This is a genomic window from Thalassospira xianhensis MCCC 1A02616, assembly GCF_003326475.1.
Taxonomy (GTDB): domain Bacteria; phylum Pseudomonadota; class Alphaproteobacteria; order Rhodospirillales; family Thalassospiraceae; genus Thalassospira; species Thalassospira xianhensis.
Genome location: NZ_JPWA01000012.1, coordinates 57,672 through 115,342 on the forward strand (window position 1 = coordinate 57,672; position 57,671 = coordinate 115,342).

Consider the following 57,671-nt stretch of genomic DNA (forward strand, 5'->3'; position numbering starts at 1 on the left):
TCTTTCATGCCGGGCGCAAAGATATCAACAATATCACCACGAACCGCGTAATCACCGGGCTCCATAACCTGTTCGGCACGGTTGTAGCCCATCCGGTCGAAATACCCAGTCAGATCGGCGCGCGAATGTTCCTGTCCGGATTTAAAGGTCAGTTTGCCGTCGCGCATCACGTCCACCCGCGGAACCCGCTGCATGACAGCGGCCGCCGTTGCCAGCACAATACGCCCCTGCCCGCTGGCCGGTTCGATATCCTCGGCCAGTGTCGTCAATGTTTCAACGCGACGTGCCGTTACTTCGGCAATCGGCGAAACCCGATCATAAGGCAAGCAATCCCAAGCCGGCAGGGTCAGCACCTCGACCTCGCCTGCAAAAAATGCAAGTGCCTCGGCAAGCTGGGACATCCGTTTGTCATCTCGCACGACATGCAGGATTGTTGCATTGTTTGCCGATGCATCCAGCAATTCACGCAACAAAAGGGCGTCTGCACCCTCCGGGACGCCACACAGCCGCTTACGACCTTTGGCCGAAATAATTTCTTGTAATTTATTCAATGTATTATCTGGCGTTGCTCAGTTCCTGAATCATGTGCAGCACGTCGGTGTCATATTCATCCGGTGCTGACTCTTTGCCCGTTGCCCATTTAAAGAAATCGGCATCAGGAACATCATTCATCAGAATTTCAAAACGTTCGAGCTGTTCTTCCGACATGGAGGCAAGATGCGCATCCATAAAGCGACCGATCAGGATATCGTTCTCCTTGGTGCCGCGATGGCCGCCGCGAAACAGCAACTTCTTGCGTCGTACTTCAAGTTCTTTGCTGTCGATACTCACGTTCGATCTCCTGTCTTTTTCGGTCACGGCACATCGGCATAAAACCAAAGGCACAGATTGTCTTTTGTGGCATGGTTTGTACGGTAAATTCGCCGATTGGTCCATGCTATCATCCATCCAATTTGCATTGGGTCGTGACTTGTCGGTTGCTGCGCGATAATTTTGTTGTATACCCAGCACGTAAACCGATTTGTTCTACTAACGTTCTCAAATTAAAACACAACGAAAACCGTCATGCGTCCGGAAATATTGTTCCCGCTTTTTGCTGAAATAGACAGCTTGCCCGGCATTGGCCCGCGCCTGAAGCCTCTGCTTGCGCGGTTGATCAGCGGTGAACATGTTGTGGATTTGCTGTGGCATCTACCGTCCGGGCTAATTGATCGTCGTTTTTCGCCGCCGCTAACAGAAACGATTGATGGATCAATTGTGACGCTGGATGTCTGGATCGAACGCCATGATGCGTCACCAAACCGGCGTCGACCGTATCGGGTTGTCTGCAAAACACAAAGTGGCCCCCTGATTTTGGCGTTTTTCAATGCTCGGGCCAAATATCTGAACGAAGTTCTGCCGGTCGGTGAAAAGCGTATTGTATCGGGCAAAATTGACCATTATCGCGGGGAATATCAGATTACCCATCCTGATCGGATCGGCACAGAGGCAGAGCGCGAAGAAATCCAGACTGTCGAGCCTGTATACCCGATGTCTGCGGGCGTTACGGGCAAAACGCTGACCAAGTCAACCCGGGCGGCACTTTCGATGATGCCAGAGCTTCCGGAATGGCATGATCCCGCTTTACAGGCACGCCACAAATGGCCGGACCTGAAATCCGCCCTGCATCAGGTCCACAATCCAGAAAATGAAGGTGATCTGTCACCTGACCACCCTGCCCGCAAACGACTTGCCTATGATGAGTTGCTGGCAAACCAGCTTGCACTTGCACTTATCCGGGCCAAGATGCGCAAGCTGGGCGGGATAGAGACAAAGGGTGATGGCCGTTTGCGAAAGGCACTTGAAGCAGAACTGCCCTTTGCCATGACGGGTGCGCAGCAACGCGCCCTGAAAGACATTTACGAAGATATGGGCAGCAACGGACGCATGTTGCGCCTGCTTCAGGGGGATGTTGGTTCGGGAAAAACGGTCGTCGCCCTGATGGCCATGCTGAACGCGATCGAAACTGGCCGTCAGGCTGCGTTGATGGCGCCGACTGAAATTCTTGCCCGGCAGCACTTTGAAACAATCTACCCGCTTCTTGAAAAGATCGGCGTGAGCTGCGCAATCCTCACGGGGCGCGACAAAGGCAAAAGTCGCAAAACGGCACTCGAAGGCTTTGCAAATGGAACGTTTCAGGTCGCTGTGGGCACACATGCGCTGTTTCAGGAAGATGTGCTGTTCCAAGACCTGGCTTTCGCTGTTGTCGATGAACAGCATCGATTTGGCGTGCATCAACGTCTGATGCTGGCTGGTAAGGGACAGGCAGTCGATGTCCTGGTCATGACCGCAACACCGATCCCCAGAACTCTGACCCTAACGGCGTTCGGGGATATGGAAGTATCACGGCTGGATGAAAAACCACCGGGACGAAAGCCGGTTGATACGCGTGTTCTGCCTGCGGACAAGGTTGATGATGTCATATCGGGTATCGGGCGTGCCATCCGCACCGGGACCAAAATCTACTGGGTTTGCCCTTTGGTCGAGGATTCCGAGGTCCTTGATTTGCAGGCTGCAGAAGAACGGTATCGGATTCTGGTCGACCTGTTTGGCGAAAGCCGTGTCGGACTTGTCCACGGTAAAATGAAAGCCAAGGACAAGGATGCCGTGATGGAACGCTTCGCCCATGGTGATCTGTCCATTCTTGTCGCGACGACGGTGATTGAAGTCGGGGTTAACGTTCCTGATGCCACAATCATGGTGATTGAGCACGCCGAACGCTTTGGTTTGGCGCAGTTGCATCAGTTGCGCGGACGGATCGGGCGCGGAGATGCGGCATCAACCTGTCTTCTGCTTTATGGAGCTCCATTGGGCGAAATTTCGAAGGCTCGTCTTAAAATCATGCGCGAAACAGAAGATGGCTTTGTCATTGCGGAAGAAGACCTTCGTCTGCGTGGGGCTGGAGAAGTATTGGGCACCCGGCAAAGCGGCCTGCAGGCCTATCGCCTTGCCAGTCTGGAAATGCACAGTGATCTACTGGCAATTGCCCGCGACGATGCTCGCTTGATTGTCGAACTTGATCCTGACCTGCAAAAGCCACGCGGAGAAGCATTACGGTTGTTATTGTATCTTTTCGAACGTGACGAAGCCGTGCGCTATTTCCGATCAGGCTAAAAACAAAGGGCGCTTGCAAATTGCAGCGCCCTTTTCATTCGATAGACTTCAAGCCGCGTCAAGCGTCTTCGCGGCTCTTGTCATCTGCATTTTCGTTTCCCGGCTCCGAGTACTTGGAAACCAGAACCGGTGCATTTTCTTTTTCTCGTAGAACATCAAGGTCTTCGTATGTTTTGGCTGACACGACCGGTTTGGCTTGTGCCTCTGCCGAACGGCGATCCGGTGGCGTCACAATCCCGCCAGACATTACCATTTTAATCGCTTCCTCGACCGTCATATCCAAAATTACGATATCCTTGCGCGGCACGAACAGAAGGAAACCTGATGTCGGGTTCGGCGTCGTCGGAAGAAAGATATTAATAACAGTATCTTCCGTCAGATTTTGCACTTCACCTTTGGTTTGGCCTGTAATGAAGCCGATTGCCCACATGCCACGACGTGGGTATTCAAGCAAAACCGCCTGTCTGAATGCATTGGACTGATTGGCCAGAACCGTTTCAAGGATCTGCTTGACCGCGCCATAAATGCTACGCACGGCAGGAATACGCGCCAGAATACGCTCATAAAGCTTGATGAGGGCACGACCGGCAAAGTTGGTGGTGAACCAGCCGACGACCGTGATGAAAATCAGGATCACCAAAAGGCCAAATCCCGGGATACCATATTCCTGATAACCTTCGGGCAGGTAATAGACCGGGTTATAATGTCCCGGGATCAGCGGCATGACCTTGCTGTCAACGAATTCGATAAACCACCATGCCAGACCAAATGTAATAACAAGCGGCGCACTGACGAGCACACCAGTCAGAAAATAGGCACGTATACGGGCAAAAAGGCCCGGACTTGGAAGGGCATGTCCGGCATTTTCGCTATCCGAATCATGCTGGTCGTCGCGATTGGCGGTCATTGATCACCTGTGAAGATGGGTCGCATTATATGGCACTGCCTGTAATACATGTTTGCATTCACCATTTGTCAGTAGGAATATGGCAATGCTGCGACTATTGATCAGGGGAAACTCCCCTTCCCTGAAGTGATAGCAGCATTCAAGTTTGCAGCGCAACCAAACAAACCGGGTGGGACCAAACTGCCATCGTATAGGAGTTGTTTTGCAGGTCTGGATTGTTGAATACATATATGACGACAATGGCTCTGTTGGCGTTCGAACAGCCAAAGTTACGGCTCCTGATTATGAGACGGCTCGTCATTTTGCTCTGGGGGATGCGCCGAACGTAGATTTTGTCATGTCGTTACGTCCGGAGTCCGACGATCAGTTTCTCGGGCGACCGGCTATCCGGGCCCGAGAAATGACAGGCCAAGTCGTCCATGATGTTCCCGATCCTGATGAAGACATCGAAGAAGACGATGACATCTGATCCCGACAAACGCGACTATCTGGCACGTCCCATCATTGGCATTGGTGCTGTTGTCTGGCACGGCAATAATGTTCTTTTGATCCAGCGTGGCAAGGCGCCGAACAAAGGCAGTTGGAGCCTTCCAGGCGGCGCACAGGAACTCGGGGAAACATTGCGTGAAGCCGTTCATCGCGAAGTTTTTGAAGAAGCCGGAATCACGATTTCCGAACCGATCCTGATTGATACCGTCGATCTGATAACACCCGATAAAAATGGTCAGGTGCAGTATCACTACACCCTGATAGACTTTGTCGCAGAAGCATTGGAAGTAGATTTAAAGGCCGGTGGTGACGCTGCGGATGCGCGGTGGGTATCCCTGACTGAAATTGGCAATTATCGGCTTTGGGATAAAACCCGCAACATGATCAATCGATCCCGCATTTTGCGCCGATGACCCGCCGTGATCCTATCGTGAAGCAGATCATATTATCATAAAGAAAAAGGCGACATCCGGTGATGCCGCCTTCTCTGTTTGTGTTCGGAGTCTGGTTATGCCGCGGCATGCTGCGTCAGAACAGATTCCTGGATTTTCTTGAATGCACGTGCTTCAAGCTGACGCACACGTTCACGACTTACACCGAAACGTTCGCCGAGTTTCTCAAGCGTGATCGGATCGTCACTCAGGAAACGGGCTTCGATAATTTCACGCTCGCGCTCCGGCAATTCACCCATCGCGCTTTTCAGCATGTCATTATGCAGAACACGTTCCTCGGCATCAGCCACAATGCTTTCCGGGCTCGGTGCATCGGATGAAAGAGTATCAAGATACTCCATACCCTCGTCTTTGGGCATCGGCGTGTTGAGCGAGAAATCACGCGCCGCAAGGCGACGGTTCATTTCCAGCGCTTCTTTGCCGGTTACACCAAGCTTCTCGGCGACTGCATCAGCCTGTTCGGGTGACAGTTCACCATTATCATAAATGTTGAGCTGCTTTTTGGCTTTGCGCAGACTGAAAAACAGCTTTTTCTGCGCTGCCATGGTGCCGAGTTTCACCATCGACCAGCTATGCAGGATATATTCGGTCACAGCCGCTTTGATCCACCACATGGCATAAGTCGAAAGACGGAAACCACGTTCCGGGTCAAACTTCTGAACGGCACGCATCAGGCCGGTATTGCCCTCTGCCACCAAATCAGCCATAGGCAAGCCATAACCGCGATAACCAAAGGCAATTTTCGCAACAAGACGCAGGTGACTTGTAACCAGCTTGTGAGCTGCGTCGGTGTCATCATGCTCATGATAGCGGCGTGCAAGCATATATTCTTCGTCTACGCTGAGCATCGGGAACTTCCAGACCTGTCTCAGGTAACCGGAGAAGCCGTCATCCTGCGGTACTGCAGGTAATTTAATCGTGCTCATATCATGTCCTCCAGAGAGGTTTACGCATCACGCCTGACAATTCTTCCTACGAATTCAAACAGACTCTAGATGACGCGCAAACACTGTCAGTTGTGAACTTAATCACTCGGACGACCGGCAGTCATTTTGGGAAATGGTTCCGTCCGGTCGCAATTTCATCCCATAGGCCCTATGGGAGAGGACAGCAGACGCAAAGATAACTCATATTCATCGTGTCTCTTCCTTCCTCGAAGCAAATCGACAATTTACATGTCCGCCATTAGGCCGGAACACTATCCGGCGGTGCCATTGGGCCCCCACCCGCAAAAGTTAATATATCTAAACCCGAGTAATTTCGTCAAGATAAACCTGACCGGATTTCAGCTATATTTAACTTTCAATATCAGCATTTACATAATTTACCCGATGAATCCAGTCGGATATTATCAACGCTGACAATTTCACGCTAGGATCGATATGCGGCAAAAAAAAGGCACGTTGTATTGTTTTTACAGAGCTTGCGCGCTTTAGATATAGTTTCGTTATTCGCGTGTCCTGCGTGAAGCCTGCTGCTATTCATCCGGCATCAACCCTGAGACCACTTTGACCAACACCAGTATATGTGACCAAAGGACAGCTATAGATGAACATGGCGAAAACAGACGCAATAGCCCCTTGTCCATGTGGTGCGCCCGAAATCTTTGGTAAATGCTGCGGTGAATTACTGTCTGGAAAGCGCAAAGCCGCAACGGCAGAGCAATTAATGCGGTCTCGGTATAGCGCTTTTGTCACCCGTGATGCCAATTACCTGCTGGCAACTCTTGCTTCGGAAAAGGCACCCGGATTTGATCTTGAGCAGATAAAGGCAGATCGCAGTGAATGGTTTGGCCTGGAAATCATTACCACCAACAAAGGTAGTATTCTGGATCAGCACGGGATAGTCGAATTTATTGCCCGATTTCGTGAACAAGGGCGCGATCACATGCTACATGAAATATCCCGGTTCGAACGGCGTAACGGTAACTGGCTGTATATCGATGGTGAATTTCCCGAAACATCACGAAGCAATATAATCGTCAGCCCGAAAAATACGGGGCGAAATGATCCCTGCCCTTGTGGGTCTGGGAAGAAATACAAAAAATGCTGCGGCTAGGATGACGCTTGTTCACCCATAACACCGATCTCAAGAGCCCAGCGATGAAACGGACGGATTAGCTGTTGATAGGCTTCATCATATGTCAGCCAGATCAATTCATGATCGGGTTCAACCGGAGGCCCCAAACGTTCGGTAAATTTGCACAGGAAAAACACACCGCGCTTTAGGCGAAATCGCCCCTTGGCAAAGTTATTGACGTACTGAGACGCAATACCAAGGCGATTACGGATATCGATCTTGTAACCGGATTCTTCATAAGCTTCACGATGCAATGCATCGCGTTCGCTTTCCCCGCGCTCCACCCCACCACCAATAAGCACCAGCCCCTTTGGGGTGCGCGCAACGGCAACCTCGCCCGCATCATTCAGGATGACGGCATAGACACAGTCTTGCACGATATAGTTTCTACCCATGTCCGGGTTGCCAAAGATCGGTCCAACCAAATTGATGTTCCTGGATTGCGGCCTTGCAAATATGTTCAATTGAACACTTGAGATGTTTGAAGTTATGACAATTTCAAATTGTCTGTGCCTGATCAAGCAGCAATTGACATCGAACTGCATCCAGACGCAATTCTGTCCGGCGGGCCTCGGAGAAGTACTCTTTAAGGTCATCATTTGATGCCGGTATTTCAAGACCACCGAACTCGGACGACAGACGTTTGACATGGTGTTCAGGCAATATCCGATCACGAAACTTGCCCTTGGTAAGGAACTTCTCGGCCAATGCAAAATCAAGCTGCATATTGCGATACAGGATGGTCTGGTAATTTGCGTGTATCTGCAAGTTTCCCTCGGCTGAAACGAACAGGATCGGGAACATAACGGCAAGCTCTGGCAAATACCGGTTCGGATAAACCTGACCGTTCCAGTACTTTTCCGCCAAGCTGCCGTAAGTGTCGTAATCGGCAATCGAATGGAATTTGGCTTTACCAAGTGGAAGAATTTCCACCTTTGGCTTGGTGACCGTCACAGTGTCGTTGGAAACATCGACATAAAGGTCACCGAACTGGAATGCGTTCTGGAAATATTCGTGGCGCAGATCGCCCCAGACCCTTTTGGCAATACCACCCTGCAGACAAAAATCGCGCAACGCCGCAAGTCCCGCCGTCTTTGGCGATTGCAGCTCCTGTTCCAGAAGGTCTTTAACCCCCTTGGTTATCTCGTAACAATAGCCTTTCGGATAAATGCCCTTTTGTGGATGGCTTGCCGGGTCGAATTCCTGATCGAACTGCAGTCTCAGACGCAGCATATCGTCATAAAGTTCCTTTAACCGTGGCAGTAGGTACTTTTTCGTCAGTTTGACCTGTTTGAAGTTCGTCGGCAGGATTTGTTCCTCTTCTGCCTGACGTTTTATGAACTCAAGACTTAGCTTGCCGCTAGATATCATTTTATATGCAACTTCTCGCCAATCACGATCCGGAACACTAACGCAGGCCTCGAACCTGGTGTTGCTTCGCGCTTAAACAAAGATGCCCCCGGACAAAAGCATGTTCGGAGGCATCAATGAAATCTTGTAATCAAATATTTTCTTAAAATGGAATCTCGTCATCAAGATCCGGAGCGCCAACCGGTGCCGAACCGCCACCCGAGGACCCGCTGTTACCCCAGCCAGCATCAGAACCGCCGCCGTATCCACCACCATTATCTGCGCCGTATCCGCCGCCCGAACCGGAACCACCACCCATTCCGCCGCCTTCGCCGCGGTTATCCAGCATGGTCAGGTTCGAGTTAAAGCCCTCGAGAACGATCTCGGTGGTGTAGTTGTCCTTGCCATCCTGTCCCTGCCATTTGCGGGTACGGAGCTGGCCTTCGATGTAAAGCTTGCTGCCCTTTTTCACAAAGCGTTCGACAACGTCGGCAAGGCCTTCATTGAATACGACAATGCGATGCCATTCGGTACGCTCGCGACGCTCGCCCGACTGACGGTCACGCCATTGTTCCGACGTCGCAATGCTGAAATTGGCAATCTTTTTGCCCGCCTGGGTGAAACGGATTTCAGGATCGCGGCCGAGGTTCCCGACGAGAATGACTTTATTGACACTGCCAGCCATGGGTTATCTTCCAAAGTTTGTGTTGTCCGCCGTTCCGTATGTACGAAACTGGTGAGTTATCATTGCGCAAAAATGCGCTGCATTAAAGTTTCAAGTGCGACGCGATCAGTCTCGTCGAACGAGCCGATATCGACACTATCGACGTCAAGGACAGCAATCAACTGTCCTCGCGCATTAAGAACCGGCACCACGATTTCAGAGTTCGACCGACTGTCACAGGCAATATGCCCGGGAAAGGCATGAACATCTTCGACAAGCTGGGTTTCAAGCGTCGCAGCAGCCGTACCGCAGACACCACGGCCAAACGGAATGCGCAGACAGCCCAAAGTTCCCTGATACGGTCCGACAACCAGTTCATTTTCTTTTTCCGGATCAACGATATAGAAGCCTGTCCAGAAATAATAGTCGAACTTTTGCGCCAGAATGCAGCTAACCGTTGACATCAGGGCTGTGACGTTGGTTTCGCCCTCGGTGATGCTGATCAGTTCTTTTTCGGCTTCCTGATAAAGAGCCTTTTTCTGTTCGGCGTTCACGTGATGCTCCTGCGTTTGTAAGCGCCTAGGAACTACCTGTTTGCCCGCATGGAGACAAGAATAAAATCACCCGTTCCAGACAAGTGTGATCTTATAAAACAGCCCCGGTGCAATGAATGCACCAGGGCTGCTGCAGACCGTCTTGCGACGGACCAGGGAACTCGAAGCTCAAAGGCGTTTACCGCTGTCCTTGTCAAACAGGTGAACCAGATTCGCACTGGTTGCCAGCGACAATTCCTGTCCTTTGTCAAATTGATGCGTGCCTTGCATACGCAAGGTCACATTTTCATTCTTCTCGCCGAACTCAAGATAAATCAGGGTTTCCGCCCCCAGTGATTCGATCATGCGAACCCGGGCTTTCAACGCACCGCTACCATCGGCCTTAAGCGTGAAATGTTCCGGACGCACACCAACAACAAGATCGCGGCCAGCGTCAATAACGTGATCGAGATCAATCTTGCTGCCATCGCCCAGAACAACATGGCTTTTGTCGTCCGCAACCTTACCATCAAGGAAGTTCATTGATGGTGATCCGATGAAGCTTGCAACGAACAGGCTGGCGGGTTTTTCATAGATTTCAATCGGCGTACCAATCTGTTCGGCGATGCCAGCATTCATCACAATCAGGCGATCTGCCAATGTCATGGCCTCAACCTGGTCATGCGTCACATAAACAGATGTAATACCAAGACGTTGCTGAAGATTCTTGATTTCAAGCCGCATGTCGACACGCAACTTGGCGTCAAGGTTGGAGAGCGGTTCGTCAAACAAAAAGACTTTGGGTTCACGCACGATCGCACGGCCCATCGCAACGCGCTGGCGCTGACCACCCGAAAGCTGCTGCGGTTTGCGCTCCAGATAATCGTCGAGTTGCAAAATCTTGGCGGCGTCACGAACTCTGGTATCGATTTCCACCTTGCTGTATCCGCGATTTTTAAGACCATACGCCATATTCGCATAATTGGTCATATGCGGATAAAGCGCGTAGTTCTGAAACACCATGGCGATATCACGATCAGCGGGGGCGACATTGTTCACCACCCTGTCGTCAATCTTGATCTCGCCGCTTGAAATGCCTTCAAGCCCGGCAATCATCCGCAGGAGTGTTGATTTTCCGCAGCCGGACGGGCCCACCAAGACGGTGAATTCCCCGTCACCAATTTCAAGATCAATACCATGCAGGGCTTTGAAACCGTTAGCGTAGGTTTTTTCTGCCCGATTAAGGGTAACAGTTGCCATTTTCGTATCCTGTATGCGGATCTGTGTATTTTAAATCACTGACATCAAATGATTGATCGAGCCTATTTTTCAGTTTCGACCAGACCTTTGACAAACATGCGCTGGAAAATCACCACCACCAGTACCGGTGGTATGGTCGCCATGATTGTCAGTGCGAATGCTTTGGGGAATTGCGGTATCTGCCCGCCTTCGTAGAGCGAGTTGTAGACCTGCTTGATCCCGATCACGATGGTGTAAAGCTGGTCATCGGTCGTCATCAGCAACGGCCACAGATACTGGTTCCAGCCGACCACAAACATGATGATAAAGATCGCCGCGATCATGGTAACTGACAGTGGCACCAGAATATCGAGGAAAAAACGCAACGGCCCTGCCCCGTCCAGACGTGCCGCTTCAAGCAGTTCATCGGGAACCGAACGGTAAAACTGCCGGAAGAAGAATGTGCCCGTGGCTGACGCAATCAACGGCAAAATCAGGCCCGTATAGGTGTTAAGCAACCCCAGTTCCGCAACAACCTCATAAGACGGCACGATGCGGACCTCAAGCGGCAGCAAAAGGGTTGAAAAGATCACCCAGAACAGCGGCACAGCCAGCCTGAACCGGAAATAGACAATGGCATAGGCCGCCATCATTGAAATAATGACTTTCCCGATGGCAAAGCCAAGACCAAGAACCATACTGTTAAACAGCATTTCAAGGGCGGTAACCCGTCCCTTTGTTGCATCGGGATCAAACAGGATTGCCCCGTAATTCTCGATAAAATGCCCGCCAAACCAGAACTGCAAACCGTGTTGGAACAGGTATTCACGGGTATGAGTGGATGATACCAGCGCGATCCAGACCGGCAGGATCATGAATAACGATCCGATAATAAGGATCAGATGATTGGTGATTGTACGCCATTTTGACTGATACATGACGCGCCCCTAATAATGCACTTTGCGTTCGATAAAGCGGAACTGGAACACCGTCAGCACGCTCACCATGATCATCAGCAGCACCGACTGTGCAGAACTGCTGCCCATATCCGCGCCAAGGAAACCATCGACATACACCTTGTAAACAAGGGTCGCGGTTGAACCGCCCGGCGATCCTTTGGTCGAAACGTCAATGATCCCGAATGTTTCGAAGAAGGCATAAGTCAGGTTGATCACCATCAGGAAGAAGGTGGTCGGTGCGAGAAGCGGAAATGTAATGGTCCAGAACCGGCGTTCAGCACTTTTGCAATCAAGCGTCGCGGCTTCGGTTACTGCTTTTGGAATGCCCTGCAATCCCGAAAGGAAGAAGATGAAGTTCACGCTGACCTGTTTCCAAACAGCAATCAGCGTCACGACAAAGGCTGCATCACCAGCATTCTGGATGTGGTTAAACTCGAAACCGAAACTGTTGAACAGCTTGTAAAGATCGCCCATCAGCGGATTGAACAACATATTGCCCAGCAAGCCGGCCACAGGCGGCGCAACGGCATAGCCCCACATCAAAAGCGTTTTGTACGATTTCGCCCCACGGATCACTTCGTCGGCACGCACGGCCAGAAACAGCGAGATGGCGATGGAAAAGAACGCCACAAGGAAGGAAAAGACCGCGGTAAAAATCGCAGATTGCAACCAGGCCCCACTGGCCAGCACATCTGCGAAATTGCGGAACCCGACAAATTGCGAAGACAGGCCAAAGGCGTCTTCAAGCAGGAAAGACTGATAAACTGCCTGGGCCGCAGGCCACAGGAAAAATATCGCAATAATCAGAATTTGCGGTGCGATAAAAAAATAAGGAACCGGGCTATGCCCGAATTGTACGCGTTTCATTACTGACGCAACCCCAAGACTTGTCCAGGAATCGAAAAACAGGGCGGCTGTTTGAAGCCGCCCTGTCAGCGAAATGCTGATTAGTTCGAATAGGTGTCGTTGAAGCGTTTCAGCAACGCATTGCCTTCTTCCTCGATCGCGGCAAATGCCTGATCGATGGTTGCTTCACCATTCATCATCTTATCGACTTCGCGATAGATGACTTCACGGATCTGGACGTAGAAGCCAAGGCGGTAACCTTTGGTCCAGTCGCCACCTTCTTCAGACAACTGCTGGATTCCGACCTCGGCGTCCGGGCTTTCCTCGTAATAACCATCTTTCTTGGCCAGCTCGTAAGCAGCGGTCGTGATCGGAACGTAGCCGGTCTCTTTGTGCCAGTAATACTGGGTTTCCGGTTTGGTCAGGAATTCGAAGAACTTGGCAACGCCTTTATATTCTTCATCCGAGTGACCTGCAAAAGCGAACAGCGAACCACCACCGATGAAGGTGGATTTCGGCGCATCGCCAACGCCTTCCCAATATGGCAGGGTCGAGGTGCCAAATTCAAACTGTGCGGATTTTTTCAAACCACCAAACGAGCCGGATGAACCGATCCACATTGCAACTTTCTGCTGCAGGAAGGCATCCTGGTTTGCGCCCCATGCACGACCGTAGTAGCCGAAGTAACCTTCGTCTTTCCATGCCTTGACGTGCTTCCAGTGGTCTTTGAGAGCATCGTTATTATAAAGCAGTTTCACATCGGTGCTGTCGTAACCGTTATTGGCGGTTGCCATCTGCAGGTTGTGACGGGACATGAAGTTTTCGAAGAAAATCCACGGGCTGTGAGATTCAGCAAAACCTTCAAAGCCTGCTTCTTTCAGCTTCGGCGCAACTTCTTCGAATTCCTGCCAGGTTTTCGGAACGTCGACACCGGCTTTGGCAAGCGCATCCTTGTTGAAATACAAAAGCGGGGTCGAACTGTTGAACGGCATGCCGATCATCTTGTCGTTCGAGTCAGCATAGAAATAGCGGACACCCGGGATATAATCATTGATGTCGAAGCCAACACCATATTTCTGCAGCAAATCGGCAACCGGATAGGTCGCACCCTTTGCGTTAATGATGGTTGCAGCACCGGCATCAAAAATCTGGATGATATGCGGGGCGGTCCCTGCACGCGAAGCCGCAATGCCAGCAGTCATCGTATCTTCATAGCCACCTTTGTTGATGGCAGCGAGATGGTATTCTTCCTGACTATTGTTGAAGTCGGTCGCAATCTGATTGACTACGTCCCCTAACGCCCCATCCATAGCATGCCACCAGACAATTTCCACTGGTCCGCTAGACGGTTCGGACTCCTGCTGTGCGACATCTTCTTTTTGTGTGAAAAAATAAAAGCCGATTGCTACCAATGCAATTAGTAACGCGGCCAACGCGATCAGTTTGCGTTGCATGGTTCTAGTCTCCCAAATAAAAACTTGTCCGTACCAAGCCACCTGTTGCCCGGCTTGATACAACGCATTTGTTTTCATTCGAGGGGGACGTTTCCTCAAGTGACAGTTTTCGGAAATTTACTTTTGATGCGCGGAATGACCGATAAAACTGCCGTTTTTTAGTTTTTGATGTGCATTCGACCCCTTCAAATGTTCATATGAACATCTCATAAATCGAACATCTTGCAAAGGTTTTCAATTATTGAAAGCAACCTTGATTCTCGTTGTTTCCATTCATTCGATGCTTTTCAAGCATTTCAGCCGTTTTCATAATTATTTCGATGTCGTGCATCTATAATATTCTGGTGCAGAGATTTGGCTTTGATGTGCAAACGGGCAGCCTTTCGACTGCCCGTTCAATGTTCATTCGCGAACACGGCTTCATTCTGTCGCCTTGCCCGGCTTACTAGGTATTCTTGTCTCGCTGAACAAAGACTGAAAGCAATGCCAAACCGCCGGAAACAATCATCAGCAACAGCGAAAGCGCATTCAGCACCGGCGTTGATCCCTGTTTGAGCCGGTCAAACATGGCAATAGTTAAAGGCGCATCCGAGCCGACAAGCATCAATGTTGTATTGAAATTTTCAAACGACATCAGGAATGCAACGATCCCTGCCCCGACCAAAGCCGGTTTCAGGAATGGAATGGTAATCGTCCAAAGTGCAGCCTGCCGTGTTGCCCCCAGATTAAGGGCGGCTTCTTCCAGGCTGATATCAAATTTCCGAAGACGTGCGGATATCACCAGTGTGGTTATCGTGGTGATGAAAGCAAATTGGCCAATAATCACCAGAAACAATCCCGGGCGCAGGAAATCAAGATCCCATCCGATCGTTTCTTCAACACCATTTGCAATGGCATTGGAAAAAACGAGGATGGATATGCCCAGAATGACCCCCGGAATAACTAGCGGCGACAATGCAACGACATAAAGAAGGTTTTTACCGGGAAACTGGGCACGTTCAAACAGGAACGCATTACAGGTTCCGACCGTAACCGAAAGCAATGTCACACAAAGTGCGACAAACGCGGAAACTCCGACACTTTCAAGCAGTTTGCTGTCATTGAAAATACCTATATATGGCCCCTCGCTGCCAAAGAACCATTTAAGTGTGGCACCTTCCCACGGCATGGATGGAAACAGGCTGTCGTTAAAGGCAAACACGCCGACAACAATCAGCGGCGCACTGAGATAGATGAAAAACAGTGCGATATACCCGGTATAGATGCCCTTATAGAAACGCGGCTGGGGAATACTTGGAATCATGATTACGCCTCCTCAGCTCACGGTTTCTGAAAGCGTCTGGCGACTAAGTTTCAGGCCGATCCAGACAATCAGGGATGAGAGAACCAGCAACAGGAACCCGAATGCCGATCCGGATTCCCAGTTAAACCGGGTGATGAACTGGGTATAAATCTGTTCCGTGAACCAAAGGCTGTCCTTGCCGCCCAAAAGGTTGGGCGTCAGGTAGTTACCAAGTGTCAGCATGAAAACAACGATGCAGCCCGACGCAATACCGGGCATGGCATGCGGAATGACAATATCGCGGGTTACGGTAAAGGCATTGCCGCCAAGGTCGTATCCGGCCTCAATCAGGCTGTCGTCAAGGCTATCCAGTACCGATACCAGCGGCACCACCATGAACAGCATTGATGTATAGACAAGCCCCACCATGATGGTCGCATCATTGTAAAGCATCTCGATCGGCCCATCCGCGATCCCGGCCCATTGCAGAAAATTGCTGATCACGCCGCTTTCACGCAGCAGGATCATCCAGCCGAAAGTCCGCACCAGCTCTGACACCCAGAACGGGATCAGACACAGCAGGAACAAAACATTCTTGCCTTTGCCCCGCATGACCTTGGCGATGTAATAGGAAACCGGAAAACCTATCATCAGGGTCAGAACCGTCGCCATAAGCGACATCACCGCGGTACGGACATAGGTATTCCAGTAAAGCGGTTCGACGAAAAACTCGATATAGTTGATCAGGCTGAATTCGTACTTGCCGTATGAAATCCGTTCACGCAACGACACCAGAAGCAGATCTACATGCGGCAGGATCACAAGCAGGAACAGCCAAAGTAACAAAGGCATGGCAAGCAACAATGCACCAACTCGCATCGCCCCTGCCTTGCCGGTGGAGGTGGTCATGCCGCGGCCCCCTGTTTTTCAGACTTCGCAAAACAGCGCGTTTGTTCCGCTGCCCACGTCAAATTGACAGTATCGCCCGCTTTCAGGTTGGCGAATGCACCGGTTTGCGGCAAGGCCACCGTCATTTCGTGCCCGGTTGCGCTATCGCGAACCTGCACGCTACTAGCGGCACCGTTAAACAGAACATTCTCGACCTTTGCGCCGATGGCATTATCGGTTTTGCCCTGCCCGTCAATGGCAATGGCTTCGGGACGAACAAACACATCAACCGTTTGGCCCTCGCTCAGTTCCGGATGAACCACGCGGGATGCGACAACAGAACCACCGGTCGGCAGATTGATCACGATCTGGTCGCCCTGTGTCTTACCAACAGTGCCCTTCCAGCGATTGCTTTCGCCAACAAAGCCTGCGACGAAAGCCGTCTGCGGACTGTAATAAAGGTCCTGCGGTGCGCCGACCTGCTCAAATCGGCCGGCATTCATGACCGCCACCTGATCGGACATCACCAATGCTTCGGACTGATCATGCGTGATGTAAACGAATGTCGTACCGATCTCATTCTGCAATTGCTTGAGCTCGACCTTCATATGCTCTCGTAATTTAAGGTCCAGAGCACCGAGTGGCTCGTCAAGAAGCAGCACCGCCGGTTCCAGAACAAGACAGCGTGCAATCGCAATACGCTGTTTCTGGCCGCCTGAAAGCTGACTGATCTGTTTGGGGCCTGAGTCCGGCAGCCCGACACGTGCCAACGTATCATTGACCTTCTTCTCGATTGTCGACCGGTCAACACCGCGACGTTTCAAACCATATGCCACGTTTTCCGCAACATTCATCATCGGAAAAAGTGCCAGATGCTGGAAAACCATATTCACAGGCCGACGATTTGGCGGGACACCCAGCACCGATGAACCATTAATCAGAATGTCACCGGATGTAGGTGCCTGAAAACCGGCAAGCATGCGCAATAGCGTTGTTTTACCGCAACCGCTGGGACCCAAAATGGAAAAGAAAGACCCTTTGGGGATCGCGATTGAAATGGAATCTACCGCGGTAAAAGCATCAAATTTTTTGACCACGTCGCGACATTCAAGGTCGAATTGATCTGCCATGGGAGCCTGCATGAAATGAATTGCCGATGTCCGCCTAAAACCGGTCATCGCAGAAAGGAAAAAAATGCAATGTCCCCGGCATCTTCTGCCGAGGACAATATCATCCGATCCAAACAGGATCAGAACAGCAAATCTTAGTTCGACTGCGCGGCTTTCACACGGTCAAGCGTTTTGCCTTCAATAGCTTCCAATCCAGCCGGGACAGGTGGATACCAGTTGATATTGTCCAAGGCTTCCTGCGGGAAACTAGTCTCGAACTGTTTACGCTGAGCTTCATCAAGAAGGGAACTCGCACCGTTGGACGCAGTATAGTAGCTCGACGCAGCTGTGATACGAGCGGCAATCTCTGGTTTCATGACAAAATTGATCCACTTGTAGGCAGCCTCTTCATTTTCTGCTTTACGCGGAATGGCAAAGGTGTCGACCCAGCCTAAAGCACCAGACGACGGAGCAACAAAATTCATGTCCGGATTATCATTATTGAGCGTCCAGCCACCTGCGTCCCAAGCCATGGCAGCCACGACTTCACCTGAACGAATCAGGTTAAGGAGCGAGTCAGAGCCTTCCCAATAGGTTTTAACGTTCGGCTTGCACTCAATCAACTTTGCTTCAACCTTATCAAGAATCTCCTGATAAGCAGCCTCGTCGTTATAAGCAGCAAATGGATCCATCCCCATCGAGAATGCAAATGCAATCAGGGTTGGGCGGCGAAGTCGGTAAGACACTTTGCCCGCGACTTCATCACTGCAAAGGTCGATATAATCTTTTACCGTGGAAGCTTCGGCAGTGTTCAGAACCAAGCCATCCGTGCCCCATATTTGAGGGACACCATACACTTCACCATCCAATGTGGTGTTCGCTTTTGTTGCCTCAAGCATTGAAGGAATAAAGAGCGACGCGTCAATCTTGGAGAGGTCGATCGGCTTGTAGATGTTGTGCTCGAGCTGTGCACTGGCAATGCGGTCCTGAGACGGTTGGGCCAGATCAAATCCGCCGCCACCTGTTGCGCGCAGCTTGGAAATCATTTCCTCATTGTTTGAGAGGGTGACTTCGACATCGATACCTGTTTCCGCTTCGAACTCAGCGACGACATCATCTGGCACGTACCCACCCCAGGTCAGCAACCGAAGTTCTTCGGCCTGTGCGGTTTGGCCAAGCATCACCATTCCGGCAAGGGCGGTAAGCCCAAGCAGAGAACCGCGCAGTGCGCCATGCTTTTTCGACATTATTTTACCTCTCTGTTGACGTGACGGCACTTCCCCTGTCCGGCGTCAATGTATTCTGTGACATTGCAAACGTTCCGGGACCGCACCAGTATCGCAAGAAACTTTGTTGAAACGAAAGCAAAATCGATCATTTTGCGTTCTTTTGAACAATTCATTTCAATTCTCGCCGTGAAACCAGACTTTCCGCAAGTTAAACTTCTGCAACAATTTTTCGGGGTTTCAGCACCGAAACGCACATGTTTGCAAATAAAAAAGGACAGCCAAATCGGCTGCCCCTTCATATCTAAATATCTGTAAGCTAAACCCTATTCGTCGGCACTATATTCCGCTGGGCATTCCAGCTTGGCATAGGCCTTTCCGTTGGCATCAAACAGATGCGAAGCCCCGGCTTCGGCTGCTGCGTTGACGGTCTCGCTAATTTTAATACGGCTGTGGCCAGGGGCACGAACCGTGAAACGGTCCCCATTCGCGAGCTTGAGATACAGATAGGTAGAGTCGCCAAGTTTCTCGACAACATCGACCTCGCCGGAAATCGACAAATCCCCGTTTTCGCCCAAAGACAGATGCTCCGGCCGGACTCCCAGTTCGACATCCTTGCCAACATCATTGGCGGGCACGTCAAACGGCAGAACAGCCTTGGCGCCCCCCGGCACGGTAACGGTTACCTTGCCCTGTTCAACAGCATCAATATGAACGGTCGTGAAATTCATCGCAGGCGATCCGATAAAGCCGGCAACAAAGCGGGTTTGCGGATGATGATAAAGCTGCATCGGCGATCCGACCTGTTCGACATTGCCAGCATTCATCACAACGATCTTGTCGGCAAGCGTCATGGCTTCGACCTGATCATGCGTGACATAGACAATCGTTGACTTCAGTTCCTGATGCAGTTTGGCAATCTCGATGCGGGTCTGCACACGCAATGCGGCATCAAGGTTCGAAAGCGGTTCATCAAATAGGAACACTTTTGGTTGGCGAACAATCGCGCGGCCAATCGCCACGCGCTGGCGCTGTCCACCCGACAATTCAGACGGACGGCGATCCAGAAGCTGGTCCAGCTGAAGGATACGGGCAGCTTCGCGTACCCGCTGATCAATCGCGCTTTTGTCATGATTGGCCAGTTTCAGACCAAACGCCATGTTCTTGTAGACTGTCATATGCGGATAAAGCGCATATGACTGGAACACCATGGCAATCCCGCGGTCGCGGGGGCTTTTGGTATTCACGACATCCCCGCCGATCATCAGATCACCACCGGTGATGTCTTCCAGACCAGCGATGATACGAAGCAACGTCGATTTGCCGCATCCCGACGGCCCCACAAAGACAACAAATTCGCCGTCCTTAACATCCAGATCGATGCCATGCAGCACATCAACAGCGCCATAGCTTTTGCGGATCTGGTCAAGTTTCAAATCAGCCATTTAGGTAAGCTCCTATCACACCAATACTCATTTCACCGCGCCAGATGTCAGGCCGCGAATAAGTTGTCGGGAGAAAATCAGATAAAGGATCAGGATCGGAATGATTGCGAGGCTCAGCGATGCCAGAACCGCGTTCCAGTCGGTAACGTACTGACCGATGAATTGCTGGATACCCAGCGTGATGGTCTGTTTGCCATCACCCGGTGCCAGGATCAGCGGGAACCAAAGGTCATTCCAGATCGGGATCATGGTGAATACGGCGACAGTTGCCACGGCTGGCCGGATCAGCGGCAGGATAACCGCAAAGAAAATCTTGAATTCACCAACCCCGTCGCAACGGGCGGCTTCTTTCAAATCCTTGGGTATCTGGTGCATGAATTCGGTCAGGATAAAGATCGCAAGCGGCAGTCCTTGTGCAACATAGACAAGGATAAGTGCAGTCAGCGTATTGATAAGGCCCAATTCAACAATCAGGTTCAGGATCGAAACCGAGCCCAGTCGGATCGGCACCATGATGCCAACCGCCAGATAAAGCGCAAGCCATGTATTGCCGGGGAACTTGTATTCCGAAAGCGCCCAGGCCGCCATGGAAGCAAGCAGCAGAACAATTACGATGGTCACGACCGTGACAGTGAAGCTGTTAAAGAAAAACAGCTCGAAATTCGATCTCGCCAGAACCTTTGTAAACCCTTCAAGGCTGAAGGTTTCAGCGTTCGGTAGACTCATTGGGGCGCTGAAAATCCCCTTGCGGGATTTGAACGCGTTAATGATCACGAGAAAGATCGGATACAGCGCAACCAGCGTGTAGGTCAGCAGGATCGCATGCACGATTGCGGCACGCGACATGTCTTCACGACGGATATTTTTAGTCATCATGATCCTGCCGCCTCCTTACAGCTGATAGCGCGCAAGACGGCGCTGCACGGCGAACAGATAGAAAAGAACACCGGCAAGAATGATCAGGAACATCAGCGAGGCAACGGTGGCACCAAGGCTCGGATCACCAAGCTGCAACTGGTAGCCAAAGAATGTGCGATAGAACAGTGTTCCCATGATATCGGTCGAGAAATTAGGCCCCGCCAGCGCACCTTTTACGGCATAAATCAGATCGAACGCATTGAAGTTACCCACAAATGTCAGGATCGACACCATCGCAACCGTCGGCAAAACCAGCGGCAGCTTGATATGCAGGAACACTTCGAAATGGGTTGCGCCATCAACAATTGCCGCATCAACGAGATCATCGGGGATCGCCAGAAGTGCCGCATAAATCAGCATCAGCGGAATACCGACCCACTGCCAGACCGAGATAAAGGATAGCGTGATCAGGGCCGAGCCTTCCTTGCCAAGCCACGGACCAAACAGCGATTTCAGCCCAAAAATATCAAGGATATCGACGCCCACACCCCAGACCGGGCTCAGGATCAGTTGCCAGATGAAACCGACAATCACCACCGACAGCATGGTCGGCATGATCATCATCGTGCGATAGGTGTTGCGAAACCTCAGTTGCGGCAGGCTCAGAATGCCCGCAAGTGCGATCCCGATCGGGTTCTGCACCAGCATGTGAACCGCAAAGAATTTCATATTATTCCAGAAACTGTTCCAGAAGGTCGCCGACCAGTCCGGGTCGCCCAAGATGGTACGATAGTTATCGAAACCGACAAAGGCCATCTCCCCGCCGCTTGGCGTGGTATAAAAACTGAGACGAATGGAATCGATCAGCGGATAGATCATGAACAATGTGTAGATGATCGTCGCAGGTGCCAGAAAGGCAAACACAGGCAGTTTTGCCTTACGCCAATCGGTCATGGGCCCGGAATGCGCCATACCTTATCCTGTCTTTCTGAGATTAAGCGTACGGGGAACTTGCCCCACCGGTCGAAGGCGTTCATCAGAGCGCCTGATTGCAGTCCTTTCGGTCGATTTTGTCCATCAGCGTGACCCGCAGAACTGCGACATATTATCGCAGATACAAGGATGGCAGGCGCAAGAAGTCACCTGCCATCTGTAGTCAGGCCTTACTGATGGGGCGCATACCACTTCGCAAGTCCGGATTCGGCGGCTTTACCGGCCTCTTCCGGGGTAACAGTGCCGTTGATAACCTGTGCGGAAATATTCCACAGCTCGTTTTCAAGGTTCGGCGTGCCACGCGACAGAATCTGATACGAGTTACGAATGGTTGATTCGCATTTCTGACGCCAGCTTACAAACTCGTTGGCAACCGGATCTGTGATTTCGACCTTGTGGTTTGACAACGAGAAGAAGCCCGGCAGTGCGTTCGAATAAAGCGACGCAAATTCAGAACCGGTCATCCATTCAAGGAAGACTTTTGCTTCGGCAGCATTCGGCGATTTGGCATTCAGGCCCAACGCGATATCGGTATGATCACTGATATAGCAGGTGTCAGAACCTTCTGCAGGGGGCGGTGGGAATGCGCCGAATTCGAATTCGGCCTGGCTGTTAAACAGCGAAATATCCCAGGAACCGGCCGGATAGACAGCCGCACGGCCAAGCGAAAACAGGTTCTGCGCATCCGGATAGGAAATGGCCTCATAGCCGTCTGGCAGATAGCTTGCCCAGCTTGCCAGTTCGGCAAAGGTGTCAACATACGGCTTATCGGTGAATTTCTGGCTGCCGTCGATCAGGGCTTTGCGGCCCTCTTCGCCTTTCCAGTAATTCGGACCAATGTTCTGGAAGCCCATGGTGGCGGCTTCCCACTGATCAGCAGTCCCCATTGCCATCGGGATATAGCTGCCTTCTTCCTTGATTTTATCAAGGGCAGCATAGAATTCTGCGCGGGTCTTCGGCACTTCCACACCGGCTGCCTCAAAGGCTTCCTTGTTATAGATGAAGCCGTGAATAACCGACGCCATCGGCAGGCAGAAAGTGACAGAACCATCATCCGTCTGCCATGCGGATTTCGCGACATCTGAGAAATTGTCCATGCCCGCGATATCGTCAAGCGGTGCAAGATTGCCCTGCTTGTAAAGTTCAAGCGACGCATCGAACGGACGGCACGTGATCAGATCGCCAGCCGTACCACCAGCGAATTTCGCATTGATCAGCGCATTGTAATCGGTCGGCGGGGTCGGCGAGAAAGTCACCTTGATTTCCGGATATTCCTTGTTAAAGGCTGGGATAATCTGATCATTCCAGATATCGATATCGTCGTTACGCCAGCTCTCGATCACGAGTTCGCCAGCAGATGCCATCAACGGAACCAGAGCGACACTTGCCGCCAGAGCCGCTGCCAGGCCTTTTGCAAACACTTTATTCGACATTTATGCCTCCTCTGATCAATGTCGGCGGACTGCTATCCCTGCAGATGTCAGTCCTTATACTCAAGCGCTGCCCGGAGATTTCCGTTAAACATCGCAAGAATTTCTTTGGCTTTCGCGGTCTTGTGCCCTTTGGCAATCATGACCGCGATGCGGATATCGAACTGTGCTTTTTCAAGGGCGTTTTCGGCATTCTGCGCATCGCAACCGGCAATATGGCTGGTGATGCGGACCGCTCGACCATGTAACTTGATGTTTTCGGCACGCATGCCGACCATCAGGTTATCGAAAAGACGCCCAAGCTTGTTCATGACAAGCGATGAAAGGATATTGATGGCGGCCTTCTGCGCGGTCCCTGCCCCCATGCGGGTTGAACCAGCAATAACTTCGGGCGCGCTATCAAGAAAAATACCGCACTCTGCCGTCGTCAAAAGTCTGCCATCGGGGTTGTTGCAAAGACCAACGGTGTAAGCACCGCGCTCGCGCGCCAACTCAACTGCACGCAGCGTATAAGGCGTCGAACCGCTGGCGGCGACGGCGATAACCGCGTCACCTTCACCTATGCAATGTCGGGTAATTTCGTCTTCGGCGGCTTTGGTATCGTCTTCGGCGGAATTGAATATACCAGGCTCGCTTTGCAAGCCTCCCGCCAGCATGACGATGGTCATGTCTTCGGGCCAGCCAAACGTTCCGCCAAGCTCCTTGGCATCCTGCCATGCCACCGTGCCGGAAGTTCCGGCACCAACATAAACGAGACGCCCACCGCCCCGCAGGCGGCGTGCTATCCCGTTTGCGGCTGTTGCCAGATCCGTCAGGACCGGACCTAGCGATGCGACCGCGCGCATCTGGCCTTCCCACAAAGCCATAAGGAAATCGGCGTCGGACCACTGATCCAACCCGGCAAAGCGCATATCAAATTCTTCGGTGCGTGATGCCATTTTCCAATCTCCCTTCACCAATTAAATACCATTATGATACCAGCAAGGCAAGGCACTTCCTGCACGCACCCCAAAATTTACTCAACCACCCCTCATATTTTTCTTATTTTCAATTAGGTAACAAGATATTTTAGTTTATCACTATGACATCGGCTTCATCTGAATAATGCCAAAACGAGACCAGAAACAACATTAGTGGATTTATATTGGTATTGCTTTTTAAGATACCACTCTGCTATGATCCCATTAGTTAGGGATGGTCGGAATGCAAAACGCACAAAAAGAAGAGCTTTACCTTGGCATTGATGGTGGCGGCACGCGCTGCCGCGCACGCATTGTAAATGATGCAGGCATCACCCTTGGGGAAGCCGTTCGGGGTGGTGCAAATACCCGCCTTGGAATCGATCATGTCTTTGGCGAAATCATTGCCGCTGCAACCATGGCACTAGAGCAATCCGGGTTTTCGGACCGACACCTTGCGGATTTGCATGCCGGTCTTGGACTGGCCGGACTACCGCTAGAGCGCGAACGCAAACTTGCCGAATCCTATAATCACCCGTTTGCCAGTGTTTGTTTTGCGACCGATGCCTATACCGCATGTCTTGGCGCGCATGACGGTGAAGACGGTGCCATTCTGATTGTCGGAACCGGCACCTGTGGCCAGGCGATTGTCGCCGGTCGCGAACTGGCACTTGCCGGTTGGGGCTTCGAGATTTCCGATATCGGAAGCGGCGCCCGTATTGGCCGGTCGGCGATTGAAACAGCCCTGCTCGCCCACGAAGATTTGGCGACATCATCTGAGCTGACTCGTGCCGTTATGAAACATTTTAACGACAATCCCGAAGAAATCGTCGCCTTTGCCGAGAAAGCCCGACCAGCTGATTATGGCGCATTCTGCCCAATGGTCTTCGATGCGGACAGCCACGGCGACTTGACTGCCGCCGCCATCATTGATGTTGCTGTAACCGCAAATCGCAACATTTTGTACAAGCTTCAGGAATTCGGGGCGAAACGGCTGAGTTTGATGGGTGGCCTTGCCGAACAGATGGCAAAACGCATGCCTGACGATATCCAGTCCGATCTGGTTCCGGCACAAAACGATGCCCTGCATGGGGCAATCCTGATGGCCAGGAAACATCAAAAGGTGCACGCATGATCAGTACAGCAGACGTTATTGCAAGCCTGCGTGCGCGGGACATTGAAAACACTGGCCATGGACCGCTTTATCGCCGTCTGCAAACAGCAATAAAGTCCGTGATTGATGATGGTATCCTGAAAGTCGATGACGCCCTGCCAAGCGAACGCGACCTGGCCAATGAACTTGGTATTTCACGCGTTACCGTTCGTAATTCGATGCGGGGCCTTGTCGAGGAAGGCGTCCTTGTCCAGCGCCACGGTGCAGGCACTTTTGTCGCTCCACGCGTTGAACAGGCATTGTCACGCCTAACCTCCTTTACCGAGGACATGATCACACGCGGCATGAACCCGGGTGCGGTCTGGATTGAAAAGACCCTTGGTCATGCGTCACCCGAAGAAGCCATGGCGCTAAACCTGTCACCCGGCACCGAAGTAACCCGTTTACGGCGCTTGCGTACAGCAAATGACAAGCCGATGGCACTTGAATATGCGGTCGTGCCGCGGGTCTTCCTGCCAAGCCCCGATGAAGTCGAAAAATCACTTTATGATGCGCTGGCGAAATACGGCAAAAAGCCCGAACGCGCGCTTCAGCGTCTGCGGGCCGAATTGTTTGACGGGGAAACCGCCAAAATCCTTGGCGTGCCCGATGGAAGTGCCGCGCTTTATATCGAACGGCGTTCTTTCCTTGCCAATGGCACACCGGTCGAATTCACCCGTTCTTATTATCGCGGCGACAGTTATGACTTCATCGCCGAAATGCAGGTCGATGCGCGCTGACAATAATTGCGCCTCGCGCCGCCCCAAAAAGCTTTAAGGAAACCAAGGATATGAGCACACGCTGGACTCCAAAAACCCAGATGGGTCGGGAATTGACCGAAGCCCCGGCAGTGGTCAAAAAGCAGCTTGATCACAACAAGGCTGCAATTGATTCTCTGGTTTCTGACCTACGCGCCAATCCGCCAAAATTCGTTGTGACCTGCGGACGCGGTAGTTCCGATCACGCAACTCTTTATGCAAAATACCTGATCGAAAGCCAGCTTGGCATTCCGGTCGTATCTGCAGCCCCATCCATCGTTTCGATATATAACCGGTCGATTGCCAGCAAGGACGCCCTGTTCATTGCCGTATCCCAATCAGGTAAAAGTCCCGATCTGGTTAAAAATGCCGTGGCCGCCCGTGATGCCGGTGCCCGTACGGTCGCATTGGTCAATGTGACCGATTCCCCGTTGGCCGATACGGTCGATCATGTCATCCCGCTGATGGCTGGGCCTGAAACCAGCGTTGCCGCGACCAAATCCTACATCGCAACATTGTCTGCCATCGCACAGATCGTTGGTGGATGGACGCAGGATCCGGCATTCAACAAGGCACTTGTCACCTTGCCCGCATCACTTGAAAAAGCACTTGGCAAGGATTGGCTTGATGCTGCCGATGCGATTGCAAAATCAGACGGTCTTTATGTGATCGGTCGCGGCCCTGCTTTTGCCATTGCACAGGAAGCTGCCCTTAAATTCAAGGAAACCAGCAGCCTGCACGCCGAAGCTTTTAGCGCAGCCGAGGTCAAACACGGCCCGATGGCACTGGTGACCAAGGATTTCCCGTTACTTGTCTTTTCCCAACAGGATGCGTCGCGAGAAAGTGTCGAGGGTTTCCTCGAAGAAATGCGGGCGAAAACGGATAACCTGTTTGCGGCCGAAACCGGCCATGCCGATATCAAAGGTCATCTTCCGGTGGTCGAGGATATCCACCCGCTTCTGGCCCCCATCGCGATGATCCAGACATTCTATACGCTGGCAGAACATGTTGCTCTGGAACGTGGTTGCAATCCTGATGCGCCGCCACACCTGTCCAAAGTCACGGAGACGCACTAATGACCGATTTTGCCATTACCAATGCACGTATCTTTGACGGGACAGATTTCCATCACAGCAAAGCTGTCATTGTTCGGAACGGCAAGGTCGATGCGATTGTCGAAAGCCGCGATATTCCTGAAAACATCAACGTGATTGATGCGAAAAATCAGACACTTGCACCGGGCCTTATCGACGTTCAGGTCAATGGTGGCGGCGGTGTATTGCTGAATGACGAACCGAATGTCGACGGCGTTCGCGCGATCATGGCAGGTCATCGCAAATATGGCACAACGGCCATGCTGCCGACCCTGATCACAGATCACCGCGACAAAATGGAATCCGCGATTAAGGCCGTCACCGATGCAATCAATCAGAACATTCCGGGTATTGTCGGCATTCATCTTGAAGGTCCATATCTTAATGCCGAGCGCAAAGGTGTGCATGACGCCAATATCATCCGCCCGATGGAAGATGACGCGATTGACCTTCTGACCCGCCTGCCCAATGGCCGCGTTCTGGTGACCATGGCCCCGGAAAAGGCCGCCAAAGGCACAATTAAAAAGCTGGCTGATCGTGGCGTTCTGGTTTGCGCCGGTCATACTGCGGGCACTTATAGCCACATGCAGGCTGCCATTGCCGAAGGCATGCGGGGCTTCACGCATTTGTTTAATGCCATGAGCCCGATGACCCACCGTGAACCCGGTGTTGCCGGTGCTGCGATGGCCGACGACAGTACTTGGTGCGGCCTGATTGCTGATGGCTATCATGTTCATCCCGCCGTTCTGAAAGTTGCCATCCACGCCAAGGCAAAAGGCAAGGTCATGCTGGTAACCGATGCCATGCCAACCGTTGGGGCAGATGAGAAGCGCTTTATTCTGGGCGGCGAGGAAATCATTGCCACCGATGGTCGCTGCGCGCTGGCGGATGGCACATTGGCTGGATCAGACCTCGATATGATAGCTGCTGTTAAAAACTGCGTCGAAATGGTCGGCATCGATCTTGGTGAAGCCCTTCGCATGGCATCCCTCTATCCAGCCACATTCCTGAAACTTGATGATATCATGGGACGCATTGCACCGGGCTATCAGGCCGATATGATCCTGTTTGATGACGATTACAACGTCACGAGCAGCTGGATCAAAGGCGTGGAATAATCACAATATAACAAAGCAATAAACACTTATCAGGAGGCACAGAATGAAGCCGGTTCGTATTCTTGTCGTCGGTCTTGGCAATATGGGATTATCGCATGCAAAGGCCTATCACGCGCTTGACGGATACGAAATCGTCGGACTGTGTGCCCGTTCCGAAATCCCGGCAGAAAACCTTCCGGACGGTTTTGCCGCCTACCCGCAATTTACCGATTTTCACACTGCGCTGGCGCAAACAAAACCTGATGCGGTTTCGATCAATACCTATACCGAAACCCATGCTGATTTTGCCATCGCCGCATTCGAGGCCGGGGCGCATGTCTTTATTGAAAAGCCATTGGCAGCGACCGCTGAAGATGCCGAACGTGTAGTAAATGCCGCCCAAAAGCATAACCGGAAGCTGGTGATTGGTTATATCCTTCGCCATCACCCGTCTTGGGCAAAGTTCGTTGAAGTCGCAAAAACACTCGGCAAGCCGCTTGTCATGCGCATGAACCTTAACCAGCAAAGCAGTGGTGCCTTCTGGGAAACCCACAAACGGTTGCTTAACAGTGTTTCGCCGATTGTCGATTGTGGCGTGCACTATCTTGATATGATGTGCCTAATGACCGGCGCAAAACCGGTGTCAGTTAGTGCAATTGGTGTACGCCTGTCGGATGAGGTTGCGCCTGAAATGTATAACTATGGTCAGTTGCAGGTGCGCTTTGACGACGGATCGGTTGGCTGGTACGAAGCTGGCTGGGGCCCGATGATCAGCGAAACCGCATTTTTCGTCAAAGATGTGATCGGCCCCAAAGGCTGTGTTTCCATAACCGATGTTGAAGAAAAAGGTGCCGGTTCAGCCGATATCGACACCCACACAAAAACGAATGCCTTAAAGCTTCACCATGCTGCCACAGATCCTGCCGGAAAATTTACACAATCTGACGAAATCATACGCACAGACGACGAGCTCGATCATGACGGCCTGTGTCTGCGTGAACAGCAATTTTTCCTAAAGTCTATAACGGAAAACCTTGACCTTACGCAGCATATGGAAGATGCATTGGGCTCCTTACGGATTGCCCTCGCTGCGGATCAGTCGGTACGCACGGGGGAAACAATAATACTCTGACCCCCAGGAGGAGTACCCACATGCCTTCCGTTAAACCCGGTGTTGTTACCGGTTCTGCCTATCGTGACCTTGTCGCTGCCTGCAAGCAGGACGGTTACGCCCTTCCCGCCGTCAATATCACATCATCCAGCACGATGAATGCCGCCCTTGAAGCCGCTGCAAATGCCGGTTCTGACATCATCATTCAGCTTTCTAATGGCGGTGCACAGTTCTTTGCCGGCAAGGGCATCAAGGACGCTGCTGCAGCCCGTGTCGTAGGCGCTGTTTCGGCTGCACGCCATGCCCAGCTAATGGCTGAATATTATGGTGTTGCTGTCGTCATGCATACCGACCACGCAAACCGGAAATTCGTTCCGTGGGTCGATGAAATGCTGAAATGGAGCGAAAAGGCATATGCCGAGACCGGCAAGGCGCTTTACAGCTCTCATATGCTGGATCTTTCCGAGGAATCGCTCGAAGACAACCTGTCGACCTGCGAAGACTTCCTTAAACGCATGTCCCGGATCGAAATGAGCCTCGAAATCGAACTGGGCGTGACCGGCGGCGAAGAAGACGGTATCGGCCATGACCTTGACACCAGTGTCGAGGAAATTGATCCGCGTCTTTATACCCGTCCCGAAGAAGTCGAAGAAGCATACCGTCGCCTTGCACCGCTTGGCCATTTCTCGGTCGCGGCGGCATTCGGCAACGTTCATGGCGTTTATAAACCGGGTAACGTCAAGCTTCGTCCGGAAATCCTTCTGGAATCCCAGAAATACGTTTCGGAAAAACATAACCTTGGTGATCGTCCGCTGGACTTCGTGTTCCATGGCGGTTCGGGTTCGGAAAAAGAAAAAATCGAAGAAGCTGTCGGTTATGGCGTCTTCAAAATGAATATCGATACCGATACCCAGTTCGCCTATTCGCGCCCGGTTGGCGAATATGTCGAAGCCAACGCACGTGCGTTCAAGTATCAGGTCGATCCGGATACCGATCAGCCCTACAAAAAACAATACGATCCGCGCGTATGGGTCCGTGAAGCCGAACTTTCGATGGCATCCCGCCTCGAAGAAGCTTTCAAGGATCTTGGGGCAACCGGCCGGTCGGTTACCAAAGGGTGATCCATTAGGATTGCGAAAGCCTGTTCAACCCGCCGGTCTTTCCGGCGGGTTTTTTCGTGCATTGTCTTGCGCTGCGACAAAAACAGACTACTCCTGACAAATACTGACAGGAACTGTCAGGGGTGCGCTTGCGTATCAGGTTTGGCTCCTCTATACCTTTTCCGAACATTACAGGAACAAAAGGCCCGACATGCTGACGAAAATTTCGGTTCGCGGTGCGAAAGAACATAACCTGCAAAATATCGATGTTGAACTGCCCCGCGATTCTCTGGTCGTCATCACTGGTCTGTCAGGGTCGGGCAAAAGTTCGCTGGCGTTCGATACGATTTATGCCGAAGGGCAGCGTCGTTATGTCGAAAGCCTGTCAGCATATGCGCGCCAGTTCCTTGAACTGATGCAGAAGCCCGATGTTGAATATATCGACGGCCTGTCTCCTGCCATTTCCATCGAACAAAAAACTACATCGCGCAACCCGCGTTCGACCGTGGGCACCGTGACCGAAATTTATGATTATATGCGTCTTCTTTGGGCGCGCGTCGGCATTCCCTATTCCCCGGCAACCGGTCTTCCGATTGTCAGTCAGACCGTATCACAGATGGTTGACCGCGTTATGGAAATGCCCGAAGGCACGCGACTTTATCTGTTGGCACCGTTTGTCCGTGGCCGCAAAGGGGAATACAAAAAGGAACTACGCGATTTGCGCACGCGTGGTTTCCAACGCGTCAAGATCGATGGCGAAATGTATGACATCGACGAAGCGCCGGAGCTGAACAAAAAACTCAAACACGACATTTCGGTGGTCGTGGACCGCCTGATCGTCAAGGACGGGATTGCAACTCGCCTTGCAGACAGCTTTGAAACTGCCCTTGAACTGACAGATGGTATCGTCCTGACCGAAGATGCCAAAACCGGCGAAACAACCGTGTTCTCGGCAAAATTCGCCTGCCCGGTTTCCGGGTTTACGATCGAGGAAATCGAACCTCGCCTGTTTTCGTTCAATAACCCGTTTGGCGCCTGCCCAGCCTGCGATGGTCTTGGCACCCAGATGGAATTCGACCCGGAATTGGTCGTCCCGGACGAAGGCAAAAGCCTTGACGACGGCGCTGTTGCGCCGTGGGCCAGCACCACGTCGAAATATTATCTTCAAACCCTACGGGCGGTCGCCAAGCATTTCGGCTTCAAGACCAACGTCACATGGGAAAAGCTCCCGAAAACTGCACAGGACATCATCCTGTATGGTTCGGGTGATGAAGACGTCACGGTAACCTATGATGACGGTTCGCGCAGCTACAAGGTATCGCGCCCGTTCGAAGGCGTCATTCCGAACATGTCACGTCGCTGGCGCGAAACCGACAGCCAGTGGGCACGCGACGAACTTTCGAAATACCAGACCGTTTCAAGCTGTCCGACCTGCGAGGGCCATCGCCTGAAACCCGAAGCACTGGCCGTAAAGATCGATAAATGCACGATTTCGGAAATCACCGACCTTTCGATTGGCAAGGCTGCCGACTGGTTTCAGGCGCTTGAAGGCAAACTGAACGAAAAAGAAACCGAAATCGCGCGACGTATTCTGCGTGAAATCAATGATCGCCTGCGTTTCCTGCGTGATGTCGGGTTGGATTATCTGTCGATGTCGCGCACCTCGGGTACTCTGTCGGGCGGCGAAAGCCAGCGTATTCGGCTGGCATCGCAGATCGGATCAGGCCTGACCGGTGTCCTTTATGTTCTGGATGAGCCTTCCATCGGCCTGCATCAGCGGGACAATGATCGGCTGCTTGATACCCTGAAACGTCTTCGCGATCTGGGCAATACTGTGCTTGTTGTCGAACATGACGAAGACGCCATTCGTGCCGCCGATTATGTCGTCGATATGGGTCCCGGTGCCGGGATACATGGTGGCCGTATTGTCGCCGAAGGCACCCCAGAACAGATACAGCAGAACCCGAACAGCCTGACCGGCAAGTATCTTGTCGGCGTTGAACAGATCGCTGTTCCCAAGGAACGCCGCAAAGGCAGTGGTAAATCAATCTCGATCAAGGGCGCACGCGCTAACAACCTGCAAGATGTTGACGCCGAATTCCCGCTGGGCAAGTTCATCTGTGTTACCGGTGTTTCGGGTGGTGGCAAGTCCAGCCTTGTCATTGAAACGCTGTATAAGGCGCTTGCCAAACGGATGCACAATGCGCGCAATCATCCCGGCGCCCATGACACCATCACCGGTATCGAACATATCGACAAAATCATCGATATAGATCAAAGCCCGATTGGCCGCACCCCGCGTTCCAACCCGGTCACCTATACCGGTGCCTTTACACCGATCCGTGACTGGTTCGCGCAATTGCCCGAAGCCAAAACACGCGGTTACAAGCCCGGCCGTTTCTCGTTCAACGTCAAGGGCGGACGTTGCGAAGCCTGCCAGGGCGATGGCGTGATCAAGATCGAAATGCACTTCCTGCCCGACGTTTACGTGACCTGTGATCAGTGCAAGGGCAAACGATATAACCGCGAAACACTGGAAATATCTTTTAAAGGCAAATCGATATCCGACATCCTTGATATGACAGTTGAAGAAGGAGCCGATTTCTTCAAGGCCGTTCCGTCCATTCGCGACAAGATGGAAACACTGAAACAGGTCGGTTTGAGCTACATCCATCTGGGTCAGCAGGCAACGACGCTTTCAGGTGGCGAGGCACAGCGTGTCAAACTTGCCAAAGAACTTTCAAAACGGGCCACGGGACGTACGCTTTATATCCTTGATGAACCGACCACCGGGCTTCATTTCCACGACATTCGCAAGCTTCTGGAAGTACTGCATACCATCGTCGATCAGGGTAACACGGTGGTTGTCATCGAACATAACCTTGATGTCATCAAGACCGCGGACTGGATCATTGATATCGGTCCTGAAGGTGGTGATGGTGGTGGCAAGCTGGTTGGTTGCGGCACACCCGAAGCCATCATGGCCAACGAGGAAAGCTATACCGGCAAATACCTTAAACGCCATCTTGGCCTGAAGTAATGCCTTAAAGCGAAGCGGGCACCTAGCCCGCTTCGACCCGATCCTCGACCCGTTTTACCAGTGCCGAGCTCAGCCGTTCGCTGAAGCCCGACAGAAACGCCAGCACTAGCACAATCGAAATCTGTTGCCCGGCACCGGGAACCGTACCGATCTGGTCCATATCGGAAATATTATGCAACTGATCCAGCGGGATCGGCAGGATACCCGCACGCAGTGCCAGTAATACGATCAGTGCAAAGCAAAAACCAAGGCAGGGTCGGAACAGGAAATTGAAGAAAACCGACGCTGGTTCCATTTCCGCCCAGTCGACATCCTTGCCCAATCGCATCATCATGCTGACCAGCGCCCCTATTGCGCCGAAACTGCCAACGAAGAACAAAAGGTCATAGCTGAACCCGAATAGCTTGCCGTTCCCGGTACTAACGACTTGGTCTACCTGCAAAAACAGCATCACCGAAACGACGAGCAATATCGGCGAAAGTGCAAGTGCTATTGCAGCTACGCGCATTGACCGGAAAAAAGCACGCTGCTTGCTGTCCAGATGATCGCGCCCGCCTGAAAGGTCGGAAAGATAACCATGGACAAACCCGTCACGTCCCTGATTAAGAGCTAGCAACATGACAATGGCATCTGATGTTTTGCGCATCTGCGCATCAACATCAAGCCCGTCATCCCTGCGCCACCAGCGCAGGAAAGACCGCATGACAAGCGATGCCCGCCATCCTTGTCTTGTGGCGACAACGTAATCAATCATGTTTTCAACATCACTGCTGCCAAACTTGTTGGCACCGATATCGCCAAACGGAAAGGCAATCCGCCCGATTGTCGCTGCAGAACTGTTGCGGTTCGCACCATCGCTGTTTGGCGTACTATTCCCGCCATCCGAATCAGGGGAACAATCAATTGTCATCGTCTGTCGGGATCGCCGGATCGGAACAAGTCCCATCACGGGGCAATGGGCCGGATCGTAACCATATGGTCGATGCGGATAGCTCATGATGCCGTCCTTACGATGGATATGTCTGGGATCAAGGACGCAGCAGCGAGAAATTTGTGAATAATTTACGGCCGCATGGGTGATATGAGGAAGAGAAATGCTGCAATTCACTTGAAATCAAACCGTCAGCACCGCTATGTGTGTGCCAGAAAGTTTACCCCCGTTTTACTGAGGAGTTCGCAACCGTGAGCACGGTCAAACCCGTTCATATCATCGGCGCCGGTCTTGCCGGGAGCGAAGCCGCATGGCAACTGGCCGAGGCTGGCATTCCGGTTATCCTGCACGAAATGCGCCCGACCAGACCAACCGACGCACATCACACTGACAAATGTGCTGAACTGGTCTGCTCCAACTCGTTCCGGTCTGACGACAAGGAATATAATGCGGTCGGCCTGATACATGATGAAATGCGCCGTGCCGGATCGCTAATCATTCGCTGTGCCGACGAACACAAGGTCCCCGCTGGTGCAGCCCTTGCGGTTGACCGCGAAGGTTTCTCGCAGGCAGTAACCGATGCATTGATGAACCATCCGCTGGTCACCATGGAACGCGGCGAAATCGACGGCCTGCCGCCGGTCGAATGGGAAAGCACGATCATTGCAACCGGTCCGCTGACCTCAAGCGCACTGGCCGAAGACATTCGCAAGGCAACCGGCGAGGAAAGCCTCGCCTTCTTCGATGCGATTGCTCCGATCGTCTATAAGGAAAGCATCGATTTTTCCAAGGCATGGTTCCAGTCGCGCTATGACAAGGGCGATGGCAAGGACTATATCAATTGCCCGATGAATGAAGAGCAGTACAACGCCTTCATCGATGCCCTGATCGATGGTGATAAAACCGAATTCAAGGAATGGGAAAAAGACACCCCTTATTTCGATGGTTGCCTGCCGATAGAAGTCATGGCTGAACGCGGTCGTGAAACACTTCGTCATGGCCCGATGAAACCCGTCGGCCTGACCAACCCGCATGATCCGACCCACAAACCACGCGCTATCGTACAACTGCGCCAGGACAATGCACTGGGCACGCTGTACAACATGGTCGGTTTCCAGACGAAACTGAAATACGGTGCACAGGCCGACGTCTTCCGCATGATCCCGGGGCTTGAAAACGCAGAGTTTGCCCGTCTTGGAGGCATTCATCGCAACACCTTCCTGAATTCCCCACGCCTGCTGGACGGTACGCTTCGTCTGAAGGCACGTAACGATATCCGTTTTGCCGGCCAAATTACCGGTTGCGAGGGTTACGTAGAAAGTGCCGCTGTCGGTTTGATGGTTGGCCGTTTTGCTGCGGCAGAAAAGCAAGGAAAATCCATCCCGACCCCACCCTTGGCAACCGCGATGGGCGCTCTTTTGAACCATATCACAGGTGGTGCTGATGAAAGCACTTTCCAGCCGATGAATGTCAATTTTGGGTTGTTCCCGGAACTTGAACTGACCAAGCGGGTCAAGGGCCGTGATCGCAAAAAACTTTATAGCGACCGCGCCATTCCACTGTTTGACGATTGGCTTGCCGACATCAACGCCGCATAAAAAACAAGGCCGCATCGGGTGATGCGGCCTTTATGATTTAATATTTGCTCTGGCGTTTGAGCTTGCCGGTAACATCGCGTATCGGTTCACCATCGCGGAAACGTTTGAACACCAAATCCATGTCGCTATTTTCATCAAGGCTGCGTTCATAGACCTGCATTTCGTAACCACCGTCATCGGTGATGTAAAGCGCATGTACGGTAAGGGTTTTGTCGACAATGCGTGCCCATACAAACGGTTCACCCTGCAGAGGGTCATTAGGCACACGTTTACCAAACAGGCCTGAGCGCATTGCACTGCCGTAAATGTCCGGTCGATCGGTGGCATAAAACTCGATGCTAAGCGATACGTTTTTTTCACGACCATCTGCCTTGTGGATCACAGTTGACCAATCGATGGTAAATCCGCGACCGGTTTCCGTGATCTTAACGTCGAGATCGCGCGCTTTCAGTTCTTCCTCGGCATTATAGATCGACGTTCCGTGATAATCGCCGACAAACGGCCCAATACTTCCGGCATGGCACGGGGCTGGAACGACAAGCCACACGATCAAAAGCACACCAAACAGCCCCAAAGCTTTCATCGGTGCATGCAAATTCATCATGTTCGACCTCGTTATGTTCATGTCCGTAGCCCCGTTTGTATCCGGTAGCCAGCAGGATCAGGCAACCCTACCACAGACCTTACGAAAATATTGTATCCATTACATCTATTTAGATGAGATTTTGCCAATATCTAGGGCATGAAATCAGTATCGATGCAGCATGGCCTTCACGGTCAGCCGGAAACTTGCCGGACGGGCAAGACCAAACTCGGCACAGAAGGGATCAAAACCGGCCTTTACGAGCTTGCGCAAATAACCATCCGCCAGAACCACCGGCAATGCCGCGGCTAACGCATTTGACGGCAGTTTTTTTCGAAACTTCCGGGCTTCGGCAATCCGGTCTTGCGCCAAATCGGCGATTTCACGTATCAATGATTTGACAGCGTCGGTTTTGCGAAACTCAAAAATATCCCCCTGCCCGACACCATATTGTTCCATTCGGTCCTGCGGAAGATAAAGCCGTTTCGCCCGCCCATGGAAAACCATTGCACGCAAAATCCCGACCAAACCATAAGCATTCCCAGCAAGTCGCGCCGCATGCCTTGCATCGAGATCAGTTACACCAAGCAGCTCGGCGGCCATAACGGCAAGATGCCCGGAAGTCTGGTCAATATAGTGATCCAGCTCCGCCTGATTTGCCGGTGCCTTGTCGGCAAGATCAAATTCACGTGCCGCAATCAGTATCTCCAGATCGCGTGGTTCAATCTGTCCGGACTGGATCAGAACCGACAGCGGCTCGACAACCTCGTGTTTACGAATTTTGCCCTGCTCGATCTCCGCCAGTGTATCACGCCACCATTGTAGCCGAATGTGTCCCAACATGGTTTCGCTAACCATTTCACGGGTTTTGGACACTTCCTGATTAAAAGCGTAAAGCGTAAAAAGACCTTCACGTTTTTCCGGGGCAGCAAATAGCGAGCATAAAAAACGGTCTTTGTCATTCCGGCGAACATAATCTGCGCAATAGGAAAGCTTTGGCATATCAGTCATCGCGCATCATCCGATTTGTCGCGTTGTTTTGGCACGGTCATTATTGGCTTTGTTTGCCATGTCTTCAGACATTTTTTCCGGCAGGGTTTCGACATAAAGCGACTGCGACGGGAAGGCAAACGCGGCGTCGTTATCCTCGACAATACGCTTGAATGCAATGATATGGCGATTGCGAATATCACGCCATTTCACCCAGTCAGTGGTGGTTGTAAAGTAATACAGATCGATATTGATCGAACTTGCCCCGAAATCGGATAAATGCACCATCTGCGCAACATTGGTTTGTGCGACGTCATCATCATTTTTCAGAAATGAACGGATATCCTCGACAATCTTTTCGATCTGATCGGCCGTGGTACGGTATTCGACACCGATAACCATTTTGATCCGGCGATGGGTCATTCGGGACCAGTTGATCACCGGTGAATCGACAATCTGCGCATTCGGCATGGTCACCAATGCCTTGGCAAAAGTACGTACCTTGGTCGCGCGCAGGCCGACAACCTCGACAGTCCCCTCGAAATGAGGCGTTTCGATCCAGTCTCCTCGTTTGTAAAGGTTATCGGCAAGAATGGTCAGCCCGCCGAAAATATTGGCAACCGAATCCTTGGCAGCCAGCGCCACGGCCATCCCGGCAAGACCAAGACCGCCCAGAAACGCCGAAACATCAATGCCCCAGTTTTCCAGCAGAACAACAACGCCGATCACAACGATCAGCGTTTTGACCGCCCGGATAAAGAACTGTCGCAAATCGTCGCCAAGACCGCCACCAAAACGACCTGCCAGATTGTTGAACGACATGGCAAGCGGCTCTATCGATCTGAACAACGCCCAAAAAACCGAAAAGGTCGCAAATATACCGATCAATTCAAACAGAACGGCATCAACATTTTTCGGCAGGTCAAGGATTTCGACGGCAAAATACACACCGCCCAGAATAACCAGAAGCTGAACCGGGGCTTCGAAAGCATCCAGAACATGGGCAGCGGTGCTGTGTTTGCGCTGATGAGCCAACTTCCGCAGCCCACCAATTACTCCGTGAGCCAGAACACGTTTCAGAACCAGTACGAATAGCAGGACAACACCAGCAACAACATATCTGCCGATTTCGCCGCCGCCCAGCATATCGACCCAATTGGTCATATGGTCAATGACTTCGCTGTTCAGGCTGTCAATCTCGGTTGTAATTTCATCCATGACTTCACGTGTAATCTGCTGTTAAGGTTTCCGTTCAAACAATGACTTAACGGTTACCGCTACGGATTGTTTCTTGCGGCCCCTGTATAACAACTAAAACAGGACAGGCATATGGCATCCTTTGCTGCACCAAGACTTCATGTCATTGGAGCCGGACTGGCCGGGTCCGCACTTGCAACTCAGATGGCGCAGGATGGTGTATCCGTAACGCTTTACGATTCCGGCGAACCATTTACCAGTCGCTGGACACGCGGGATGAAAACCGCCCCCGAAGACCATAAGGTTGCCGAACCCGAAATTTTCTATGATCCAGAGGATCTGGTTCGGCATTTTTTCACCCAGTGGCCGGAAATACCGCGAAAACTGATAAGACCGGCGCATGCGGTTATCGGTCTTAAACATCCCAGACGCAGCCCGGCCATCATTGACCTTGATCATGGTATTGCTGCAGCTTTGATAGCACGCAGACCAACAATCTTTGCCCGGTTGTTCACGGCCTGGAATTTATGGTTTTCACGCTATGCCAGCGAAGACCGGCGTGTCCGTCAACATGTCAGAATTGCCGCAGATACCATCGAGAACCAACAGGCACCGAGAGCGACCTATCATCAGGATGCACTTGCGACGTTGGCCGAAGTCCTGTTTTCGATGCCAGCACATAATTGCTCGGCCTCGTTGCTGGGGCGTGTCTTGCTGCCAACTTTGCGGGAAATGCAGCGCCATAATGCGAGTCATGCCTTCGCGGCTATTGATCCAATCATTCTGAATGATATTGCGCTGCCTGCCCTGCGTGATCATTTTATCGCTGCCGGTGGCGACATCATCAGTGGCATGGAACTTGGTGATATCGACAGTACGGCGGATTTCGCGACCGACCTGTTTTTCGGTGATGAGCAGATTGAAGTTCGTCCACAGGATGCTGTGGTACTTGCCCTTCATCCACGACCGCTTTGCGATGCAGTGCCGGATATCGGCATGCCACCTGCCCCGGCCCATCGGCGAACATTTGTCTTTCAAGCCAGTAAAAGCTTTGCCGAACCATGTTGCGTTCTGGCCGACGATGATCTGGTCCGCGCGATCTATTGCAATCGTCGTCACATACAGGTCAGCATGAACAGCAGTCTGATCCTCCCAAGTGACGGAACAGCTGACCAGTTGGCAGCAACCATCTGGCAACGCGTCACGGAATTATGCGACCAGCACTTAAATCTTGATTTGTCTCAGCGTACAAAAATCGAAAGCACCGACGAGTGCCCGGCGTTCAGTTATGTCGATTGCGAAGCACCGTTTCCGGAACTCAGCCCTGGCGTCGCAGCCCTTCGCCACCGGTTAGCTCCCCCGTGGAGAAACCTGTTCTTATGCGGTGATGCCTTTCCGCCGGACTATCCGCCCGGACCGGCAGCCGTAATCGCGAGTGTTATGAAGGTGCGCGCGCAGTTGCACGAATATCTGAAACTACGCGATCTATAAGATTGGCTAAACCGCAATCAGGGCTGCGGCAACCCGACGGGATTCTGATACCAGAACATTATAGGTGCGACACGCCGCACCAGTATCCATCGGTTCGACAACGATACCATGCTTGCGCAACGCAATACGCCATTCAGCAGGCAGCGGTTTCATGCCATTTCCCATGCCCAACAGCAGAATGTCGATCTCGTCTGACGCGTCAATGACCCGCTTGAAGGCATCGACATCAACCTGATCGATACTCGCATAAGGCCAGGAATAGACATTCTTGGGGAACAGCAAAACCGACCCGGTGACAGTTTCCTCACCGAACCGAAACAGGCCGTCACCATAGCTGGTAACGATTTTTCTGCCCTCGGCGACCAGCGGACTTACTTCCAAAGACATATTATTCCCTTTTGACGTAACCTAGAATTTTCTTCGGGTTAGCTGTGTTACGGCGCAGTCGCATCTGCTTTTACTTTTTTACCGCGCCATAAAATAAACAACCCTGAAAGAACAACGATGCTACACCCGATCAACATCGGTAAGTCAAGCTCCTCACCGAACAGGAATACTCCCAAGGCAAGACCGAACAACAGCCTTGTATATCTGAACGGCGTAACCGATGAAACATCGCCGCTGCGCATTGCCTTCATCAGGGCGGCATAGGCAAAAATTCCCATCATGACCGCCCCTGCGAAATAGAAAAGACTCTGACCATCTGGTGTCGTGAAACCTTTTCCATCCCAAACAGAAAATACGATACCAGCTATGATGATGGCGATAAAACCGTAGAGTCCAAGAATGGCTGTTCCAATTGATATCGGCGCTGCACGACTGGCAAGATCACGCCCAGCAAATCCGATTGTCCCGATCACAGCAAACATCGACAAGGCAGAAAAACCATCCGCACTTGGACGGAGAATGATCAGGACACCGATCAACCCGACAAAGATCGCCAGCCATCTTCGCCAGCCAACCTTTTCCCCGAATATGACCGCCGCACCAAGAACCACGATCAGCGGTGTCGCCTGCAAAATGGCCGTGGTCGACGAAAGAGGCGTAAGCGCAAGCGCAAGCACATAAAACAGACGCCCAACAACCTCAAACACGATACGTATGCACATCGGACGCGAAAGAACGGCAGGATCCAGCAAACGCTTGTTCTGCGCCTTGGCGATAATTGCAAACAGAACCGCACCGCCAATACCAAACAGGATCAATACCTGCCCGACAGGATGCGATCCGGAAACAGCCTTTACAAATGCGTCTTCGACGGCGAACGCCGCCATTGCCGTCATCATCCAAAGGCTACCAAGCACATTTGCACGATGACCATTACTCGCGTCGATGTTTTGCGCCACGGGCAGGAACCAGTTTTCAAAGGAGTTATTCAGCCTGCAAAGGCCTCGCTTGCCTTATTGGGCCAAAAGAAAAGGCCGGGTTGTTTTTGCACAAACCCGGCCTTTTTGTAAATGTCTCTCAGCAGATCGGAGCGATCAGGCACCCGCTTCCTGGGTTTCTTCGCCTTCCGGGATCTTGCGGCGCAGACGCAGCACCATCAGCAATGGCGATGCTACGCAGATTGACGAATAAGTCCCGATCATAATACCGAAAATCAACGCCATCGTGAAACCGCGAATCGCTTCACCACCGAACACAAATAACGCGATCAGCGCCAGCAAAGTGGTAAACGAGGTCATAGTGGTACGCGACAGGGTCGAATTGATCGAAAGATCCAGCAGATCGGGAATGTCCATCTTGCGAAACTTGCGGAGATATTCACGAATACGGTCAAACACAACGACCGTATCGTTGATCGAATAACCCGCAACAGTCAGAACCGCCGCCAAGGTTGCCAGATCAAACTGAACCCCGGTGATGACAAAGAACCCGATCGTGATCAGAACGTCATGCAGAAGCGCCACAACCGACGCTACGGCAAACTGCCATTCGAAACGGAACCAGATATAGATCATGATCAGCAGCAGCGATATGGCAACCGAATAGACCCCGGCTTCCTTGAGCTCGTCACCGACTTTCGGCCCAACCAGTTCACTGCGACGAATGGTAACATCATCACCAAGCGCCTTGGTTACCGTGGCAAGCGCCGCCATCTGAGCCTGCTCATCACCGTCCTGACGCTGCAACTGGATCAGAACATCATCGGGCTCACCGAATTCCTGGATCGAAACATCGCCAAGACCAAGCGAACCAAGATTGTCACGTAGCGCGCCAATATCGGCCGGACCGTCAGTTTTGATCTCAACCAGAATGCCACCCCGGAAATCGATCCCGAAATTCAGCCCTTTGGTCAAAAACAAACCAACGGATACCAGCACCATGGCCAGCGAAACGATATAGAAAATTTTCCGGAACTTGAGGAACGGGACGTTCACGTCGTCCGGAACAAGATGCAATGGTTTCATATTCTTCCTGCTCCCTTCCTCAAATTACCAGTTCCGTTGGGCGACGGCGTTTGACCCAGACCGCAATCAACAGTCGGGTCACCCAGATTGCCGAGAACATCGACGTGACAATGCCAATCGCAAGTGTCACGGCAAATCCCTTGATAGGACCGGAACCAAAGCTGAACAGCACAAGCGCTGCAATCAGCGTGGTCAGGTTAGCATCAAGAATGGTCGACATAGCACTTCGATAACCGGCATCAATCGCATTGATAATGGTGCGGCCATTGTTACGTTCCTCGCGGATACGTTCGAAAATCAGCACGTTCGCGTCAACCGCCATACCAACCGTCAGAACAATACCGGCAATACCCGGCAGGGTCAGGGTCGCCTGCAAGACCGACATCACCGCCAGCACAAGGATCAGGTTGATCAAGAGCGCGATATCGGCATAGACCCCGAACCGGCCATAACTGATCACCATAAAGGCAACGACGAAGATCAGACCAAGGATCGCTGCAATTTCACCGGCTTCGACAGAATCTTGGCCAAGCCCCGGACCAACGGAGCGTTCTTCAAGGATCTGCATCGGTGCCGGTAATGCACCAGCACGCAGCAGCAGCGAAAGATCGTTGGCTTCCTGGACACTGAACTGGCCGGTAATGATACCGTTGCCACCAAGGATCGGCTCGTTGATCCGCGGTGCCGAAATCACCTCGCCGTCAAGAATGATGGCCAGTCGGCGGCCGGCATTTTTTGACGTCATATCGCCAAAACGTGCCCCACCGGCGGCATCAAAGCGGAACGAAACAACCGGTCGGCCTTCATTGAAGGTCGGCTGCGAATCAACGAGATTGTCCCCCGAGACAACGACACGGCGATCAATAAGATATTCATTGATACCAGCAGCCCGGTCACCGGCATCGGCGGATGGCAGGATCATCGTTCCCGGCGGCATGCCGGTGGCACGCGCCTCGGACGCAGTTTTTTCCTCGTTCACAAGATGGAAGTTCATCTTTGCGGTACGGCCAAGGATCGCACGCAAACGCGACGGATCGTCAAGACCAGGAACCTGAACCACAATGCGGTCTTCACCCTGACGCTGGATCGACGGTTCGGTCGTTCCCAGTTCGTCCACACGGCGGCGAACAACTTCAAGCGATTGGCTGATTGCGCGATCAACAAGCTCTTTGCGGGCTTGATCAGTATAAGAAACGATAATGTTGTTCCCCTCGCCGCTCATTACGGTATCGGGTTCAACGTTGCGGATCAGATCGCGGGCTTTTTCAACCTCGTCGGCGTTGACCACGGTGACCTCGGCTCCGTTCAGGCCTGCATCGCGCGGACGGTAACGAATGCGTTCCTCGCGCAGGGTTGACCGGATCGTATCGCCAAGTGCCTCATAGCGCTCGCGAATGACGCTGTTGATATCAACCTCAAGCAGCATATGCGAGCCGCCACGCAAATCCAGACCAAGATTGATCTGTTTACCTGGCAGATAGCTTGCATCCGTCGCGAATGTGCCTTTTGGCAGGAAATTCGGTATGGCGTATATAACGCCCAAAGCACACACCAGAAGAACCAGCGCTGCTTTCCATTTCGTAAAATAAAGCATGTGTCCTTTAACCAGATTTGTCTGGAAAACCTAGGTCTGGTTCTATCGAACATCGGGTGCTGTTCGCCCCGCAGGCCACCGGCTGGAAACAAGAAGGCGGAGCATTTTGCCCCGCCTTGCAAGTCATCAAAGAGATCAGTCTTTTTTGGTCTCTTCAGCTTCTTTTGCGTCGTCTTCGTCTTTGTCGTCGCCTTTGGCTGGCTCGGTTTTCGACAGAACGGTCGAAACCATGCCGCGTGCAACCTTGACCTTAACGCCTTCGGCGATCTCTACCGAAAGCTCGTCATCGCCAATAACCTTGGCAACGGTGCCAATCAGACCACCGGCAGTGACAATCTTGTCACCACGACGAACAGCAGCGAGCATCGCTTTATGCTCTTTCTGTTTTTTCTGCTGCGGACGAATAAGCAGGAAATAAAAAACGACAAAAATCAGGATCAGCGGCAGGAAGCTGGTAAGCATATCTGCACCACCTGCGCCACCAGCGGCCTGCGCATAAGCCGGCGAAATCAACATTAGGAACTCCTAATACCATACAACAAAACAAATCAACTGCCGGAATATAACGGTGTGCTACGTCAACGCAAGGAAGAACAGGATTTTTATCGGTTTAATCCCGTATTCTGTGGTTCTGTTCACGTCAATGAAAGCGCGCTACATCATATGGCACTGTTATTGCCAGTTCGCCTTGTGATAGCGTTTTGCATGCATATGCCGCCGCCACGACAAAAAGAAATATCCAAGAGGCTTTGATGACCAACGATTTCGACAATCTTTTACCTGCCCTGGAACGCATTGCCAATGCGCTGGAGCGCATGGCCCCACCTGCGCGCAAATCCAATGACCTGTCGGCTGCCGATGCTTTTGTATGGCAGGCAGAAAGCGATTATTTGCAACCGGTCCGAAATGTGAACCGTATTGAAATCGATCTTTTGCAGGGAATCGAACAGCAAAAGACGATTCTTTATAACAATACCAAACGGTTCGCTGACGGCCTTCCAGCCAACAATGCCCTGCTTTGGGGAGCGCGCGGAACAGGTAAAAGTTCGATCGTCAAGGCGATGCATGCCAGGATCAATGCCGAACGGGCCGGAGCACTGGCGCTGGTCGAAATCCATCGTGAAGACATCCCGACCCTTCCACATCTTCTGCATATTCTGGAGGAAAGCGGGCGCAAGACGGTTCTGTTTTGTGACGATCTTTCATTCGATATGCAGGATGAATCCTACAAGTCCCTGAAAGCAGTTCTTGAAGGTGGGATTGAGGGCCGCCCCAACAATGTGATTTTCTATGCCACCTCTAACCGTCGCCATCTGATGGCACGCGATATGATCGAAAACGAGCGCTCAACCGCGATCAACCCGTCCGAGGCGGTCGAGGAAAAAGTATCCCTTTCGGACCGTTTCGGCCTGTGGCTTGGGTTCCACAATATCTCGCAAGATGTCTATTTCGAGATTATCGAAGGTTACGCCAAGGAATTCGGACTGGATATGCCGGTTGAAGAACTGCGTGCACGCGCCAAGGAATGGACGGTTACACGCGGCAGCCGTTCAGGTCGCGTGGCATGGCAGTTCATTCAGGAAATTGCTGGTGAAATGGGCAAAAGGCTTGGCTGAGTATATTGTCTGACCTGAGCGCACTTAGGAAAAGAAACGCCCGGACTGCATGGTTCCGGGCGTTTCTTTTACCGTGATACCATCATCTGTGGCAGATATTTCATCGGGTCGGCGGATTTACGTCCGCGCCGGATTTCAAAATGCAGTTGCGGTTGATTTACCGCCCCCGTACTGCCAACACTTGAAATCTTTTGACCGCGCTCAACCATATCCCCACGCGCCACCATCGGGTTTTCTGTATGCGCATAGGCCGTCACATAATCATCGGCGTGCTTGATAAGGATCAGATTGCCAAATCCGCGCAGTTCGTTGCCGACATAGGTCACAACACCATTATCCGCGGCAAGGATCGGTGTACCGCGATCCGCCTTGATATTGATCCCATCATTGTAAAGTCCGCCCGCGCTTGCACCGTATTTCAGCACGATATCCCCGCGCACCGGCCAGACAAATCCCTTGCGGTTCTCCGGTTCAGCAATGACCACATTCTTGCGAACCGCACTGCCCTGTCCGGCGACCGGCGTTGCCGTTGGCATTTCACGTGTATCGGTTTTCCAGGTATTAGCCGATGCGTAACGCTGTTCGGCGCGCGCGGCAAAGTCCTGCGGCTTAAGCCCTGGTGTCGGAATGCTGCCGCCATTGTTCGGGCTGACGCGTGCCATCTGCACCGTTGTTGAGCGTTCCGGCGCAACGGATGGTTCTGGTGTCCCTAGTGGCACGCTGACAACTTCGCGCTTGCCGCCAATCGTGACCGTCTTGCTCGGCGCCGAGCTTGTTGTGCCTGATGATGACCGGCTGGCGATTGCGGTCTGGCTGTTGCTGTCATAGGACGGATCCCATGGCGGCAGGACAAGGCGCTGCCCCGGATAGATCACATAGGGCTGTGCAAGCTTGTTGCGCGCAGTAAATCGTCCAAAATCGGTACGGTAACGGTTGGCAAGTGCGGAAACAGTATCGCCCGGCTCGACGGTAATGACCCGTTCGCCATTATTGAGTTTTGGCATACTGTACGGGCTGTATGTCGCACCATCGCCGTAAACCACTGGCACCGGGACGGAATTCAACAAGCAGCCCCCGAGCACCGCCGTTGTCCCACAGACAAACGCCAGCGTCCGTATTCTTCGAACTGCCTGTTTGACACTATTTTCCATCATGAGAAGGATTGTCTGCGATCAGCCGTTAACAATCCGTAAGCAGATGCAATAATCGGCTCAGAATTCTTCGGTGCCCGGCAACATCGGGACAAACCGGACCGGCATCAGTTCGGTCACATCAATCCCTGTCGGCGTACGCAGAACACGCAGCAATAACTGGGTATGGGATACCTCACCAACCGGCACGACCATGATCCCGCCAATAGCCAGCTGGTCGACCAGAACCGGCGGCACATCTTGGGCTGCGGCCGTAACGATAATACGATCAAACGGTGCCTGCGCCTTCCAGCCAAGCCCGCCATCGCCATGCAAGGTCGAAATCGTATGCAGGCCAAGTTCACGGAATTTGTCTTCGGCCTCACGCAGAAGCGGTTTGTGACGTTCAAGCGTATAAACCCGGCGCGCCAGCTTGGCGAGGATCGCCGCCTGATATCCCGACCCTGTACCGACCTCAAGCACCTTCATGCGATCGTTAAGTTCAAGCGCCTGCGTCATAAGGGCAACGATATAGGGCTGCGAAATCGTCTGCCCCTTACTGATCGGAAGGGCAACATTTTCCCACGCCCGACTGACAAATGGCTCGGCCACAAAAATTTCGCGCGGAATGCTGGCCAAAGCACATAAAACGCTTTCGTCATGGATCCCGTCATTGCGCAGGATCGCAAGCAGATTTTCGATTTCGGCTTCTCGGGCAATGACAGGCTCGTTCACGGAAATGCCTTTGTCAGTTTTGCATGCGTCTCGTAATGGGTGAAATCGAGACTGATCGGAGTTACCGAAATATCGCCCCTCTCGATGACCCGCAAGTCCGCATTTTCATCCTTGGGCAATTCCGATTTGATCGCCCCAATCCAGTAATAGGGCTCACCACGTGGATCAAGGCGTTCGGCAATATGATCGCCAATCTTGCGCTGCCCCTGTCTCGAAACCTCGATACGAGCCCCGCCTTTGCGTTCGGCTTCCGGGAAATTCACATTGATCAGAACCCCTTTGGGCCAGGTCGTATGAATAAGGGTTTCCGCCACTGACAAAAGTTGCTTTTCCGCCACCGACCAGTCAATCAGATTGCCAGAGAAATACTGCGAAAATGCAATTGCCGGCACATTCAGCAAAGTTGCTTCCATTGCTGCCGCAACAGTTCCCGAATAGGTTACATCCTCGCCAAGATTGCCGCCGCGGTTGATCCCGGACAGAACAATATCCGGCGGGTTGTCGCGCATGATCTGCTGAAGGGCAAGCAGAACGCAATCGGTTGGCGTTCCGTCGACTGAAAAATGCCGCTCGTCACGTTTGCGGATTCGCAACGGATGGCGCAGAGTCAATGAATGCCCGGCCCCGCTTTGCTCCGTCGTTGGTGCGACTACCCAGACATCGTCGGAAAGCGAACAGGCAAGCTTTTCCAGAAGCCTAATACCCGGCGCATCAATCCCGTCATCGTTGCTGATAAGGATGCGGGCATTTTTCAGATCGACCATGTGAGCCCTCTATACGCGCGGTGAAATGACCTCGACACCACCCATATAGGGCTTCAATGCGTCAGGAACGCGGATGGAGCCATCAGCCTGCTGATAGTTTTCCATCACTGCAATCAGGCAGCGACCGACCGCAAGCCCCGACCCGTTCAGGGTATGGACAAAGCTGGTTTTCTTGTCACCCGCAGCACGATAACGTGCATTCATGCGGCGTGCCTGGAAGTCACCCGTGTTCGAGCAGGACGAAATCTCGCGATATTTGCCCTGCCCCGGAAGCCAAACCTCGATATCAAACGTCTTGCGCGCTGCAAAACCGATATCCCCAGAACACAGAACTACCGTCCGGTATGGAAGTCCAAGGCGTTCCAGAACCACCTCCGCGCAGCGGGTTTTGCGGTCAAGTTCCTCGTTTGATTTCTCTGCGGCTACAACCGACACCATTTCAACCTTTGAAAACTGGTGCTGGCGGATCATGCCACGCGTATCACGCCCGGCCGAACCGGCTTCCGAACGGAAACACTGCGTCAGCGCGGTATAGCGCAGCGGCAACGCGGCTTCGTCGAGAATCTCGCCCGCCACCTGATTGGTAAGCGTCACTTCGGATGTCGGGATCAGCCACATATCGTTAGTGGTTCTAAACGAATCCTCTGCAAATTTCGGCAGCTGACCGGTACCAAACATCGCATCGTCACGCACCAGCATCGGCGTGATGGTTTCCTCATAACCATGCTCGGTTACATGAAGGTCCAGCATAAATTGCCCAAGTGCGCGTTCAAGTTTGGCAAGACCACCACGCAGAATCACAAAACGCGCCCCCGAGAGTTTGGCGGCGGTTTCAAAATCCATCATGCCAAGCTTGTCGCCGATCTCGAAATGTTCAAGCGGCTGGAAATCAAAGCTGCCGGGCGTGCCCCATTTACGCACCTCGACATTGTCATCTTCGTTTTCGCCTGAGGGTACGTCGGCATCCATAACGTTTGGCAGCGACGACAGCAAAAGATCAAGCTGTTCGTTAAGGCTCGCCTGCCCGTCCTCGGCATCCTTGATCCGGTCTTTGAGCGTGCCCATCTCGGCCATCAGGTCGTCGGCATTGTCGCCACTCTGGCGCAGTTTGCCGATCTCACCGGAAATGGATTTGCGGCGCGCCAGCATTTCCTGATGCTCGGTCATCAGACGACGACGTTCTGCATCGATATCGATCAGACGCTGGGCGGTCATTTCAACCTTGCGCGCGGTCATCGCCGCGTCAAAGGCGTCGGGATTGTCACGAATCCATTTAATGTCGTGCATGAAACGGCACCTTATTCTTCAACTATTCGGGCAATTATTCGGGCTTTTATACGATGGGGTGGACGCTTGGTCCACCCCGTCAGATCGGTCTTTCGAGAACCGGATAATTCAATCAGCGCGCACTATTGAAATCATCCTCGTCATCGTCGCCTTTCGCGGAGCCCGAAGATCGGGATGACGAAGGCGTATCAGACTTTAGCGCAGAACCGGCAAGTGCCTTGAAATCGCTCTTGTCGTCCGGTTTATCGTCGCCATAATCTGCGGCCGCAGCAGCCGAACCCTGGGCGTCGACGTCGTCCTTGCTGCTTTCAATATCTTCTTCGTCCCCGTCAAGCTCGGCGTCTTCTTCCGCTTCGCGCTTCGCTCGTTTACGTTCCGATAACCGTGCCATCACGATGGAAATTTCGTACAGGATGATAATCGGAATAGCCAAACCAACCTGTGAAATCAAATCGGGTGGCGTCAGGATCGCAGCAAAAACAAAGGCGATCACAACCGCATATTTACGCCGCTTGGCAAGTGATTCTGCGGTCACGATCCCGGCACGCGCCATCAGCGTCAGCAACACCGGTAATTGGAAACACAGGCCAAAAGCGAAAATCAGCTTCATAACCAGCGAGAGATATTCGCCAACCTTTGCTTCAAGCTGAATGGCAAGCCCTGCTGCCCCACCCGCACTTTCAAAGCTGAGGAAGAATTTCCAAGCCAACGGCATGATCAGGTAATAAACTAGCGCACCGCCTGCCAAGAACAGGATCGGCGTTGCAAACAAGAACGGCATGAATGCCGAGCGTTCATTCTTGTATAGCCCCGGTGCGACAAACGCCCATAACTGCCCAAGAAATACTGGTGCCGAAACAAAGCACGCTGCAAAAAACGAAACCTTCACATAAGTGAAGAATACCTCGGTCAACGCGGTATAAATCATGCGCCGATCCGGCCCCATAACATCTGCCAGAGGCCGGACAAGGAAGCCGTAGATATCCTCGACGAAGTAATAGCAAATGCCGAAAGTGATAAAGAGTGCCAGAACCGCCCAGGTCAGACGATTCCTAAGCTCGATCAAATGCTCCATAATGGGCATCTGCTTGTCATGCGACTGCATGTTCACGCCTGGCTCTCCGGATGATCAGTTTTCTTATCCGCAGCAGCAGGTTTCGCCGATTCAGCGGCATCGGGCTTCGGTGCTGTGGTTTTGGTTTCCGATTTGCTATCGGGCTTGTCTGCCGGTTTATCCGCCGCTTTGGGGGCAGCTTTAGGTTCGGCAATCTTGTTTTCAATGAAGTCCGATGTACTCGAACGCGCATCCGTAACCTGCTTGCGCAGATCATCAAGTTCGGCTTCACGAATTAGATTATCAATGCCGCCCTGAAATTCGCGCGCCATACCGCGCACTTTTTTCCAGTAACCAGCAAGCTTGTACAGCACATGGGGCAAATCCTTGGGGCCGACGACGAACAATGCGACGACGGCCACAAGTGCCATTTCGGTCCAGCCGATATCAAACATGGAACACGCCTATCTGAAGGAAACCCGACAGACGATCAGGATTTCACGGAATCCTTGTCTTTGCTTTCGGCAGAAACCGAAGCAGACGTGTTGTTCTCGATGGTTTTGGCCGAAGCAGCGCTGTCTTCGTCTTTTTCGTTGATGCCTGCTTTGAAGCTCTTGATCCCTTTACCCATGTCACCCATGACTTTCGGCAGCTTACCGGCACCAAAGATGATCAGGACAATCGCCAGAATCAGAACGATTTGCCAAACGCCAATACCCATAACTTCTATCTCCAAAGATCCAATCTGCCATGCGGCGAGAATGCCCGGATAATGGCAGAAAGCCCCCCACTGTGCAATGCAACGATTGTGAATATACCGCGCACCGCTACGAACCTGTAAGTTTGTTTCTCAGTCCTGTCAGGCTGGTTTCACGTTTGAAACGAGCTTAATTCATAGGAAACACAAAGGTCATGTCAGGATCAAGCGTAATAGCGACCGAACCCTGATTTACTGACGAAAGTCTACGTGGCACGCGCGCATGAACATGCCCGCCTGCATGCAGCGACAAATGCATCAGACTGATCTCACCAAGTGACCGAACCGCATCTACACGGGCCAGAACGTCATGACCGTTCATCGCCTCGCCAACATGCAATCCTTCGGGCCGGACAAGTACTTCGACTCTGGTGCCATCGGCAAATGCATCATGCGACACTTTGCCAAGCGGCGTTGCTATGACACCGCTTTGCACCGTTCCGGAAAAACGGTTCACCTCGCCAAAGAAGGACGCAACAAAACGGTTCTGCGGACTAAAATAAAGGTTTTCGGGTGTGCCATCCTGCATCACCTGCCCTTCATTCATCACAATAATTCGATCCGCCATATACATCGCTTCTTCGGGATCATGGGTTACCATGATCGTCGCGATACCGGCATTTTTCAAAACATGCAGTGTCGTATCGCGAAGTTCCGCGCGACGCGCAACATCAAGGCCCGAAAACGGTTCGTCAAGAAGCATCACACGCGGGGTCGGCGCCAGTGCCCGGGCAAGGGCAATGCGCTGTTGCTGTCCACCGGACAGTTCATGCGGATAAGCATTGTAATAGTCGGCCATGCCAACCTGCCGAAGCGCGCGCTCGACCGCCTCTTTACGTTCCGCATCATTTTGGGATCGCAGGCCGAACCCGATGTTCTTTGCAACGCTTAAATGCGGAAACAAGGCGTAGTCCTGAAACACCATGCCAACACCGCGCTTCTCCGGCTCAAGATATTCTCCCGGCCGCGCAACAAGCTGATCATTGATAGAAACACTGCCCTGCTGAAGCTTTTCGAGCCCGGCGGCAATGCGCAATGCGGTTGTCTTGCCGCATCCCGAAGGCCCCAGCAGACAAACAAGTTCGCCCGGTGCCACATCAAAGCTGATATCTTTGAGAACCTGGGTACTGCCAAAATCATGGCTGACATTGGACATTCTCAAGCCGTCTGGCATCAGATCTCTCTTTATTCTTTTGCCGGGGAAGCCCTGCAAATAAGTTGCAAAATCTTTCCCAGATTTAATCCTACCGAACAGTGCATGCAAGAAGCTGGATCAAAGAAGCTTGATAAAAGATGGCCAAAGAGCCTCTTTAACGGCTCTCTGCGTCGTATTCTTCTTCCAGATTGGGATTGTCGCTATAGATGGTTTCATCGAGATCGGCCAGATTGCGGGTCGTAAGGGCTTCCTCGACAACCGCATCCGTGACCTCGCCATCGTCAACCAGATCGGGCAATGCTTCCTCGTCGGAACTGGCCCCATACCGCCCCATACCCGGACGGCTATCAAGCAATCCTGCGGCCTTCAAATCAGCAAGTCCGGGCAGATCGTCGCGATGTTCAAGCCCGAAGTGATCAAGAAAATCATCCGTCGTTGCCCAAAGAACCGGACGTCCCGGCACGCGTTTACGCCCGCGTGGCCGTATCCATTTCGCTTCCAGCAGGATATCAAGCGTCCCCTTGGACAGGGCGACACCGCGGATTTCTTCAATCTCGGAACGCGTGACCGGTTCGTGATAGGCAATGATCGCCAGCGTTTCCAGCGTCGCACGCGTCATCTTCTTGGCTTTTTCGACCTCGATATGCAGATCACCCGCAAGGTCGGCCGCTGTGCGAAACGCCCATTTCTCGCCAACGCGGTTCAAATTTATTCCGCGTTCTGAATAATTTGCCTGTAATTCTTTGAGCAAAACGGAAACATCCGAACCTTCGGGCAAACGCGCGGCAAGAACCCGTTCACTGACCGGTTCGGCAGACGCAAACAGCACAGCTTCAACAATTCGAAGATGCTGAAAATCGATTTGCGGACCATGTTCGATACCGTCGATTTCAAACTGCGGGTCGGTTACTGTCTCAGTCGCCATTATTATCCATCCCTGCCCCGGATTTGGCTCCGAGCTTGTCCATATCGCTGTAATCCCCGGATGCGATGTCCAATTCAGGATCGCGTCTTTTTTGCGGTGACCTCAGCATGATCGGGCCAAACACCTGCTCCTGCGAGATTTCCAACTCGCCATCGCGGCACATTTCAAGACTGGCGACAAAATGCGCTGCCAATGCTGACCGTGCCTTTAACGGCGTACCAAGTCCGTGGGGCATAAATTCCAAAAGCTTGGTCCAGGTTGGCACCACGCGACGCCCGAACAAATCACGCAACCGCCGGATCGCATCATCCATGGCATAAAGATCAAATGCCTCGATCTCCAGTGTCTTGGATTCAGATGTCAGCATAATCTGCGCATAGGCTTTCAACAGGTCATAAAGCGACGCATCGTAAACCGACGCCGTCGTAACCCTGACTTCTTCCGGATCACCGCGACCAAAGAAATCCCGCCCCAGATTGGGCCGTTCCAACAGCTTTTCACCAGCCGCTTTCATCGCCTCCAGACGTTTCAGCTGAAACGCCAGAAGTTCGGCCATTTCCTCTGCACTAAGTTCTTCCTCGTCACTGTCCTGCTTTGGCAGCAGCAGTCGCGATTTCAGATAAGCCAGCCAGGCAGCCATCACCAGATAGTCAGCTGCCAGTTCCAGCCGCAATTCACGCGCGGTATTGATGAAATTCAGATACTGTTCGGCCAATTCAAGGATCGAAATCCTGATGATATCGACCTTCTGATCACGCGCCAGCTCCAGCAAAAGGTCAAGCGGCCCCTCAAACCCGTCCAGATCGAGCATAAGGCGTTCGGCAAGGCTTGGCCCATCATCAACGGGCGCCTGGTCAAATATTTCGTCTGGAATATCGAGCTCGAACTGTTTGGCCATAATCCCCCCGGACCGCCCGCCTCATATCAGGCGAAAATACCGGCCAGAAAATCAACAAGCGCCGATGCCGGTTCAATCACCAGCCAATGGAAAATCGGCAGATTAACGCCAAGAAGCCCCGTGACATAAGGCAAGAGGAAGATCAGCGCGATCAAAAGGATCATGCCGGTTTTTTCCATACGCGCCAAGACCCGCGCGATGGGCATCGGCGATATCGCCGTCAAAACGCGCCCACCATCCAGCGGCGGGATTGGCAGCATGTTAAACACCGCAAGGATGCAGTTCAGCCAGATCGACTGCTGCAATGTTGTTGCCAGCCAGTCATTAACCGCCGCTGAAAAGGACGGCAGCCCGACCAGCAACAGGATCGATACAATCGCCAGCAAAACATTGGTTGCCGGCCCTGCAATCGCAACTCCGATCACGCCAAGACGCTGTGGATGCAGACGATGGAACGCAACCGGCACCGGCTTGGCATAGCCAAACAGGAACGGTGCACCGGTCAATAACAGTAAACCGGGGATCAGAACCGTGCCCACCGGATCAATATGGCGGATCGGGTTCAGGCTAAGCCGACCGGCGCGCTGTGCCGTATCGTCACCAAACAGCTTGGCGGCAAAGCCGTGTGCCGCCTCGTGCAGCGTCACTGCCAGCAATACGGGCAAAACCCACGTGGACGCGGAAATGATAATCTCGATAATGTCGTTCACGTATTGAGCTTCCTCTGCGCTTAAACCTCGGCCGACCAGACCGGTGACAGCAACTCATCCAGTCGGGCCTGCCAGTCGGAAATCTGCGCCGATGATGGCTGCGCAACGTTAAAACCGGCAATCTGATTGCTCAGCAATTGCGAACGTGTCAGCGCCTCGCCGGCAAGTTTCGGAGCCATCGAGACGACTTCTTCCATTTCCGTGCGTTTGCCATTGCAATGAAGCGCGATATCACAACCTGCGGCAAGGCATTCATGGGTCCGGCTGGCAATCGAACCACCAAGGGCTTCCATCGACAGATCATCACTGATCAGAAGATTTTCAAACCCGATATCACCGCGGACAATTTCGGAAATGACCTTGGCCGATACGGTGCCCGGACGCTGATCATCAATCGCGGTAAACAGCAAATGCGCCGACATCGCCGCAACCACATCCTTCATCTGACGAAACGGTTCGAAATCAAGGCGGCTCAGTTCTTCACGCGATGCGGTCACGATCGGCAAATCCTTGTGGCTGTCAACCGACGCGCGGCCATGACCGGGAATATGCTTGATGACCGGCGCGATGCCGCTGTCAAGCAATCCGGCGGCAACCGCGCTTGCCAGCGGCACAATCTGTTCGACCCTCGCCCCATAGGAACGATCACCAACCACGTCACTCATACCAGGAAAACGAATATCAAGCACCGGTGCACAGGTAATATTAAACCCTGCATCACGCAGATCGACGGCCATCAGACGCGCATTGATATAGGCGGCTTCGCGTGCATCTTCTGGCGCTGTTTCAAATAATTGGCCAAACACACCGGCTGCCGGAATTTTACGCCAGTGAGGCGGTTTCAGACGCATGACGCGTCCGCCTTCCTGATCGACGAAAATCGGCACATTGATATTGCCGACAACCTCGCGCAGTTGATTGTTCAGTGCCCTGACCTGCTTCTGATCCGTGATATTGCGGGCAAACAGGATAAAGCCATAGGGATCGGCTTGACGAAAAAAGCCCTTCTCCCAATTGCTTAACTCTGTACCTTCAACACCAAGAATACAGGCGCGCGGTTTTCTTACCTCAAGGCCGGACAATCAGGCACCCCACATTGCGTTGTTTCAAATTACCACAAAGCGTTTCAGCCGCAGCAGCATCTGACAGCGGACCGGCCTGCAGCCGATAAAATACGCCCTTGTCGCCAAGATCGGCACGCTTCAGATACATCTGAAGATTACCAAGCAAGTCCTTGTTTTTCGATGATAATCTTTTCCATTCCGCTTCGGCACCTGATGTATCGCGAACCGACGCCAGCTGAATGCGGAAATCCTGTTCCGATACGCTGCCTGTACTGGAGACATCCGGTTGGGCGTCCTGCTCTCTGGCTTTGGCGGCGGCAATCGCCTTTTCTGCGTCACTTGGGGCAGCTGTCGTCATCCCGGCCGGTGCTGTCGCAGCCGCATTATCATCCCCGTTCGAACCATTTGACACGGCACCGGCAACAATTTCTGCCTCTGGCGTCTGTTCGATCACGGCGGGGGCTTCAGCACTATCAAGGGGTGGCATGACATCGGGGGCCTTCGGCATATCCGGCAATTCCTGAAGAACCACCTGATCCTCGGGCTGACTACTGTCTAGCTGCTCGTAAATTGTCGTATCCCGGTGCGGAACTTCCATTCCGCCGGGGTCATCAGGCCGCAACTTGATCGGTAGCGGATCGGGCAAAAGGATCGGCAACTTGCCTTCTTCCTGTGCCGGTTGCCCCTGATTATAGAACCAGTAACCCGCACTACCCAAACCACCACCAACAATCACAAGACCAAGAACGATCGTTCCGACCCCTTTGGCCAAGCCCCCACCAGGGGCTTTTCTGCCTGCCTCATGGTGACGTTGCTCCGCACGAAGGCCGAAACCCTGTTCTTCGTTCATCGTGATTACATCTCCTCGACCGGGGCAACGCCCAGTACATCAAGCCCCGACGCAATCACCAGTGCGGCGGCACGGATCATAGCAAGGCGCGCCTGCGTCACCGCAAGATCATCGGCAACGATAAAGCGCAGTGCCGTGTTATCGCGCCCCTTGTTCCACAATGCATGGAATTCGGCAGCAATTTCGCTCAGGAAGAATGCGATACGGTGCGGTTCATGGGCAACGGCAGCCTGTTCAACGATACGCGGCCATTCCGCCATTC

General features: G+C 52.5%; 58 protein-coding genes (2 of these 58 cut by a window edge). 14 read left to right on the forward strand and 44 right to left on the reverse strand.

The features are described 5' to 3' along the window. Both mfd and TH5_RS11515 read right to left on the reverse strand, forming a co-directional pair. Positions 1–551 carry the start of a transcription-repair coupling factor gene (gene mfd, locus TH5_RS11510; protein WP_114121981.1) on the reverse strand. The gene continues 2,947 nt to the left of window position 1, outside the view, so 551 of the gene's 3,498 nt are visible here — the first part of the coding sequence; it begins with the start codon at positions 549–551; its stop codon lies beyond the left edge, outside the window. Positions 552–555: 4 nt separating this feature from the next. After that, positions 556–831 (reverse strand): FAD assembly factor SdhE, encoded by a 276-nt coding sequence (locus TH5_RS11515; RefSeq protein WP_114121982.1) that lies wholly within the window; start codon positions 829–831, stop codon positions 556–558. Between the two features lie 234 nt (positions 832–1,065). Here TH5_RS11515 and recG point away from each other — a divergent pair, with 234 nt between their 5' ends. After that, positions 1,066–3,153 carry an ATP-dependent DNA helicase RecG gene (gene recG / locus TH5_RS11520; protein WP_114121983.1) on the forward strand — a complete coding sequence of 696 codons (2,088 nt, stop codon included), beginning with the start codon at positions 1,066–1,068 and terminating at the stop codon, positions 3,151–3,153. 58 nt (positions 3,154–3,211) lie between these two features. Here the strand turns inward: recG and TH5_RS11525 are convergent, their stop codons facing one another. Further along, complete coding sequence (locus tag TH5_RS11525; RefSeq protein WP_114121984.1) at positions 3,212–4,060, reverse strand: DUF502 domain-containing protein; 849 nt, start codon at positions 4,058–4,060, stop codon at positions 3,212–3,214. Between the two features lie 202 nt (positions 4,061–4,262). Here TH5_RS11525 and TH5_RS11530 point away from each other — a divergent pair, with 202 nt between their 5' ends. Further along, on the forward strand, positions 4,263–4,529 hold the full coding sequence (locus TH5_RS11530) for a hypothetical protein (protein ID WP_114121985.1): 267 nt from the start codon (positions 4,263–4,265) through the stop codon (positions 4,527–4,529). Continuing rightward, positions 4,519–4,962 (forward strand): NUDIX hydrolase, encoded by a 444-nt coding sequence (locus tag TH5_RS11535; RefSeq protein ID WP_114121986.1) that lies wholly within the window; start codon positions 4,519–4,521, stop codon positions 4,960–4,962. Before TH5_RS11530 ends, TH5_RS11535 begins: the two co-directional genes overlap by 11 nt. A 95-nt stretch (positions 4,963–5,057) precedes the next feature. On the opposite strand, the gene rpoH is transcribed toward TH5_RS11535, so the two are convergent. After that, positions 5,058–5,927, reverse strand: a complete 870-nt coding sequence (gene rpoH, locus TH5_RS11540) for an RNA polymerase sigma factor RpoH (protein ID WP_037992565.1) — start codon at positions 5,925–5,927, stop codon at positions 5,058–5,060. Positions 5,928–6,549: 622 nt separating this feature from the next. Between rpoH and TH5_RS11545 the strand changes: the two genes are divergently transcribed. Continuing rightward, positions 6,550–7,059 (forward strand): YchJ family protein, encoded by a 510-nt coding sequence (locus tag TH5_RS11545; RefSeq protein WP_244204892.1) that lies wholly within the window; start codon positions 6,550–6,552, stop codon positions 7,057–7,059. Here TH5_RS11545 and TH5_RS11550 read toward each other — a convergent pair. From TH5_RS11550 to TH5_RS11630, 17 genes are all read right to left on the reverse strand, one after another. Then, entirely contained in the window at positions 7,056–7,505 is a 450-nt protein-coding gene (locus TH5_RS11550; RefSeq protein ID WP_114121987.1) for an NUDIX domain-containing protein, read from the reverse strand. The genes TH5_RS11545 and TH5_RS11550 overlap by 4 nt on opposite strands. Positions 7,506–7,578: 73 nt before the next feature. Next, complete coding sequence (locus tag TH5_RS11555) at positions 7,579–8,451, reverse strand: hypothetical protein (RefSeq protein WP_114121988.1); 873 nt, start codon at positions 8,449–8,451, stop codon at positions 7,579–7,581. A 142-nt stretch (positions 8,452–8,593) separates the two neighbouring features. Next, positions 8,594–9,115: a single-stranded DNA-binding protein gene (gene ssb / locus TH5_RS11560; protein WP_114121989.1), complete on the reverse strand. Its 522-nt coding sequence runs from the start codon at positions 9,113–9,115 to the stop codon at positions 8,594–8,596. A gap of 59 nt (positions 9,116–9,174) precedes the next feature. After that, positions 9,175–9,648 (reverse strand): GAF domain-containing protein, encoded by a 474-nt coding sequence (locus TH5_RS11565; RefSeq protein ID WP_114121990.1) that lies wholly within the window; start codon positions 9,646–9,648, stop codon positions 9,175–9,177. 168 nt (positions 9,649–9,816) lie between these two features. After that, entirely contained in the window at positions 9,817–10,887 is a 1,071-nt protein-coding gene (locus TH5_RS11570; RefSeq protein WP_114121991.1) for a sn-glycerol-3-phosphate import ATP-binding protein UgpC, read from the reverse strand. A 62-nt stretch (positions 10,888–10,949) separates the two neighbouring features. Then, entirely contained in the window at positions 10,950–11,804 is an 855-nt protein-coding gene (ugpE, locus tag TH5_RS11575; RefSeq protein WP_114121992.1) for a sn-glycerol-3-phosphate ABC transporter permease UgpE, read from the reverse strand. Between the two features lie 9 nt (positions 11,805–11,813). Beyond that, positions 11,814–12,692 (reverse strand): ABC transporter permease subunit, encoded by an 879-nt coding sequence (locus tag TH5_RS11580; protein WP_114121993.1) that lies wholly within the window; start codon positions 12,690–12,692, stop codon positions 11,814–11,816. An 80-nt stretch (positions 12,693–12,772) separates the two neighbouring features. Further along, positions 12,773–14,125 carry an extracellular solute-binding protein gene (locus TH5_RS11585; protein ID WP_114121994.1) on the reverse strand — a complete coding sequence of 451 codons (1,353 nt, stop codon included), beginning with the start codon at positions 14,123–14,125 and terminating at the stop codon, positions 12,773–12,775. Positions 14,126–14,570: 445 nt separating this feature from the next. Continuing rightward, positions 14,571–15,428, reverse strand: a complete 858-nt coding sequence (locus TH5_RS11590; RefSeq protein ID WP_114121995.1) for an ABC transporter permease — start codon at positions 15,426–15,428, stop codon at positions 14,571–14,573. Positions 15,429–15,440: 12 nt separating this feature from the next. Then, positions 15,441–16,316: an ABC transporter permease gene (locus tag TH5_RS11595; RefSeq protein WP_114121996.1), complete on the reverse strand. Its 876-nt coding sequence runs from the start codon at positions 16,314–16,316 to the stop codon at positions 15,441–15,443. Next, entirely contained in the window at positions 16,313–17,425 is a 1,113-nt protein-coding gene (locus tag TH5_RS11600; protein WP_114122051.1) for an ABC transporter ATP-binding protein, read from the reverse strand. The genes TH5_RS11595 and TH5_RS11600 overlap by 4 nt, the downstream gene beginning before the upstream one ends. A gap of 134 nt (positions 17,426–17,559) precedes the next feature. Further along, the gene (locus TH5_RS11605; protein ID WP_114121997.1) at positions 17,560–18,651 is read right to left on the reverse strand and encodes an extracellular solute-binding protein; all 1,092 of its coding nucleotides are present in this window, start codon (positions 18,649–18,651) and stop codon (positions 17,560–17,562) included. A 305-nt stretch (positions 18,652–18,956) separates the two neighbouring features. Continuing rightward, positions 18,957–20,075 carry an ABC transporter ATP-binding protein gene (locus TH5_RS11610; protein WP_114121998.1) on the reverse strand — a complete coding sequence of 373 codons (1,119 nt, stop codon included), beginning with the start codon at positions 20,073–20,075 and terminating at the stop codon, positions 18,957–18,959. Between the two features lie 27 nt (positions 20,076–20,102). After that, entirely contained in the window at positions 20,103–20,951 is an 849-nt protein-coding gene (locus TH5_RS11615; RefSeq protein ID WP_114121999.1) for a carbohydrate ABC transporter permease, read from the reverse strand. 15 nt (positions 20,952–20,966) lie between these two features. Then, positions 20,967–21,905, reverse strand: a complete 939-nt coding sequence (locus TH5_RS11620) for a carbohydrate ABC transporter permease (RefSeq protein ID WP_114122000.1) — start codon at positions 21,903–21,905, stop codon at positions 20,967–20,969. 191 nt (positions 21,906–22,096) lie between these two features. Then, a complete protein-coding gene (locus tag TH5_RS11625; RefSeq protein WP_114122001.1) occupies positions 22,097–23,359 on the reverse strand; it encodes an ABC transporter substrate-binding protein in 1,263 nt (420 codons plus the stop codon). 47 nt (positions 23,360–23,406) lie between these two features. Then, positions 23,407–24,294, reverse strand: coding sequence for an N-acetylmuramic acid 6-phosphate etherase (locus tag TH5_RS11630; protein WP_114122002.1), 888 nt, complete (start codon positions 24,292–24,294; stop codon positions 23,407–23,409). A 265-nt stretch (positions 24,295–24,559) separates the two neighbouring features. Here TH5_RS11630 and TH5_RS11635 point away from each other — a divergent pair, with 265 nt between their 5' ends. The 7 genes from TH5_RS11635 (at position 24,560) to uvrA (ending at position 33,668) form a co-directional block, all read left to right on the forward strand. Then, entirely contained in the window at positions 24,560–25,450 is an 891-nt protein-coding gene (locus TH5_RS11635) for a glucosamine kinase nucleotide-binding domain-containing protein (protein WP_114122052.1), read from the forward strand. Then, positions 25,447–26,208 (forward strand): GntR family transcriptional regulator, encoded by a 762-nt coding sequence (locus TH5_RS11640; protein WP_114122003.1) that lies wholly within the window; start codon positions 25,447–25,449, stop codon positions 26,206–26,208. The genes TH5_RS11635 and TH5_RS11640 overlap by 4 nt, the downstream gene beginning before the upstream one ends. A gap of 50 nt (positions 26,209–26,258) precedes the next feature. Further along, the gene (locus tag TH5_RS11645) at positions 26,259–27,302 is read left to right on the forward strand and encodes an SIS domain-containing protein (protein ID WP_114122004.1); all 1,044 of its coding nucleotides are present in this window, start codon (positions 26,259–26,261) and stop codon (positions 27,300–27,302) included. After that, entirely contained in the window at positions 27,302–28,438 is a 1,137-nt protein-coding gene (gene nagA / locus TH5_RS11650) for an N-acetylglucosamine-6-phosphate deacetylase (RefSeq protein WP_114122005.1), read from the forward strand. Before TH5_RS11645 ends, nagA begins: the two co-directional genes overlap by 1 nt. Before the next feature lie 43 nt (positions 28,439–28,481). Then, on the forward strand, positions 28,482–29,549 hold the full coding sequence (locus TH5_RS11655; protein ID WP_114122006.1) for a Gfo/Idh/MocA family protein: 1,068 nt from the start codon (positions 28,482–28,484) through the stop codon (positions 29,547–29,549). Between the two features lie 20 nt (positions 29,550–29,569). Further along, complete coding sequence (gene fbaA / locus TH5_RS11660) at positions 29,570–30,649, forward strand: class II fructose-bisphosphate aldolase (protein ID WP_114122007.1); 1,080 nt, start codon at positions 29,570–29,572, stop codon at positions 30,647–30,649. A gap of 190 nt (positions 30,650–30,839) precedes the next feature. Further along, positions 30,840–33,668 (forward strand): excinuclease ABC subunit UvrA, encoded by a 2,829-nt coding sequence (gene uvrA, locus TH5_RS11665; RefSeq protein WP_114122008.1) that lies wholly within the window; start codon positions 30,840–30,842, stop codon positions 33,666–33,668. A 22-nt stretch (positions 33,669–33,690) separates the two neighbouring features. Here uvrA and TH5_RS11670 read toward each other — a convergent pair whose 3' ends face one another. After that, positions 33,691–34,665, reverse strand: a complete 975-nt coding sequence (locus tag TH5_RS11670; protein WP_244204893.1) for a hypothetical protein — start codon at positions 34,663–34,665, stop codon at positions 33,691–33,693. A gap of 185 nt (positions 34,666–34,850) precedes the next feature. On the opposite strand from TH5_RS11670, the gene trmFO reads away from it, so the two are divergent. Next, positions 34,851–36,197, forward strand: a complete 1,347-nt coding sequence (gene trmFO / locus TH5_RS11675) for a methylenetetrahydrofolate--tRNA-(uracil(54)-C(5))-methyltransferase (FADH(2)-oxidizing) TrmFO (protein WP_114122010.1) — start codon at positions 34,851–34,853, stop codon at positions 36,195–36,197. A gap of 37 nt (positions 36,198–36,234) precedes the next feature. Here the strand turns inward: trmFO and TH5_RS11680 are convergent, their stop codons facing one another. From TH5_RS11680 to TH5_RS11690, 3 genes are all read right to left on the reverse strand, one after another. Beyond that, a complete protein-coding gene (locus TH5_RS11680; RefSeq protein ID WP_114122011.1) occupies positions 36,235–36,801 on the reverse strand; it encodes a hypothetical protein in 567 nt (188 codons plus the stop codon). A gap of 144 nt (positions 36,802–36,945) precedes the next feature. Then, a complete protein-coding gene (locus tag TH5_RS11685) occupies positions 36,946–37,791 on the reverse strand; it encodes a phytoene/squalene synthase family protein (RefSeq protein WP_114122012.1) in 846 nt (281 codons plus the stop codon). Between the two features lie 6 nt (positions 37,792–37,797). Beyond that, the gene (locus TH5_RS11690; RefSeq protein ID WP_114122013.1) at positions 37,798–38,988 is read right to left on the reverse strand and encodes a mechanosensitive ion channel family protein; all 1,191 of its coding nucleotides are present in this window, start codon (positions 38,986–38,988) and stop codon (positions 37,798–37,800) included. A 111-nt stretch (positions 38,989–39,099) separates the two neighbouring features. On the opposite strand from TH5_RS11690, the gene TH5_RS11695 reads away from it, so the two are divergent. Then, a complete protein-coding gene (locus TH5_RS11695) occupies positions 39,100–40,458 on the forward strand; it encodes an NAD(P)-binding protein (protein WP_114122014.1) in 1,359 nt (452 codons plus the stop codon). Positions 40,459–40,464: 6 nt separating this feature from the next. On the opposite strand, the gene TH5_RS11700 is transcribed toward TH5_RS11695, so the two are convergent. The 5 genes from TH5_RS11700 to yajC form a co-directional block, all read right to left on the reverse strand. Next, on the reverse strand, positions 40,465–40,845 hold the full coding sequence (locus tag TH5_RS11700; protein ID WP_114122015.1) for an Mth938-like domain-containing protein: 381 nt from the start codon (positions 40,843–40,845) through the stop codon (positions 40,465–40,467). Positions 40,846–40,892: 47 nt separating this feature from the next. Continuing rightward, a complete protein-coding gene (locus TH5_RS11705; protein ID WP_244204894.1) occupies positions 40,893–41,804 on the reverse strand; it encodes a DMT family transporter in 912 nt (303 codons plus the stop codon). Positions 41,805–41,939: 135 nt separating this feature from the next. Further along, positions 41,940–42,869: a protein translocase subunit SecF gene (gene secF / locus TH5_RS11710; RefSeq protein ID WP_114122017.1), complete on the reverse strand. Its 930-nt coding sequence runs from the start codon at positions 42,867–42,869 to the stop codon at positions 41,940–41,942. 19 nt (positions 42,870–42,888) lie between these two features. Further along, positions 42,889–44,463, reverse strand: coding sequence for a protein translocase subunit SecD (gene secD, locus TH5_RS11715; RefSeq protein WP_114122018.1), 1,575 nt, complete (start codon positions 44,461–44,463; stop codon positions 42,889–42,891). A gap of 135 nt (positions 44,464–44,598) precedes the next feature. Then, positions 44,599–44,979, reverse strand: coding sequence for a preprotein translocase subunit YajC (gene yajC, locus TH5_RS11720; protein ID WP_062948940.1), 381 nt, complete (start codon positions 44,977–44,979; stop codon positions 44,599–44,601). A 236-nt stretch (positions 44,980–45,215) separates the two neighbouring features. Here yajC and TH5_RS11725 point away from each other — a divergent pair, with 236 nt between their 5' ends. Then, on the forward strand, positions 45,216–46,079 hold the full coding sequence (locus tag TH5_RS11725) for an ATP-binding protein (protein ID WP_114122019.1): 864 nt from the start codon (positions 45,216–45,218) through the stop codon (positions 46,077–46,079). A 68-nt stretch (positions 46,080–46,147) separates the two neighbouring features. Here TH5_RS11725 and TH5_RS11730 read toward each other — a convergent pair whose 3' ends face one another. From TH5_RS11730 to argS, 14 genes are all read right to left on the reverse strand, one after another. Next, positions 46,148–47,143, reverse strand: coding sequence for a peptidoglycan DD-metalloendopeptidase family protein (locus tag TH5_RS11730; RefSeq protein WP_244204895.1), 996 nt, complete (start codon positions 47,141–47,143; stop codon positions 46,148–46,150). 147 nt (positions 47,144–47,290) lie between these two features. Continuing rightward, a complete protein-coding gene (locus tag TH5_RS11735) occupies positions 47,291–47,944 on the reverse strand; it encodes a protein-L-isoaspartate(D-aspartate) O-methyltransferase (protein WP_114122021.1) in 654 nt (217 codons plus the stop codon). Further along, the gene (surE, locus tag TH5_RS11740) at positions 47,941–48,708 is read right to left on the reverse strand and encodes a 5'/3'-nucleotidase SurE (protein WP_114122022.1); all 768 of its coding nucleotides are present in this window, start codon (positions 48,706–48,708) and stop codon (positions 47,941–47,943) included. The genes TH5_RS11735 and surE overlap by 4 nt, the downstream gene beginning before the upstream one ends. 9 nt (positions 48,709–48,717) lie before the next feature. After that, positions 48,718–49,995 (reverse strand): serine--tRNA ligase, encoded by a 1,278-nt coding sequence (serS, locus tag TH5_RS11745; protein WP_114122023.1) that lies wholly within the window; start codon positions 49,993–49,995, stop codon positions 48,718–48,720. A gap of 112 nt (positions 49,996–50,107) precedes the next feature. Beyond that, positions 50,108–51,100 carry a twin-arginine translocase subunit TatC gene (gene tatC / locus TH5_RS11750; protein ID WP_385968823.1) on the reverse strand — a complete coding sequence of 331 codons (993 nt, stop codon included), beginning with the start codon at positions 51,098–51,100 and terminating at the stop codon, positions 50,108–50,110. Positions 51,101–51,102: 2 nt separating this feature from the next. Beyond that, complete coding sequence (gene tatB / locus TH5_RS11755) at positions 51,103–51,504, reverse strand: Sec-independent protein translocase protein TatB (RefSeq protein WP_114122025.1); 402 nt, start codon at positions 51,502–51,504, stop codon at positions 51,103–51,105. Positions 51,505–51,539: 35 nt separating this feature from the next. Beyond that, entirely contained in the window at positions 51,540–51,770 is a 231-nt protein-coding gene (tatA, locus tag TH5_RS11760; RefSeq protein WP_007089633.1) for a twin-arginine translocase TatA/TatE family subunit, read from the reverse strand. 166 nt (positions 51,771–51,936) lie between these two features. Beyond that, entirely contained in the window at positions 51,937–52,980 is a 1,044-nt protein-coding gene (locus TH5_RS11765; protein WP_114122026.1) for an ABC transporter ATP-binding protein, read from the reverse strand. Between the two features lie 136 nt (positions 52,981–53,116). Continuing rightward, on the reverse strand, positions 53,117–53,887 hold the full coding sequence (scpB, locus tag TH5_RS11770; protein WP_114122027.1) for an SMC-Scp complex subunit ScpB: 771 nt from the start codon (positions 53,885–53,887) through the stop codon (positions 53,117–53,119). Continuing rightward, positions 53,877–54,785 (reverse strand): segregation and condensation protein A, encoded by a 909-nt coding sequence (locus TH5_RS11775; RefSeq protein WP_114122028.1) that lies wholly within the window; start codon positions 54,783–54,785, stop codon positions 53,877–53,879. The genes scpB and TH5_RS11775 overlap by 11 nt, the downstream gene beginning before the upstream one ends. A gap of 26 nt (positions 54,786–54,811) precedes the next feature. Further along, positions 54,812–55,495, reverse strand: a complete 684-nt coding sequence (locus TH5_RS11780) for a site-2 protease family protein (protein WP_097050288.1) — start codon at positions 55,493–55,495, stop codon at positions 54,812–54,814. A 20-nt stretch (positions 55,496–55,515) separates the two neighbouring features. Then, entirely contained in the window at positions 55,516–56,577 is a 1,062-nt protein-coding gene (nagZ, locus tag TH5_RS11785; RefSeq protein WP_114122029.1) for a beta-N-acetylhexosaminidase, read from the reverse strand. After that, positions 56,564–57,409 (reverse strand): SPOR domain-containing protein, encoded by an 846-nt coding sequence (locus TH5_RS11790; protein WP_114122030.1) that lies wholly within the window; start codon positions 57,407–57,409, stop codon positions 56,564–56,566. The genes nagZ and TH5_RS11790 overlap by 14 nt, the downstream gene beginning before the upstream one ends. Before the next feature lie 5 nt (positions 57,410–57,414). Beyond that, on the reverse strand, positions 57,415–57,671 hold the end of the coding sequence (argS, locus tag TH5_RS11795; RefSeq protein ID WP_114122031.1) for an arginine--tRNA ligase. 1,495 nt of this gene lie beyond the right edge of the window; 257 of the gene's 1,752 nt are visible here — the last part of the coding sequence; the start codon falls outside the window, past its right edge — the gene reads right to left on this strand; it ends in the stop codon at positions 57,415–57,417.

Bases quoted from the DNA above. Each gene is read 5' to 3' on its own strand.
- recG (WP_114121983.1), top strand. From the start codon at position 1,066: ATGCGTCCGGAAATATTGTTCCCGCTTTTTGCTGAAATAGACAGCTTG.
- TH5_RS11525 (WP_114121984.1), bottom strand. From the start codon at position 4,060: ATGACCGCCAATCGCGACGACCAGCATGATTCGGATAGCGAAAATGCC.
- TH5_RS11535 (WP_114121986.1), top strand. From the start codon at position 4,519: ATGACATCTGATCCCGACAAACGCGACTATCTGGCACGTCCCATCATT.
- rpoH (WP_037992565.1), bottom strand. From the start codon at position 5,927: ATGAGCACGATTAAATTACCTGCAGTACCGCAGGATGACGGCTTCTCC.
- TH5_RS11545 (WP_244204892.1), top strand. From the start codon at position 6,550: ATGAACATGGCGAAAACAGACGCAATAGCCCCTTGTCCATGTGGTGCG.
- TH5_RS11555 (WP_114121988.1), bottom strand. From the start codon at position 8,451: ATGATATCTAGCGGCAAGCTAAGTCTTGAGTTCATAAAACGTCAGGCA.
- ssb (WP_114121989.1), bottom strand. From the start codon at position 9,115: ATGGCTGGCAGTGTCAATAAAGTCATTCTCGTCGGGAACCTCGGCCGC.
- TH5_RS11570 (WP_114121991.1), bottom strand. From the start codon at position 10,887: ATGGCAACTGTTACCCTTAATCGGGCAGAAAAAACCTACGCTAACGGT.
- ugpE (WP_114121992.1), bottom strand. From the start codon at position 11,804: ATGTATCAGTCAAAATGGCGTACAATCACCAATCATCTGATCCTTATT.
- TH5_RS11580 (WP_114121993.1), bottom strand. From the start codon at position 12,692: ATGAAACGCGTACAATTCGGGCATAGCCCGGTTCCTTATTTTTTTATC.
- TH5_RS11585 (WP_114121994.1), bottom strand. From the start codon at position 14,125: ATGCAACGCAAACTGATCGCGTTGGCCGCGTTACTAATTGCATTGGTA.
- TH5_RS11590 (WP_114121995.1), bottom strand. From the start codon at position 15,428: ATGATTCCAAGTATTCCCCAGCCGCGTTTCTATAAGGGCATCTATACC.
- TH5_RS11595 (WP_114121996.1), bottom strand. From the start codon at position 16,316: ATGACCACCTCCACCGGCAAGGCAGGGGCGATGCGAGTTGGTGCATTG.
- TH5_RS11600 (WP_114122051.1), bottom strand. From the start codon at position 17,425: ATGGCAGATCAATTCGACCTTGAATGTCGCGACGTGGTCAAAAAATTT.
- TH5_RS11605 (WP_114121997.1), bottom strand. From the start codon at position 18,651: ATGTCGAAAAAGCATGGCGCACTGCGCGGTTCTCTGCTTGGGCTTACC.
- TH5_RS11610 (WP_114121998.1), bottom strand. From the start codon at position 20,075: ATGGCTGATTTGAAACTTGACCAGATCCGCAAAAGCTATGGCGCTGTT.
- TH5_RS11615 (WP_114121999.1), bottom strand. From the start codon at position 20,951: ATGATGACTAAAAATATCCGTCGTGAAGACATGTCGCGTGCCGCAATC.
- TH5_RS11620 (WP_114122000.1), bottom strand. From the start codon at position 21,905: ATGGCGCATTCCGGGCCCATGACCGATTGGCGTAAGGCAAAACTGCCT.
- TH5_RS11625 (WP_114122001.1), bottom strand. From the start codon at position 23,359: ATGTCGAATAAAGTGTTTGCAAAAGGCCTGGCAGCGGCTCTGGCGGCA.
- TH5_RS11630 (WP_114122002.1), bottom strand. From the start codon at position 24,294: ATGGCATCACGCACCGAAGAATTTGATATGCGCTTTGCCGGGTTGGAT.
- TH5_RS11635 (WP_114122052.1), top strand. From the start codon at position 24,560: ATGCAAAACGCACAAAAAGAAGAGCTTTACCTTGGCATTGATGGTGGC.
- TH5_RS11640 (WP_114122003.1), top strand. From the start codon at position 25,447: ATGATCAGTACAGCAGACGTTATTGCAAGCCTGCGTGCGCGGGACATT.
- TH5_RS11645 (WP_114122004.1), top strand. From the start codon at position 26,259: ATGAGCACACGCTGGACTCCAAAAACCCAGATGGGTCGGGAATTGACC.
- nagA (WP_114122005.1), top strand. From the start codon at position 27,302: ATGACCGATTTTGCCATTACCAATGCACGTATCTTTGACGGGACAGAT.
- TH5_RS11655 (WP_114122006.1), top strand. From the start codon at position 28,482: ATGAAGCCGGTTCGTATTCTTGTCGTCGGTCTTGGCAATATGGGATTA.
- fbaA (WP_114122007.1), top strand. From the start codon at position 29,570: ATGCCTTCCGTTAAACCCGGTGTTGTTACCGGTTCTGCCTATCGTGAC.
- uvrA (WP_114122008.1), top strand. From the start codon at position 30,840: ATGCTGACGAAAATTTCGGTTCGCGGTGCGAAAGAACATAACCTGCAA.
- TH5_RS11670 (WP_244204893.1), bottom strand. From the start codon at position 34,665: ATGAGCTATCCGCATCGACCATATGGTTACGATCCGGCCCATTGCCCC.
- TH5_RS11680 (WP_114122011.1), bottom strand. From the start codon at position 36,801: ATGATGAATTTGCATGCACCGATGAAAGCTTTGGGGCTGTTTGGTGTG.
- TH5_RS11685 (WP_114122012.1), bottom strand. From the start codon at position 37,791: ATGACTGATATGCCAAAGCTTTCCTATTGCGCAGATTATGTTCGCCGG.
- TH5_RS11690 (WP_114122013.1), bottom strand. From the start codon at position 38,988: ATGGATGAAATTACAACCGAGATTGACAGCCTGAACAGCGAAGTCATT.
- TH5_RS11695 (WP_114122014.1), top strand. From the start codon at position 39,100: ATGGCATCCTTTGCTGCACCAAGACTTCATGTCATTGGAGCCGGACTG.
- TH5_RS11700 (WP_114122015.1), bottom strand. From the start codon at position 40,845: ATGTCTTTGGAAGTAAGTCCGCTGGTCGCCGAGGGCAGAAAAATCGTT.
- secF (WP_114122017.1), bottom strand. From the start codon at position 42,869: ATGAAACCATTGCATCTTGTTCCGGACGACGTGAACGTCCCGTTCCTC.
- secD (WP_114122018.1), bottom strand. From the start codon at position 44,463: ATGCTTTATTTTACGAAATGGAAAGCAGCGCTGGTTCTTCTGGTGTGT.
- yajC (WP_062948940.1), bottom strand. From the start codon at position 44,979: ATGTTGATTTCGCCGGCTTATGCGCAGGCCGCTGGTGGCGCAGGTGGT.
- TH5_RS11725 (WP_114122019.1), top strand. From the start codon at position 45,216: ATGACCAACGATTTCGACAATCTTTTACCTGCCCTGGAACGCATTGCC.
- surE (WP_114122022.1), bottom strand. From the start codon at position 48,708: ATGGTCGATCTGAAAAATGCCCGCATCCTTATCAGCAACGATGACGGG.
- serS (WP_114122023.1), bottom strand. From the start codon at position 49,995: ATGCACGACATTAAATGGATTCGTGACAATCCCGACGCCTTTGACGCG.
- tatC (WP_385968823.1), bottom strand. From the start codon at position 51,100: ATGCAGTCGCATGACAAGCAGATGCCCATTATGGAGCATTTGATCGAG.
- tatB (WP_114122025.1), bottom strand. From the start codon at position 51,504: ATGTTTGATATCGGCTGGACCGAAATGGCACTTGTGGCCGTCGTCGCA.
- tatA (WP_007089633.1), bottom strand. From the start codon at position 51,770: ATGGGTATTGGCGTTTGGCAAATCGTTCTGATTCTGGCGATTGTCCTG.
- TH5_RS11765 (WP_114122026.1), bottom strand. From the start codon at position 52,980: ATGCCAGACGGCTTGAGAATGTCCAATGTCAGCCATGATTTTGGCAGT.
- scpB (WP_114122027.1), bottom strand. From the start codon at position 53,887: ATGGCGACTGAGACAGTAACCGACCCGCAGTTTGAAATCGACGGTATC.
- TH5_RS11775 (WP_114122028.1), bottom strand. From the start codon at position 54,785: ATGGCCAAACAGTTCGAGCTCGATATTCCAGACGAAATATTTGACCAG.
- TH5_RS11790 (WP_114122030.1), bottom strand. From the start codon at position 57,409: ATGAACGAAGAACAGGGTTTCGGCCTTCGTGCGGAGCAACGTCACCAT.